The following is a 57,671-nucleotide window of genomic DNA, read 5'->3' as shown; positions in this document are numbered from 1 at the left end:
AACCATGGCCTGGGGTGATGCCGTAAGGGCGAAAGCCATCGGCAGGGTTGTCTTGGTTGTAACCGAGCAACGGCTTCCAGTGCGTATCGAAATGTTCGATGACCATGAACTGGTTGCCAGCGGCATGAGTATGGATCACCCGTTCGACGATGCGCAGCGCACGGTCCAGCCAACGTGTATCACCACTGACATCGGCCAATGCCAGGAAAGCTTCGGTGGCGTGCATGTTGCTGTTGGCGCCACGGTAGGCTTCGACGCCGCTCCAGTCTCGGGCAAAGGATTCGAGCATGACGCCCTCCTCTTCGCTCCAGAAGAACTGGTCGATGATATGGACGGCGTCGTTCATTAATGTGCGCGCACCCGGCGCGCCGGCCACTACGGCAGAGCTGGCGGCAAGGGCCACGAAGGCGTGCAGGTAGGCGGCCTTGCCGGTGTTGCCATCAGCCGCCTGGGGCGCGGCGAACCAGCCACCGTGCTCACTGTCACGCAGCGGGCCGCTGAGCGCTGCCACACCGTGCGCCACCAGCTCGGCATAACCCGGCAACCCCATGGCATGGGCCATGGCAAAGCTGTGTGTCATGCGCGCGGTGTTCATGGTTTCGGCGCGGGCAGTGGCCGGCAACTGGCCTTTATCGTCGAGGTTGCCGAAACCGTCCGGCAGGCGCGATGCCTTGGCGAACGCCAACAGGCGCTGGCCTTCTGCGGCGAGCCAAGCGTGATGGGCAGGTGCATTCAGCCAACTGCTGGCAGGCAGTGGATGGGTGGTCATGGGTGGCCCTTATTGTTTTTTTGGGATGACCGGAGTCTAAACAAGGGCGCGGGATGGGCAAGTAACGAAGGGGAGAAGAAATGTCACCGAGCGGTGACAATCCATGTAGGAGCGAGCTTGTTCGCTCCTACAGAGGACGATTTCGCGTTCATTGACCCAGTGGTGTGGCCGCAGCAGGCGCATTGAGACGTTGATTCAAGTTCTGCACCTGGCTCTGCAAGGTGGTGATATTGCGCGTGGTCTGGATGCGGAACACGTCGAATTCCTTGTTGGTCGGCGCGTCGATATTGGCCGGCTGGTTTTCCTGAGCGCTCTTGAGCACCAGCAAGTCCTGCTCGAGACGGGCGATGGCCGCGCTTGGGTTGCCTTGTTTCTTCAAGGCCGCCACATCGGTGGCCAGACCCTTGGTCTCGGCCTGTGCTGCCGTGAGGCTGGCGACAGCGTCAGTAAGGGCCTGCACCTGGCCTTGCAGCTTGGTATTGGCCGCTGTCAGTTCGGTGGTGCTGGCACTCATCTGGGCCAGGCGGCTGTCCAGTTCGGTGGCTTGACCCGCGACGCCCAACTGTTGCTTGCCCTGTTCCTGCAACTGGGCTTCGAGTTGCTTGATCTGCAGCTTCAACGCTTCGCTGCCGTTGTTCACATTGGCTTCGCTGGCCACGACCTTGCCGGAAATCGCCTGCAGGCGCCCCGCCGCTTCCTCGCTGATGCGGGCAAAGCTTTCCTGGGTGGCAACCAACTGCTGGCCCATCAGGGAGATCTGCTGGAAGCTCCACCAGGCCAGGCCTGCAAAGGCAATCAACAGCGCGCCGACCAGTGCCCACAACGGGCCAGTGCTGGCGCTCTTGACCTTGACCACGGGCGTCGTTCGCGAACGCACCGACGTCGCAGGGGTCGGCACGAAATCATCGTCATCCCCAAGGTCGGCCCGCAGGCTGGGAACGTTGTCGAAGTCGTCTTTAGCATCGTTACGCATGAATCTACCCTGAATCAATGAGATGGCTGGCTGCAAAGCCGAGCGGCAGGAGTATAAACCGCACTCCCGGCGCATGGATCGACTCGGAACCTGGAATTGGGTTCCCGAAGTGTTGCTGCTTATGAGCTTATTGGCGGCCCGGGTCCTGGGCTTTCCACCAGCTGCAGAACTCGTCGAGCGCGGCCCACAGGCTGATTTTGGGCTCGTAGTCGAGATAATGCCTGGCGCGGCTGATGTCGAGGGTGAAATCTTTGTTCATCACCTGCATGCCCAGGCGCGACAACGCCGGTTCCGGCCGCCCCGGCCACATCGCGCAGAAGGCTTCATTCAGGGCCGCCACGCTGTAGGCCACACCGTAGGAGCGGTAACGGGTCACCTGGGGCAGCTCCATTTGCCGCATCACATAGTTCACCACATCCCAGATCGGCACCGGTGCGCCGTTGCTGATGTTGTAGGCTTTTCCCAGGGCCGAGCCAGTGGCGAGCAAACTGCTGAGCAGCGCCTCGTTAAGGTTATGCACGCTGGTGAAGTCGACTTTGTTCAAGCCGTCGCCGACGATCGCCAGGCGGTTCTTGCGCTGCATTTTCAGCAGGCGCGGGAAGATGCTCATATCGCCGGCCCCGGTAACAAACCGTGGGCGCAGGGCTATCACTTCCAGGCCGAACTCTTGGGCGCCAAAGACCTTCTGCTCAGCCAGGTATTTGGTGGCGGCATAGGGATGCTTGAAACGCTTGGGCACTTGTTCTTCGGTGAGCCCCAGATGGTCGCGACCGTCAAAGTAGATCGACGGCGACGACAGGTGCACCAGGCGCCCGACGCGCTGTTTCAGGCAGGCCTCGACGACGTTTTCGGTGACCAGCACATTGTTCTGGTGGAAGTCCTGGTACTTGCCCCACAGCCCGACGGCGCCGGCGCAATGCACCACGGCTTCAACATCGCGGCACAGGTCGCGCACCAGGTCGGCATCATTCAAGTCACCTTGGATAAACTCGGCACCGCGCCGTACCAGGTGCTCCACACCCTCGGCGCGCCGCCCGTTGACCCGCACGTCCAGGCCTTGTTCAAGGGCGAAGCGCGCAAAGCGCCCGCCAATGAAGCCGCTTGCGCCGGTGACCAGAATTTTCATGTCGTACTCCGTGTTCTTTCGTTTTTCATCGCTCTTGCCTTGACGCGCGCCATCACTCCAACGGCACCAACCAATGACCACACACATCGGCCAGATGGTCGGTCAGCAAGCCCAACAGTTGCCCGCCACTGCGCCAATGATGCCAGTACAGCGGCACATCGATGGGCTTATCTGGCAATAACTCGACCAGCACGCCGGTTTCCAACTGGTCACGCACTTGCAATTCAGGCACCAGGCCCCAGCCCAGGCCGGCTTCTGTCAGGCGGATAAAGCCTTCGGATGACGGGCATAGATGGTGTTCGAAACCACCGTCCACGCCCAGGGACGCCAGGTAGCGGTGCTGCAGGAAATCATCCGGGCCGAACACCAGCGCAGGCGTGCGCGCCAATTGGTCAGCCCGCACGCCCCCAGGAAAATGCCGCGCCAGAAAGGCCGGGCTGGCCAGGGCCCGATAACGCATGGCGCCCAGCAACAGGCTGCGGGCACCGGCCACGGGACGCTCGCTGGCGCAAATGCAGGCCGCCACTTCACCGGCGCGCATGCGCTTGAGGCCCACGGTCTGGTCTTCGACCACCAGGTCCAGCAGCAAATGCTGTTCGGCGCAGAAGTCGCTGACCGCCTCGGCCCACCAAGTGGCGAGGCTGTCGGCATTCAGGGCAATGCGCAGACGCTCGGGCATGCCCTCCTCGTCCAGGGCCGGCACCTGGCTTTGCAGGTCACGCTCCAGCAAGCGCACCTGTTGCACATGGTTGAGCAAGCGCCGGCCGATATCGGTGGGCGTCGGCGGCGAGGCGCGTATCAACACCGGCTGGCCAATACGCGCTTCCAATAGCTTGATGCGTTGAGAGATGGCTGACTGCGACAGCCCCAGCACCTGGGCACCGCGCTCAAAGCCGGCTTGTTCCACCACCGCCGCCAGGGCAGAAAGCAATTTATAGTCGAACATCAGTTTCTCTAATGAGCGATCAGCAATATTGGTTTTTCTTATACAGGCTCTCCCGTGAAAATGACCAGCATTGCTTCCCCACTTAAGGAAACCTCACATGGCTGGCGAAACCGCCCTGACCACTTTATTGCGCAGCATGAGCCCGCAGTTGAATGACGGCGACTATGTGTTCTGCACCCTTCCCGACAACCGTATCCCTGCGGGCTGCGAGGTCATCGGCAGTTTTCGTGAACAGGAAGGGCTGACGGTGATTGTCGAACGACAACAGGCCGAACAGGCTGGGTTGAGCTTCGACTATCTCGCCGCCTGGATCACCCTGAATGTGCATTCCGCCCTTGAAGCCGTGGGCCTGACCGCCGCCTTCGCCAGCGCGCTGGGCCAAGCCGGTATCAGTTGCAACGTGATCGCCGGCTACTACCACGACCACCTGTTCGTCGGCCGCGCCGATGCCCAGCGGGCCATGGACGTATTGCGGCAATTGGCAGCGAACGCGGAGTAAACCCTATGTGGCAAAGCTATGTGAACGGATTGCTGGTCGCTCTCGGCCTGATCATGGCGATCGGCACCCAAAATGCCTTTGTATTGGCACAAAGCCTGCGCCGCGAACATCATTTACCGGTGGCGGCGCTGTGCATCGTGTGCGATGCGATTTTAGTAGCCGCCGGGGTATTCGGGCTGGCCACCGTGCTGGCGCAAAGCCCGATACTGCTGGCGGTGGCACGCTGGGGCGGCGCAGCGTTCTTGCTTTGGTACGGCGCATGCGCGCTACGCAGGGCCTGCTCGAAACAGAGCCTGGACCAAAGCGACAGCCTCAAGACACGCTCAATGCGCGCCGTGCTGCTGAGCGCCTTGGCAGTCACCTTGCTCAACCCCCATGTCTACCTGGACACCGTCCTGCTGATCGGTTCCCTGGGCGCGCAACAAACCGAACCGGGTGCTTATGTAGCCGGAGCAGCCAGTGCCTCGTTCCTGTGGTTCTCCACCCTGGCGCTGGGCGCGGCATGGCTGGCACCCTGGTTGGCACGTCCGGCCACCTGGCGCCTGCTGGACCTGCTGGTCGCAGTAATGATGTTCTGGGTGGCCTATCAACTGATCAGCGCCTGAGCAATATTCCAAAACGCTCTGGAACCTCTATCCCACACAGTTGTTGCGTGGTTATGCCGCACCCCCGGTGCTATGATCGGACCCCTGCGCCGCAAAGAGTACAAACTCCCCGGCGCATGTTTGGCCGCCCGTGATCGGCCTTGCGCTCACCGCAACTGACCTGATTAGGAGAATCATCATGGCTTTCGAATTGCCGCCGCTGCCCTACGCACACGATGCCCTGCAGCCGCACATCTCCAAGGAAACCTTGGAGTACCACCACGACAAGCACCACAACACCTATGTCGTGAACCTGAACAACCTGGTGCCTGGCACCGAGTTCGAAGGCAAGACCCTGGAAGAGATCGTCAAGTCTTCCTCGGGCGGTATCTTCAACAACGCCGCTCAGGTCTGGAACCACACCTTCTACTGGAACTGCCTGGCGCCAAACGCCGGCGGTCAACCAACCGGCGCGCTGGCTGAAGCCATCAACGCTGCGTTCGGTTCGTTCGACAAGTTCAAAGAAGAGTTCACCAAGACTTCGGTTGGCACCTTCGGTTCCGGTTGGGGCTGGCTGGTGAAAAAGGCTGACGGTTCCCTGGCCCTGGCCAGCACCATCGGCGCCGGCAACCCGCTGACCAACGGCGACACCCCGCTGCTGACCTGCGACGTGTGGGAACACGCCTACTACATCGACTACCGCAACGTGCGTCCAAAGTATGTGGAAGCGTTCTGGAACCTGGTCAACTGGAAGTTCGTGGCTGAGCAGTTCGAAGGCAAGGCCTTCACTGCCTAAGCGATGCTTGCAGTAGGAAAAGCCCGGCGATTGCCGGGCTTTTTTTTGGGCGACGAGTGTGGATCGGCCGAAAAAATGGAACTCATTGAGACGAACCGGCCACGTAGTCGAAGAGAGGAATACACCTCTCGTCCAACGCAGGAGAGTCAACTATGGAACCAGTTTCGATGATTGCCGTCGGCGCCGCCGCCTCGGTGGCACTGCCCATTGCAGGAAAAGCGGCCGAGATGGGAATGGATCTACCCAAGGACGTGATGGACCGTGTCACGGACGTGATGAACCGTGTCACGGACGGAGCCCAAGGCGGCCAACTGGGCGCGGATCCACAGTCATCTGCCCCACCACCGATTAATTTTTAATCAAACAACCACTTGCCCCCGCAAGGCAACATTCACGGCGGATTCCATCCGCCGTTTTCCTGCCCACCGTCGCTGCAAAGCGCCACCCCCCTTCCCACAGTAATGTCCCTTTGACTGCCCTCCCCAGATTGCCAATACTCATGGCATATTGACGGCCACCCGCATGAGACAAGGAATGCCCCTTTGAAGCTGGAACTCAAGAACAGCTTGTCGGTGAAGTTGCTACGGGTTGTGCTGCTGTCGGCCTTGATCGTGGGTGTGGCGCTGAGCGTGGCGCAGATCGTTTTTGATGCCTATAAGACACGCCAGGCCGTGGCGGGCGATGCCCAGCGCATCCTCGACATGTTTCGCGACCCCTCGACCCAGGCCGTGTACAGCCTGGATCGCGAGATGGGCATGCAGGTGATCGAAGGTCTGTTCCAGGACGATGCTGTGCGCATGGCCTCTATCGGCCATCCCAACGAGACCATGTTGGCGGAAAAAAGCCGCCCTTTACAGCGGTCCCCCAGCCGCTGGCTGACCGACCTGATTCTTGGCCAGGAACGATCCTTTACTACCGCGTTAGTCGGCAAGGGCCCCTACAGCGAATATTACGGCGACCTGAGCATCACCCTCGACACCGCCACCTATGGCCGAAGTTTCCTGGTCAGCTCGGTCATCATCTTTATCTCGGGCGTATTGCGCGCCCTGGTCATGGGGCTGGTGCTGTACCTGGTGTATCACTGGATGCTGACCAAACCGCTGTCGCGGATGCTCCAACACCTGACCTCGATCAACCCGGACCGCCCCAGCGAGCACAAGATCCCTCAGCTCAAGGGTCATGAACGCAACGAACTGGGGCAGTGGATAAACACCGCCAACCAATTGCTCGAATCCATTGAGCGCAATACCCACCTGCGCCACGAGGCCGAGTCCAGCCTGTTGCGCATGGCCCAGTACGACTTCCTGACCGGCCTGCCGAACCGCCAGAAGTTGCAGGCGCAGCTGGACAAGATCCTAACGGACGCTGGCCGCCGGCAACGCCGTGTCGCGGTGTTATGCGTGGGGCTGGATGACTTCAAGAGCGTCAACGAGCAATTCACCTACCAGGCCGGCGACAAACTCTTGCTGGCCCTGGCCGACCGCCTGCGCGCCCATAGTGGCCGCCTGGGCACGCTCGCCCGCCTGGGCGGCGACCAGTTCGCCCTGGTGCAAGCCGATATCGACCAGCCCTACGAGGCCGCCGAACTGGCACAAAGCATCCTCGATGACCTGGAGGCTGAATTCGCCCTCGACCACGACCTGATCCGCCTGCGCGCCACCATCGGCATCACGCTGTTTCCGGAAGATGGCGACAGCACCGAGAAGTTGCTGCAAAAAGCCGAGCAGACCATGACCCTGGCCAAGAGCCGCTCGCGCAACCGCTATCAGTTTTATATCGCCAGCGTCGACAGCGAAATGCGCCGGCGCCGTGAACTGGAGAAAGACCTGCGCGATGCCCTGAGCCGCGAGCAGTTCCACCTGGTGTACCAACCGCAAATCAGCTATCGCGACCATCAGGTGGTCGGCGTGGAGGCCCTGCTGCGCTGGCAACACCCGGAACATGGGCTGGTACCGCCGGACTTGTTTATCCCGCTGGCGGAACAGAACGGCACCATCATTCCCATTGGCGAATGGGTGCTGGACCAAGCGTGCCGGCAATTGCGCGAATGGCATGACCAGGGTTTCACGGCGCTGCGCATGGCCGTCAACCTGTCCACTGTGCAACTGCACCACACCGAGTTGCCGAGGGTGGTCAACAACCTGATGCAGATCTATCGCCTGCCGCCACGCAGCCTGGAGCTGGAAGTCACCGAGACCGGCCTGATGGAAGACATTAGCACCGCCGCCCAGCATCTGCTGAGCCTGCGTCGCTCCGGGGCGCTGATCGCCATTGATGACTTCGGCACCGGCTATTCCTCCCTGAGTTACCTCAAAAGCCTGCCACTGGACAAGATCAAGATCGACAAGAGCTTCGTCCAGGACCTGCAGGACGACGACGATGACGCAACCATCGTGCGCGCCATTATCCAATTGGGTAAAAGCCTGGGCATGCAGGTGATTGCCGAAGGGGTGGAGACCGCCGAACAGGAGGCCTACATCATCTCCGAGGGGTGCCATGAAGGGCAGGGTTATCACTACAGCAAACCGCTGCAGGCCCGGGAGTTGACGGCTTATCTGAAGCAGTCCGAACGTAATAACGCCGTGAGTCTTTGAATTTACACTTCGATACTCAATATTTCCCGCGTATAAGCCTTTACACAAAATGCAAATCTTTCGCATTATGTCGCAGCGTTTGCGCTCCCCGCGCGCCCTTTCAACAACCGAAGCAGGATGTTCGCCATGATTCGTATGCCCCTGGCCACCGCCAGTCTGCTGGCCATTGCCATTTCTCTCGCCGGTTGCGGCGAAGGTAAAGACAAGGCCGCCGCGCCCCAGGCACCCGCTGCCGCCAGCACTACCGCACCGGCGGCTGCCCCGGCAGGCCAGGTCGACGAAGCAGCCGCCAAGGCCGTGGTCGCGCACTACGCAGACATGGTGTTTGCGGTGTACAGCGATGCCGAATCCACCGCAAAAACCCTGCAGACCGCAATCGATACTTTCCTCGCCAACCCGAACGACGAAACCCTGAAAGCGGCCCGTACCGCCTGGATCGCCGCACGCGTACCCTACCTGCAGAGCGAAGTATTCCGCTTCGGCAACACCATCATCGACGACTGGGAAGGCCAAGTGAACGCCTGGCCCCTGGATGAAGGCCTGATCGACTACGTCGACAAGTCCTACGAGCACGCGCTGGGCAACCCAGGTGCCAACGCCAATATCATCGCCAACAACGAGATTCAGGTGGGCGAAGACAAGGTCGACGTCAAGGAGATCACCCCGGAAAAACTCGCCAGCCTCAATGAGCTGGGCGGTTCCGAAGCGAACGTCGCCACCGGCTACCACGCCATCGAATTCCTGCTGTGGGGCCAGGACCTTAACGGCACCGGCCCAGGCGCGGGCAACCGCCCGGCGTCGGACTACATGACCGGTGACGGTGCAACCGGCGGTCACAACGAGCGTCGCCGCACTTACCTGCGTGCTGTCACCCAACTGCTGGTCAGCGACCTGCAGGAAATGGTCGACAACTGGAAGCCCAACGTCGAAGACAACTACCGCGCCACCCTGGAGTCGGAACCGGGCACCGACGGTTTGCGTAAAATGCTGTTCGGCATGGGCAGCCTGTCCCTGGGCGAGCTCGCCGGGGAGCGCATGAAAGTGTCCCTGGAAGCCAACTCGCCGGAAGACGAGCAGGACTGCTTCAGCGACAACACCCATTACTCGCATTTCTACGACGCCAAGGGCATCCGTAACGTCTACCTGGGGGAATACACCCGTGTTGACGGCACCAAGCTGACCGGCGCCAGCCTGTCGTCTCTGGTGGCCAAGGTCGACCCGGCAGCCGACGCAGCCCTCAAGGCTGACCTGGCAGCCACCGAAGCGAAGATCCAGGTGATGGTTGACCACGCCAACAACGGCGAGCACTACGACCAGTTGATCGCCGCTGACAATGAAAAGGGCAACCAGATCGTGCGTGACTCGATTGCCGCCCTGGTCAAGCAGACCGGTTCGATCGAAGCCGCTGCTGGCAAGCTGGGTATCAGTGACCTGAACCCGGACAGCGCTGATCACGAGTTCTGATCAAGCGCAATTGAAGAGGCGACCTGCGGGTCGCCTTTTTCATGCGCGCAATAACTGCCGCGTCTATCCCTGTAGGCGCTGGCTTGCCTGCGATGGCGGTGGTTCAGTCGACTAATCTGTAACTGACACACCGCCATCGCAGGCAAGCCAGCTCCCACATTGGATTGCGGGGCGTCAGGTGAATATACGCCGGCTGGCAGGCCAGCTCCCACAGGGGTTCTCCATCAACCCGCAGCCCTCGGTTTACAAGACCTGCACCGCGGGTAGAATGGCGCCTCTGCCCAATCACCCGAGCGAACTTCATGGCGTTGCCGACCCTGCGCATCATCGGTTTCATCATCGGCATCTTCCTGATCACCCTTGCGGTCGCCATGGTAATCCCGATGGCGACCCTGGTGATCTTCGAACGCACCAGCGACCTGCCCTCGTTCCTGTGGGCCAGCCTGATCACCTTTATCGCCGGGTTGGCGTTGGTCATTCCTGGCCGCCCCGAGCACGTGCACCTGCGCCCCAGGGACATGTACCTGCTGACGGTCAGCAGTTGGGTGGTGGTGTGCATCTTCGCCGCCCTGCCCTTTTTGCTGACCCAGCACATCAGCTACACCGACTCGTTCTTTGAAAGCATGTCCGGCATCACCGCCACCGGCTCCACCGTGTTGAGCGGCCTGGACAGCATGTCGCCGGGCATTTTGATGTGGCGTTCGTTGCTGCACTGGCTTGGCGGTATCGGCTTTATCGGCATGGCGGTGGCGATCCTCCCGCTGCTGCGCATTGGTGGCATGCGCCTGTTCCAGACCGAATCCTCGGATCGCTCGGAAAAGGTCATGCCTCGTTCACACATGGTGGCGCGCCTGATCGTGGCGGCGTATGTGGGCATCACCATCTTCGGCAGCCTGGCCTTCTGGTGGGCCGGAATGGGCGTGTTCGATGCGATCAACCATGCGATGTCGGCGATTTCCACGGGTGGGTTTTCCACCTCGGACGAGTCCCTGGCCCATTGGAAACAACCGGCGGTGCACTGGGTCGCGGTGGTGGTAATGATCCTTGGCAGCTTGCCGTTCGCCCTGTACGTGGCCACTTTGCGCGGTAACCGTCGAGCGCTGATCAAGGACCAGCAGGTGCAAGGCTTGCTCGGCCTGTTGCTGGTGACCTGGCTGGTACTCGGCACCTGGTACTGGTGGACCACCAACCTGCATTGGCTCGATGCCTTGCGCCATGTGGCGCTCAACGTGACGTCTGTGGTGACCACCACCGGCTTTGCACTGGGGGACTACAGCTTGTGGGGCAACTTCTCACTGATGCTGTTCTTCTACCTGGGCTTTATCGGCGGCTGCTCGGGCTCCACCGCAGGCGGTATCAAGATCTTCCGTTTCCAGGTGGCCTACATCCTGCTCAAAGCCAACTTGAATCAGTTGATCCATCCCCGCGCGGTGATCAAGCAGAAGTACAACGGTCATCGCCTCGATGAGGAGATCGTGCGCTCGATTCTGACTTTTTCGTTTTTCTTCGCCATCACCATCTGCATGATCGCCCTGGCGCTGTCACTGCTGGGCGTGGACTGGATGACCGCATTGACCGGCGCCGCCAGTACCGTTTCCGGCGTGGGCCCCGGCCTGGGCGAAACCATCGGCCCGGCCGGCAACTTCGCCACCCTGCCGGATGCCGCCAAGTGGATCCTGTCCCTGGGCATGTTGCTGGGGCGCCTGGAGATCATCACCGTGTTTGTGTTGTGCATTCCGGCGTTCTGGCGTCACTGACCGACGACATTTGCTGCAAGCGCGCCCGGTATTCGCCGGGCGTGGCATCGAACCAGCGGCGAAACGCGCGGAAAAAGTTGCTCGGGTCGGCAAACCCCAGCAGGTAGGCGATTTCCAGCAAGGTCATATTGGGTTGTGCCAGGTACTGCTCGGCCAGTTCGCGCCGGGTGTCATCAAGCAAGGCCTGGAAACTGGTGCCCTCCTCCTGCAACCGCCGCTGCAAGGTGCGCTGGGACAGGTGCAGCGTCTGGGCCACCGCTTCGCGCTTGGGCTCGCCCTGAGGCAACAGGCGGCACAGCACCTGACGCGCCTTATGGGTCACGCGGCTTTCGGAAAAACGCGCCAGGTATTCACCGGCAAAGCGATCGTGCAACAGCGCCATGGCTTCGTTGGCCGTGGGCAGCGGCGCCTCCATATCCGCCTGCTCGAAAATCAGCGCGTCATAGGGTGCATTGAATTGCAAAGGCGCATGGAAGGCGCGTTGGTAGGGCGCCAGGTCCGCTGGCTGTTCGCCCTGCAGCAGCACTTTGCGGGGCTGCAGGGTGCGCCCGGTGAGCCAGCCACACAGGGCCAGGGCGCTGGCCAGCGAGGCTTCGGCGCTTTGACGGGTGGGCGGCAGGTGATCGCCATGCACCGTCAGAATCAACGCATAGCCTTCGGGTAACAGTCGAAAACTCAAATCAGCGCTTTCGGCGATGATGCGCTGGTAGCGCACCAATCGCATAAAACCTTCGGCCAGGGTGTTGCTGGACATCAACGCATAACCGGCAACGTGAAACGAGGCCGGGCGCACCACCTTGCCCATGTTCAGGCCAATCGCCGGGTTACCCGACACCTCTACCGCGCGCTGCCACAGGCGGGTCATGGCGTCTTGCGGGAAGCGCGCATCGGGATCACTGAGGGCCGCATAATCCAGGCCCAGTTGCTTGAACAAGGCACGGCAATCCAGGCCATCCATTTCCAGCGCCTTGACGATGCCCATCGCCCAGCTTGCAGAAGTTGTTCGTTCGCTCATGGCGTCTTCTTATAGAAAGCAGGCTCAAACGGCAGCCAGGAAGCCAAGGATACTAAAGTGGCATCTATTGTCACTGGCTGTTACCACTGATCACTCTAGACTCAAATAAGCTCCCCGCCGCACACCTGTTGGCGGCACAACAACCAGAGGGCCGGTGACCGTGGAAAACATCAAGAAATACAACAGTTTTGCCGAGTTCTACCCGTACTACTTGGCCGAGCATGGCAACAGTACCTGCCGACGCCTGCACTTTATCGGCACCACCCTGGTGATCGGCATTCTTGCGTACGCCATCGGCAGAGGTTCATGGGTCCTGCTGCTGGCCTTGCCGCTCGCGGGCTACAGCTTTGCCTGGATTGGTCACTTCTTCTTCGAAAAGAACCGTCCCGCCACCTTTCAACACCCGTTCTACAGCTTGCTGGGAGATTTTGTGATGTACCGCGACATGATTCTGGGCAAGGTGCCGTTCTAGAGGTGTGACCTCATGTCACTTGCGTCTGAACCATTAAAAATTGTGCATACGTCGAGATAAAAGTCTTTTTGTCATTTACGGTGCTGTATCCTGCCAAGGCTTTTTGAGAGCGCGGAATCACCTGCGATTGAAAAAACAGACCTTGCGAGGAGCGACCACGATGCACGAGATACCTAATCTCCCCTTCCCAAGCCTGCACCCAACTGAGCAGCCAACACCGCAGCAGGCCAGCGACAAGCAGCCTGAGGCCAAAGAAGCAAAACCAGTCGAGCGCGAAAGCCGGGACTGACGCCGTACCAGACCGTGTGGAAAGCGCGCCTTTGAGCGCTTTCCACACTGCCTGAATCATCCGAGACCTTCACTATGACCACCTCCCCTTCCGACACGCCGGACGCCGCTGTACTCGACGCTGCCTTGCAGATGGTCGAAGTCTGGAACCGCCTCAGTGCCGACAAGCAAGCAGCACTGCTCAAGCGCTTTGGCACCCAGGAAAACGCTTTGGCTGCCCTGGTGACCACTCAATTGCTGGCCCCCACCCAAGCTTGATCGGCTTTAGAGCTGACGTTTTACATTTTTGCCGCCCTGCCCGGCCTGCGCGCCGGTATCATTAGCAGCCTATCTTTACCTGCTGCGACAGTGGATCTCTCCCATGCCAGATACCCAGCGCCCCATGGCGGTCACGCTGCAAGTTGTTTCCATCGTGCTGTTTACCTTCATCGGCTATTTGAATATCGGCATCCCCCTGGCCGTATTGCCGGGCTATGTCCATAGCCAGCTGGGCTATGGCGCCGTCATTGCCGGGCTGGTGATCAGCGTGCAATACCTGGCAACCCTGCTGAGCCGCCCCTATGCCGGCAAGATCATCGACAACCTGGGCAGCAAGCGCGCCGTGGTGATCGGCCTGGTGGGCTGCGGCTTGAGTGGCGTGTTCATGTTGTTTGCGGCGTGGTTTTCCAGCCTGCCGGCTCTGAGCCTCGGCTGCCTGCTGGTCGGTCGGCTAGTGCTGGGCAGCGCTGAAAGCCTGGTGGGTTCGGGGGCGATTGGCTGGGGCATTGGCCGTGTCGGCGCCGCGAACACGGCCAAGGTTATTTCCTGGAACGGCATCGCCAGCTACGGCGCGCTGGCGGTCGGCGCGCCGTTGGGGGTGCTGCTGGTCAGCCAGTTGGGGCTGTGGAGCATGGGCGTCAGCATCATTCTGTTGGCCGTACTGGGTGTGGTGTTGGCCTGGAAAAAACAAGCCGCGCCGATTGTGCCCGGCATCCGTTTGCCGTTCATGAATGTACTGGGCCGCGTGCTCCCCCATGGTTGCGCGCTGGCATTGGGCTCTATCGGCTTTGGCACCATCGCCACCTTTATCACGTTGTATTACAGCACCCAGCACTGGGATAACGCGGTGTGGGCCTTGAGCCTGTTCGGTGCCAGTTTTATCGGCGCGCGCTTGCTGTTTGGCAATTTGATCAACCGCATTGGTGGTTTTCGCGTCGCAATCGCCTGCCTGTCGGTGGAAGTACTGGGCCTGCTGTTGCTGTGGCTGGCGCCGGATGCCCAACTGGCGTTGGCGGGTGCGGCGTTGAGCGGTTTCGGTTTTTCCCTGGTGTTCCCGGCGTTGGGAGTGGAGGCCGTCAACCTGGTGCCGGCCTCCAGCCGTGGCTCGGCGGTGGGCGCCTATTCGCTGTTTATCGACTTGTCCCTGGGCATCACCGGGCCGCTGGCGGGCGCCGTGGCGGCCGGGTTTGGCTTTGCCTCGATCTTCCTGTTCGCCGCCCTCGCCGCTTTCGCCGGTTTGCTGCTGAGCGTCTACCTGTACCGCCAGGCGCCCAAGGCCCGCGAAACACGCGACGCCTAGAAGTCGACCTTGCCGCGCCCGGCCTTGATGCTGCCGCGCTTGGTCTTGGACTCTAGGCGGCGTTTCTTCGAGCCCAGGGTAGGCTTGGTCGGACGGCGTTTTTTCTCGACCTTGGTGGCGCTCTGGATCAACTCCACCAGGCGCTCCAGCGCATCGGCGCGGTTCTGCTCCTGGGTGCGATATTGCTGGGCCTTGAGCACCAGCACGCCTTCGCTGGTGATCCGGCTGTCACGCAGTGCCAGCAAGCGCTCCTTGTAGAACTCCGGCAACGAAGACGCCGGAATATCAAACCGCAGGTGCACCGCACTCGACACTTTATTGACGTTCTGCCCACCGGCACCCTGGGCGCGAATGGCGGTCAGCTCAATCTCGGCATCGGGCAGCTGTACGTTGTTGGAAATCACCAGCATGTAACACGGTCCTCCGGAAGAAGCCCTAGGATACGCGAATGCACCTTGGCCATCCCCTCAAACGACAAACCCGGCACAAGGCCGGGTCTGCTTAACAACATTGACGCTTACTTCACCGCGGGGACCGCCATATCTATGGACTGCTGCGCCCGCTTGTTCTTGACCCAGTAACAAACGCCCATGAACGCCACCCACACCGGGATCGCGTACACCGAGCGGTCAATGCCCGGAATCATCAGCATGGTGCCCAGAATAAACACCACAAAGGCCACGCAGATGATGTTGCCATACGGGTACCACAACGCCTTGAACAGCGGCACCTGGCCAATGCGGTTCATGTGCTGGCGGAACTTGAAGTGGGAGAAGCTGATCATCGCCCAGTTGATCACCAACGTGGCCACCACCAGCGACATCAGCAGTTCCAGCGCGTCATGGGGCATCAGGTAGTTCATCAGCACCGCCACCAGAGTGATCGCCGCCGAGGCCAGGATCGAACGCACCGGCACGCCGCGCCTGTCGATTTTCGCCAGGGCCTTGGGCGCGTCGCCCTGCTCGGCCATGCCCAAGAGCATGCGGCTGTTGCAGTAGGTGCCGCTGTTGTACACCGACAGCGCGGCCGTCAGCACCACAAAGTTGAGGATATGCGCGGCGGTGTTACTGCCCAGCATCGAGAACACCTGCACGAACGGGCTGCCGCTGTAGGCATCGCCGGAGGCGTTGAGGGTCGCCAGCAGGTTGTCCCACGGGGTGAGCGACAGCAGCACCACCAGGGCACCGATGTAGAAAATCAGGATGCGGTAGATCACCTGATTGATCGCCTTGGGGATCACGGTGCGTGGTTGATCGGCTTCAGCGGCGGTAAAACCGAGCATTTCCAAGCCGCCGAAGGAGAACATGATGATCGCCATGGCCATCACCAAACCGCCGACGCCATGGGGGAAGAAACCACCATGCTCCCACAGGTTGCTGACCGAGGCTTGCGGGCCGCCGCTGCCGCTGACCAGCAGGTAGCTGCCCAGGGCAATCATGCCGACGATCGCCACCACCTTGATGATGGCGAACCAGAACTCGGCTTCACCGAAGACTTTGACGTTGGCCAGGTTAATCGCGTTGATCAGCACGAAAAACGCCGCAGCAGAGACCCAGGTCGGGATCTCCGGCCACCAGTAGTGCACGTACTTGCCGACGGCCGTCAACTCCGACATACCCACCAGAATGTACAGAATCCAGCAGTTCCAGCCCGAGAGGAAGCCGGCGAAACCGCCCCAGTACTTGTGGGCAAAGTGGCTGAAGGAGCCGGCGACCGGCTCCTCGACAATCATTTCGCCAAGCTGGCGCATGATCATGAAGGCGATAAAGCCGCAGATGGCATAGCCCAGGATCATCGAAGGGCCGGCGGATTTGAGCACCCCGGCCGAGCCCAGGAACAGGCCGGTGCCGATGGCGCCACCGAGGGCGATCAACTGGATATGCCGGTTTTTCAGGCCGCGTTTCAGCTCGCCTGAAGAAGAATGGGGTCCACTCATGAAAAGGGTCTCACGCAAGGTTTGAAGAGTTGAATGCAGGTTGCTGCCTTGAATTACCGACTCAAGCAGCGCCGCTCAAACCCCAGCGCAGGCACCAGGAGTACAGCGTCTTTCTAATGGTCATGCGTCACCTGTTTGTTTTTATCTGTGACGAAATCGAACCCGTCCGGCTCGTGGCCAGGCGGAGTGATCAGGGGGATCAAACCCTGAGGTCTTGGCCTTTTGCGTGGGTACGCAAGGGGGGTCACAGTAAAACGCGGCGCATTGTACACCGCTCGACAGCTTCGGCACGCACCGGGAAAGTGCACGGGCGATTCTGTCAGCTAATGCTTACATCGGCGCGCCCCCCAACAAAGCCAGGGCAGTTGCGTAAATCTATCGTTACACCCCGGAAAATCCGCGTTACAGCCAGACTTTGGCAACCCTCAACGGAATTCTGTCGGTAAGCAATGCCTGAAGAATCGCTTCAGCCAATTCACTGTTTTGCCTGAATAAAAAAATCTGCTGAAAAACAGAAGAAAAAATCCAAATGAAACCGTGTCAATAAATTTTTTGCATTTCGAAACACTCTCTTCTAGGTTCTTTGCACTTGCCCGCGAAGCCCGTGGGCAAGCCGTTCTCAAACAACGTCCTCTAGGAGATACACCATGCAAGCACTGGAAAACGACCTGGAAACCGAACTGCAACTCGACGATTGGTTTGAAGCGCCGACCCATGAGGCCGCCGTTGAAATGATGCAAGCCGATGCCGTTGTGCCTTTTGGCACCGCGATGTGGCCTTTCTAATACCCGGCAGGCATCCGGCAGGCGCTGTGCACGGCGCCTGCCCCCTTACCCAAGGCACAGAAGGACACTCGTCATGGACAAGGCCCGCGCCGTCGAACATTTTCTCTACTACCTGGCACACCACCCCGCCCTCAACGGCCTGAACCGCCCCACCGTGTTGCTGGGCCACACCGAGCGCTATGACGCCATCGCCCAGGCGATTACCCACGGCAGCGCCGCCCGCTTCAACTTTCAACTGCAACGCCTGGACCTGGCGCCCAGCGACACCCTGTCCCAGGCCATTCAAAGCTGCGACCTGTACCTGTTTCTCTATGATTCCTCCACGCTGCCCAACCCACGCGCCGAAGGCCCGGACTTTATCCGTGCCCTGCAAGGCGTGATGGCCGAGCACTGGAAAAAATCCCTGCTGTTCAAGGATTACGGCGACTATTTCTACGACACCTTCAGCGTCGAGCCCCAACGCATCGCCGACCTCAACGCCACACTGATCCGACGCATGACCCAGGCCAACGTGCTGAGCTTTACCGACAAACACGGTTCGCGCCTGGAAGCGCCGATGAGCAGCATCAAGAAGTGGACCAATATCAACGGCGTCGGCAACCACGACCTGGCGCCCGGCGAAATCGCCACCCACAGCGAAGCCATCAACGGCCAGGTGCGGTTTGTCGGCACCTTCCTCAGTACCATCCCCTTTGCACGCAAATACGGCGTGCTGCAATTGCCGCTGGAGCTATGGATCGAGAACTCCACCGTTTGCAGCGTGGCCAGCGAAGTGCCAGGGCTGGCAGATGACTTCAACAAGTACCTGAATGCCAACCCGTCCAACCGTCGTGTGGAGGAGTTGGGGATTGGCACCAATGAAGGGGTCAAGGACCTGTATGCGCGCAATGCCGGGTTTGAAGAGCGTCACTGCGGGTTGCACTTGGGCTTGGGTGGCGGGCAGAAAGGCAGTCATCACCTGGACCTGATCTTTGCCAGTGGGGTGCTGGCGCTGGATGACAAGCCGGTGTTTGATGGCGCCTTTGCCTTTTAAAAGATCATAGACGTGTAGAGATCCCGGTGGGAGCTGGCTTGCCTGCGATAGCGGTGTGTCAGTCACCTTTTTACTCACTGACCCACCGCTATCGCGGGCAAGCCCGGCTCCCACAGTTGATTGCATTTCAAATGTAGATCGCAAAAAAAAACGCCAACCCTAGGGTTGGCGTTTTTATGCGGCGCTTAACGTATCACTGCGGCTTCTTGCGACCAAAACCAGGACGCTGGCCGGAACCGGCCGGTGCGCCACGGCGCTTGCCCGAAGGCTCGTCCGCGACCAGTTTCGGGCCAGGGCGCTTGTTCGCCGCTGGCTTGGCTGGACGCTTGGTGCTGGCGTTGTCGGCCGGGCGATCCGCTTCACCACGGTTGCTACGACCACCCGCCGGAGCAGGACGCGGCGTACGTGGCGCACGCTCGCCTTCCTGACGCGATGGCGTGGTGGGGCGGCGCTCGCCTTCAATGTGCGGCTGACGCGAGATACGACCGCCGGTGGCCGGTGCATCCAGCGCAGGGCGCAGGGTGCGGGCAACACGTTCGGTACGTGGCACTGGGCGCGACGATTTGCGCTGCATACGCTCAAGCTTGTCTTTGCTCTTGGCGTTCATCTGCGGCATGGCAACCGGCGTCAGGCCCACTTCGGCGCTGAGGATATCGACCTCGTACTGGCTCATTTCGCGCCAGCGGCCCATCGGCAGGTCGGAATTCAGGAACACCGGACCGAAACGCACGCGCTTGAGGCGGCTGACCACCAGGCCCTGGGACTCCCACAGGCGGCGCACTTCACGGTTACGGCCTTCCATCACCACGCAGTGGTACCAGTGGTTGAAACCTTCGCCGCCTGGCGCCTGCTTGATGTCGGTGAACTTGGCCGGGCCGTCTTCGAGCACCACGCCCGCCTTGAGGCGTTCGATCATCTCGTCATCGACTTCACCGCGTACACGCACGGCGTATTCACGGTCCATCTCGTAGGACGGGTGCATCAGGCGGTTGGCCAACTCACCGTCGGTGGTGAACATCAGCAAGCCGGTGGTGTTGATGTCCAGGCGGCCGATGTTGATCCAGCGGCCTTCTTTAGGCTTGGGCATCTTGTCGAACACGGTCGGACGGCCTTCCGGGTCGTCACGGGTGCAGATCTCGCCGTCGGGCTTGTTGTACATGATCACGCGGCGCACCGATTCGGCGGCCTCTTCACGCTTGATGACCTTGCCATCAATGGTGATTGCATCGTGCAGGTCGACGCGCTGGCCGAGGGTAGCCTCGACGCCGTTGACCTTGATGCGCTTCTGGGTGATCCAGGCTTCGACGTCGCGGCGCGAGCCCACGCCGATACGCGCCAGCACTTTTTGCAGCTTTTCGCCTGCTGGGCCGATTTCCTGGTCTTTCTGGTCTTGGTCATTCATCGTAAGCACCTCCCGGTGGGTCGATTCAGGCGTGGCCTGAGGGGTATTGAAAGCGGGGCCTAGGCCGAATAGGTCGGCAAGGGGTCGCGAATCATACGCGCATGGCGCGTGTTGCGCATCACAGACTAGCCGATAACGCCCAAGTCATTTGCTTTTCCGCCGACCGGTGGCGCCCAGGGCCAGCAAACGCAGCTGGGCTTCGGCCAGAACGGTGCGCTTGTCGGTTTTGTCGAGTTTCTTCCAGGCACGGATTTCACGCTTGCTGCGGCCACAGCCGACGCAGATGTCGTCGGCGAACTTGCAAATGCTGACGCATGGATCTTTGGTCGAACTCATACACTTCCCCTAGCGACGCAGATCAAATGTGGGAGCGGGCTTGCTCGCGAATGCGGTGTATCAGCTTGCAGATGCATTGACTGAAGCACCGCATTCGCGAGCAAGCCCGCTCCCACATGGGGTATTGCAGTGTTTGGATATATCGCGTCAGTCTTCGAACTGGCGGCGTTCGTTTTCGATGGCTTCAGCAAGCGCCCGGGCTTCGTCTTCTTCGTCACTCAGGGGCGGCTGTTCGAGGGCGGCGACGGCGGCCAGGAGCTTTTCCCGGGCCTGGGCCACGCCAAGCACATCGTCTTGGGCTTCGACCTCAGGCTCGGATTCAACGTTCACCTGGGTTTCTGGCTCCGCCGCACCATCACGCAGCAAATCGTCGAAGTCGGTCTTGATCCCCTGCTCCATGTCGTCCAGCTCCAGCAACAACGTATGGAAACTGGTTTCGTCCTTGGGCTCCTCCGGCTCGGCGCTGGCATCGGCCAGTTCCTGCAGGCTTTGCGGCACCGGCGCGTCGTCGAAATCGAGCACTGGCTCGGCCTCCATTTCGCGCAGTTCGGCCAGCGGCGGCAGGTCGTCGAGGTTCTTCAGGTTGAAATGATCGAGGAACACCTTGGTGGTGGCGAACATCGCCGGTTTGCCGGGCACGTCACGGTAGCCAACGATGCGAATCCACTCGCGCTCCAGCAGGGTCTTGACGATATGGCTGTTGACCGCCACACCACGCACGTCTTCGATCTCGCCCCGAGTGATGGGCTGGCGATAGGCGATCAGCGCCATGGTCTCCAGCATCGCCCTCGAGTAGCGCTGCGGGCGCTCTTCCCACAAACGCCCGACCCACGGTGAAAACTTCTCACGGATCTGCAGGCGGTAACCCGACGCCACTTCGCGCAACTCAAAGGCACGGCCCTCACAGGACTTGCGCAGGATCTCCAAGGCTTTCTTGAACACCGGCGGCTCCGGGCGTTCGGCTTCTTCAAAGAGTTCGAACAGGCGCTCCAAAGATTGCGGTTTGCCCGAGGCCAGGAGAAAGGCCTCCAGCAAAGGGGCCAGTTCGCGGGGTTCAGTCAGATTCATCGATTCAGCTCGTTATTCGGCTCGCGCCCGCACGTGGATAGCCGCAAAAGGCTCATTCTGCACCAGCTCGACCAAGGATTCCTTGACCAGCTCAAGGATCGCCATAAAGGTCACCACCACGCCCAGTCGCCCTTCCTCGGCGGTGAACAACTCGACAAAGGGCACAAACCCACCGCCCTTGAGACGTTCCAGCACATCGCTCATGCGCTCGCGGGTGGACAGCGCTTCACGGCTGACCTGGTGGCTCTCGAACATATCGCCACGGCGCAGTACTTCGGCCATGGACATCAGCAATTCTTCCAGACTCACGTCCGGCAGCAACTTGCGCGCGCGCGCCTCGGGAGCGTCGAGCTTGGGCACCACCACATCACGGCCCACACGGCTCAGACCGTCGATGCCTTCGGCGGCAGCCTTGAAGCGTTCGTACTCCTGCAGGCGGCGGATCAGCTCGGCGCGCGGGTCATCCTCTTCGGCTTCTACCGTCTCCGAGCGCGGCAACAGCATGCGCGACTTGATCTCGGCGAGCATGGCGGCCATCACCAGGTACTCGGCGGCCAATTCCAGGCGCACCGACTGCATCAGTTCGACATAGCCCATGTACTGGCGGGTGATTTCTGCCACCGGAATATCGAGGATGTTGATGTTCTGCTTGCGGATCAGGTAAAGCAGCAAGTCCAGGGGGCCTTCGAAGGCTTCAAGGAACACCTCCAGGGCGTCCGGCGGGATGTACAGGTCCAGGGGCATTTCCATAACCGCCTGGCCATACACCATGGCAAACGGCAGTTCTTGCTGGGCGCCAGCCTGGGGATCAGCGGCTTCCACGGCTGACATTCAGGCCTCGACCATGAACGGAGCCGGGTCGCCACAACCCACACGCACCACTTCTGGTTCGCCATCGGCCAGGTTGATCACCGTGGAGGCCTTGTTGCCGCCGTAGCCGCCGTCGATGATCAGGTCGACGTGCTTTTCCAGCAAACGGCGCATTTCGTAAGGGTCGTACAACGGCTCGGTTTCGCCGGGCAGGATCAACGACACGCTCATCAGCGGTTCGCCCAACTCGGCCAGCAGCGCCAGGGCAATCGGGTGTTCCGGCACGCGCAGGCCGATGGTGCGTTTTTTCGGGTGCAGTAACAGGCGCGGCACTTCGCGAGTGGCGTTGAGAATGAACGTGTAAGGCCCCGGCGTGTGGGCCTTGAGCAGGCGGAAGGTACCGGTGTCGACCTTGGCGAACAGGCCGAGCTGGGACAAGTCGCTGCAGATCAGCGCAAAGTTGTGCTTGTCGTCCAGCTGGCGCAAGCGTCTTACCCGCTCGACCGCGCCCTTGTCGCCGATCTGGCAGCCAATGGCGTAGGACGAATCAGTCGGGTAGATCACCACGCCACCGGCGCGGATGATCTCTACGGCCTGCTTGATCAGGCGCGCCTGAGGGTTTTCCGGATGAATCTGGAAGAATTGACTCACGTGCTCTACCTGTTCAGACGGTGGCAATAATGGGGTCATGCTTGAATCGCCCCCACAACAGCGGCAGATCTTCCGGGACCTGACGATACTCGCCAATCTCGGACCAGCCGCCTGGGCCATGAAAATCACTGCCGGCACTGACCAGCAGACCAAATTCGCGGGCAAGGATCGCCAGGCTGCCGACCTGTTCTGCCGGTTGATGCCCGTTGACCACCTCGATGGCGTGGCCACCCGCACCAATATAGTCGCTGATCAGCTTGCGGCGCTTGCTGCGGGTGAAATCGTAATGCCAGGGATGCGCCAGGCTGACCCAGGCCCCGGAGGCCCGCAGGGTCTGGACGGTGTCTTCCAGGGTCGGCCAATGCAGCTTCACATCGCCCAACTTGCCGGCGCCCAGCCATTTGCGAAAGGCCTCGGCGCGATCCTTGACATAGCCTTCGCGCACCATCCAGTCGGCAAAATGCGGACGGGCCGGTGCGTTGCCGCTGTCGCCCAGCTCCTGCTGGATGGCGCGGGCGCCGTCGAGGGCGCCAGGCATACCTTTAAGGCTTAGCTTGCGGCTTATTTCTTCGGACCGCAGCCAGCGGCCATCGTGCAATTGGGCAATCGCCGCCACCAAGGGCGGGGCCTTTTGATCAAAACCGTAGCCCAGCACATGGATGGTGGCGCCGCCCCAGGTGCAGGACAATTCCACGCCGTTGACCAGTTGCATGCCCAGGGAATGCGCGGCCTGGCGGGCTTCATCGAGGCCTTCGAGGGTGTCGTGGTCGGTCAATGCCAAAACTCGCACGCCTTTTTCAAACGCACGCGCAACCAATACCGCGGGCGCCAGGGCGCCGTCGGAGGCCGTGCTGTGGCAGTGCAAATCAACATTCACGGGAGTGTGTAACCTCAAGTCAGCTGGCGCTATCGCAACCAAGGATGTTTGTTATTATGCCGTCACATCCAGCTTCTGGCTCTTACTGTGAAACAATTCATCGACTTCATCCCGCTGTTGCTGTTTTTCATCGTTACCAAACTCGACCCCAGGGTCATCGAAATCGCCGGCCACGAGCTATCGTTCGGAGGCATCTACAGTGCCACTGCCGTACTGATCATCAGCTCCATCGTAGTGTACGGCGCCATTTTCATCTCCCAGCGCAAGTTGGAAAAAAGCCAATGGCTGACCCTTATCGCCTGCCTGGTATTCGGTGGCCTGACCCTGGCCTTCCACAGCGAAACCTTCCTTAAATGGAAAGCCCCGGTGGTGAACTGGCTGTTCGCTCTGGTGTTCATCGGCAGCCACTTCATTGGTGACCGCCTGCTGATCAAGCGAATCATGGGCCATGCGCTGACCTTGCCGGAGCCGGTGTGGGTGCGCCTGAACGTGGCCTGGATCGTGTTTTTCCTGTTCTGCGGTGCCGCCAACCTGTTCGTGGCCTTCACGTTCCAGGACTACTGGGTCGACTTCAAAGTGTTCGGCAGCCTGGGCATGACCGTATTGTTCCTGATCGGCCAGGGCATCTACCTGTCGCGCCACTTGCATGACACCGCGTCTACCACGCCGAAAACCGAGGACTGACATGCTCTACGCCATCATTGCCACCGATATTGCCAACTCCCTGGAAAAACGCTTGAGCGTACGCCCGGCCCACGTCGAGCGCCTTAAACAGCTGCAAGCCGAAGGCCGCATCGTACTGGCCGGCCCGCACCCGGCGGTCGACAGCAATGACCCGGGCGACGCCGGCTTCACCGGCAGCCTGATCGTAGCCGAGTTTGCTTCCCTGGCCGACGCCGAGGCCTGGGCCAAGGCAGACCCTTACGTTGCAGCAGGCGTCTATGCCGATGTGGTGATCAAGCCGTTCAAGCAAGTCCTGCCTTGAACCCGGCTGCGTCGAACCTAATCGTTTCGGCGCACTCCTAATGGCTCACGGCGTCACCGGTGGGGTCGTCGCCGTCGACAATGGCTAAATCGAGTGAGTCATGAGCGAGCTGTTACTGATAGATGATGACCAGGAGCTCTGTGAGCTGCTGACCAGTTGGTTGAGCCAGGAAGGCTTCCAGGTGCGCGCCTGCCACAACGGCCTGAGCGCCCGCAAAGCCTTGGCCGAAGCCGCCCCGGCGGCGGTGGTGCTCGATGTGATGCTGCCCGACGGCAGCGGCCTGGAGTTGCTCAAGCAACTGCGCAACGACCACCCGGAGTTGCCGGTGCTGATGCTCTCGGCGCGGGGCGAGCCTCTGGACCGCATCCTCGGCCTGGAACTGGGCGCCGACGACTACCTGGCCAAGCCTTGCGATCCGCGCGAACTGACGGCGCGCCTGCGCGCCGTGTTACGCCGCAGCCACCCGGCCGCGGTATCGACCCAGCTGGAACTGGGCGACTTGTGCTTCAGCCCGGTGCGCGGGGTGGTCAGCATTGATGAGCAGGAATTCACCCTGACCGTCTCCGAAAGCCGCCTGCTTGAAGCCTTGCTGCGTCAACCCGGCGAGCCCCTGGACAAACAGGAACTGGCGCAGATCGCCCTGGGCCGCAAGTTGACCCTCTACGATCGCAGCCTGGACATGCACGTCAGCAACCTGCGCAAGAAGATCGGCCCACACCCGGATGGCCGGCCACGCATCGTGGCGCTGCGTAGTCGTGGCTACTACTACAGCCTCTAAACATCCCGCTTAACCCTGTGGGAGCTGGCTTGCCTGCGATAGCGGTGTGTCAGGCCACCGTTATGCTAACTGGCCCACCGCTATCGCAGGCAAGCCAGCTCCCACCATTGATTTCATCACCTTCAAGGGTTTTGTCAGCTCCTGTCAAACCTGTCTTTACCGAAGCTTTACCCTCCCCTGACCGCCGCTGACCTTGCGCTGCGTAACCTACTCACATCCGGACTCACCGGAATAGAGACAGGAGAATCACCATGCGCAAGACCCTTATCGCTTTGATGCTCGCCGCTGCACTGCCTACCGTCGCCATGGCCATGCCTGAAGGCCCGGGCCCGATGGGCGGCCACGAAGGCCACATGATGGGTGGCCCAGGCCACGGTGAACACGGTCCGCGTGGTAAAGGTGGCCCGTTCAGCCAGTTGGACTTGAGCAAGGAACAGCGTGAGCAGATCCGCAAGCTGATGGGTGAGCAATGGCACGCTCGCAAAGACCTGACCCAAAAGTACCTGGACAAACTGCCGGCCGCTGACCAGAAGGCGATGCAGGACGAAATCGCCGCCGGCAAGCAGAAAACCCAGGCCGATATCCGCGCCGTGCTCAAGCCCGACCAACAGAAGAAGTACGACGAGATCGTCAAGAAGCAAGCCGAGCGCCGCGCCGAATGGAAAGAGTTCCAGGCCTGGAAAGCCCAGCAAGCGCAAAAAGCGCAATAATGGCCTAGCTTCACCCCAGCCCAGTGGTTCGCGCCGCTGGGCTTTTCCTGTTTGAGGGTTTCCTGTGCGTTCATTGTTCTGGCGTATCCTGGCGAGTTTCTGGCTGGCCATCGCCCTGGTAGGCGGGTTGTCGATTTTGCTTGGGCATATGCTCAACCAGGACGCCTGGATTCTGAGCCGCCACCCTGGCCTCAACAACCTGGCCCAAGAGTGGACGCAACTCTATGAAGCCCAGGGCGAAGACGCCGCCCAGGACTTGCTGCAACAGCGCAAACGCCAGTACCACATTGATGTGCAAGTGCTGAACGAGAGTGGCGAGCCGGTGGTGCGGGGCACCTTCCCGCGCCGCGCCGCCGCCTTCGAAGCCCGGCAGAACGACAGCCAGGACGGCCACCTGCCGTGGCGACGCCTGACCGCCGAGTACACCAGCGACAAAACCGGCGACACCTACCTGCTGATCTACCGCATTCCCCACCCGGAGCTGGAGGCCTGGCACCGCAGCAGCCTGCTGTGGCCGCTCAGTGCCCTGGCGATTACCCTGGTGGTGCTGACCCTGTTCAGCCTTCTGGTGACGTTGTCCATTACTCGCCCGCTCAGTCGTTTGCGCGGCGCGGTGCATGATCTGGGGCAAACCACCTATCAACAAAACAGCCTGGCGCAACTGGCCAACCGGCGCGACGAATTCGGTGTCTTGGCTAACGACTTCAACCGCATGGGCGCGCGCCTGCAAAGCCTGATCGGCAGCCAGCGCCAGTTGCTGCGCGACGTCTCCCACGAACTGCGCTCGCCGTTGGCGCGCTTGCGTATCGCCCTGGCCCTGGCCGAACGCGCCAGCCCCGAAGAGCGGGAAAAACTCTGGCCGCGCCTGACCCGCGAATGCGATCGCCTGGAAGCCTTGATCAGCGAGATCCTGGTGTTGGCACGGGTCGACGCCGACAACGCCAGCGCCGAAGACATCGACCTCACCCCGTTGCTTAAAACCCTGCAAAAGGACGCCCAACTCAGTGCCCCCGAGCAAGTGGTGCAACTGACGACTGCCAATGATTTGCAGCTTAAAGGCTGGCCGACCATGATCGAACGCGCCGTGGACAACCTGCTGCGCAATGCCCAGCGCTTCAACCCGGTGGGCGAACCGATTGAATTGCAGGCCCAGCATCAAGGCGGGCGCATTCTGATCAGCGTACGCGACCACGGCCCCGGCGTTGAAGCCGAGCACCTGAGCCAATTGGGCGAGCCGTTCTATCGGGCGCCGGGCCAGACCGCCCAAGGTCATGGCCTGGGCCTGGCCATCGCCCGTCGCGCCGCCGAGCGCCATGGCGGCAACCTGATCCTGGCCAACCATCCCGATGGCGGCTTTATCGCCAGCATCGAACTGCCCTTGATCCCTGGGGTTGCCACACCAGTGGGATGATCTTCTATAGTGGCCCTTCTCTTACGGAGGGCCTTTGATGACTGACCTGCTGACTCCCATCCAAGCCGCACTCGCGTTACCGCACGCCCCACTGCCCCAGACCCAGGCCGGTGCCTTGCCCTCGACCTTTGCCGTGACTGACCTGGCGGCCGCCAGCATCGGCGCCGCGGGCCAGGCTATCGCCCAGTTGATTGAGCAACAAACCGGGCGTCTGCCCAGCGTCAGCGTGGATCGGCGCCTGGCCTCGTTGTGGTTCTCTTCGTCGATTCGCCCCGTGGGGTGGCAAGTGCCGCCTTTGTGGGACCCGGTAGCGGGTGATTACGCCAGCGTCGATGGCTGGATCCGCCTGCACACCAACGCGCCCCATCATCGTGCGGCGGCCGAGCGGGTATTGGGGCCTGCCGCTGATTGCGCCGCCATGGCGAGTAGAGTCGCGACCTGGAAAGCCGCCGAACTGGAACAGGCGGTTGTCGATGCGGGCGGTTGTGCCGCGCAAATGCGTAGCTGGCAAGCCTGGCAGCAGCATCCCCAAGGCTTGGCGGTAAACGCCGAAGCGTTGATCCAGCGCCAGGTCTTCGAACCCGGCATCGACAAACCCTGGCTAGGCTCAGCCGCTCGCCCACTGGCCGGCATCAAGGTGCTGGATTTGACCCGGGTGCTGGCCGGCCCGGTGGCCAGTCGTTTCCTCGCAGGCTTAGGCGCCGACGTACTGCGCATCGACTCGCCCACTTGGAACGAACCTGGCGTCGTCCCGGAAATGACCCTGGGTAAACGCTGCGCCCGCCTTGATCTAAAGCGCCACGACGACCGGCAGGTGTTTGAAGCGTTGCTCAAGGACGCCGACATTCTGTTCCACGGTTACCGCGCCGATGCCCTGGAGCAACTGGGTTATACCCTTGGCGAACGTCAGCACATCGCCCCCGGCCTGATCGACGTCAGCCTCAACGCCTACGGCTGGAGCGGCCCATGGCGTAATCGGCGTGGCTTTGACAGCCTGGTGCAGATGAGCAGCGGGATTGCCGAGGCCGGCATGGCCTGGAAACAGACGGATAAACCGCTGCCGCTACCGGTGCAGGCGCTGGATCACGCCACCGGCTATTTGATGGCCGCCAGCGCGATCCGGGCTTTGGCCGAGCGCCTGGACTCCGGACGCGGCGGTTCGGCGCGCTTGTCGTTGGCGCGCACGGCGAAGTTGCTGGTGGCGGCCGGGCAAGTGTCACAGCAAGCGGCATTGCGTGAGGAAGACATCAATGACCAGGGCCTGGTCGTGGAGCAGACAGCCTGGGGCCAGGCCCACCGGCTACTGGCGCCGCTGAGCATCAGTGGCACGCCGTTGCAGTGGGATTTGCCGGCGGTGGAACTGGGCTCGCATCGGCCACAGTGGTGACTTCTCGTCCGCTTTCGCGAGCAAGCCCGCTCCCACACTTGACCGAGTACATTCTTTGAAATGCGATAAACATGTGGGAGCGGGCTTGCTCGCGAAGAGGGCCTGACAGGCGCCGCTAATCTTTGCGGTTCAACGACGTCCACAAATGCTGCGCCGCATACGCCCTCAACGGCCGCCACGCCTCGGCCCGCGCCAATAACTGCCGCGCCGACACCGGCCCACCTTCCAAGGCTGCCAAAGCATTGATCAGCCCGATATCCCCCGACGCAAATGCATCCACCTCGCGCAACTGGCGCATGGCGATGTACTGCGCGGTCCACTCTCCAATCCCCGGCAACGCAACCAGCCGTGCAACGCCGTCCTGGAGGCTGGCCTTGGGTTCGAAAAGCTGAGGATCATCCAACAGCGCCTGGGCCACACCGGACAACGTACGACCCCGCGCCTTGGGCATGCCCAGGGTGGCCAGGTCTGCCGCCGCCAGCACTTCTGGTGTCGGAAACAGGTGGGTAATACCGGCGTGCGGGGATGCCAGCGCCAGGCCATACTGAGCCACCAGCTTGCTCGCCAGGCGAATCGCCGCCACCACGGTTATCTGCTGGCCCAGCACTGCACGAATCGCCAGTTCCAACCCGTCCCAGGTGCCTGGCAACCGCAGGCCAGGGCGGGCCGCAGCCAGTTGCGCCATCAGGGGATCTTGCGACAATTGCGCGTTGATCACCTCAGGCACCGCATCCAGATCAAACATCCTGCGCAAGCGCCACTCGATCTCAGGCATCGCTGCAGGCTCGGGAAAGTCGACCGTCACCTCCAGCCAATCCCCCACGCCCGGTTCGACGCTGACCCAGCCATGTCGGCCCGCCACACTGATACTGCGCCGATATACGCCGGCGACCACGGTTTCCAACCCGGTAATCGCCCGCGCCGATAGGAACCCCAGCATCGCCGCCCAGTCGTAGGGCGGTTGATACGCCAATCTCACAGTGACAATACCCCGCTATACAGCCCATACGCGGCTAACCCGGCACCCGCGATCACGCCGCTGAAAATGCCTTTTTCCACGGCGGTAAACAAGGGTAGGCCCTGCTCGCGCTTGGCCAGGGCAAACAGGATCACACCCGGGGCGTACAGCAACGCCGACAGCAGCAAATACTTCAAGCCCCCCGCATACAGCAGCCAAATCGCGTAGCCGAGGGCAACCAGCCCCACCAGCAGATCTTTCATGCGCCGGCGCTGCCAGCCTGCATAGGTTTCGCCGCGCGCGCTCAACAGCACCGCATAGGCCGCCGACCACAAATAAGGCACCAGGATCATCGAGGACGCCAGGTAGATCAGGGTGGTGTAGGTGCTGGCGGAAAACAGCGTGATCACCAGGAATGCCTGGATCATCACGTTGGTCAGCCATAAGGCATTGACCGGCACCTGATTGGCGTTTTCCTTCTTCAGGAACGCCGGCATGGTCTTGTCCTGGGCGGTGGCATAGAGGATTTCCGCGCACAGCAGCGCCCAGGAGAGCAACGCGCCGAGCAGCGAAACCGCCAGGCCGATACTGATCAATACCGCACCCCAAGGCCCGACGACATGCTCCAACACACCGGCCAGGGACGGGTTCTGCAATTGCGCCAGCTCCGGCTGGCTCATGATGCCCAGGGACAACACATTCACCAGCACCAGCAAGGCCAGCACGCCCACGAAACCAATCACCGTGGCGCGCCCCACGTCCGAGCGTTTCTGCGCCCGCGCCGAATACACACTGGCGCCTTCGATCCCGATAAATACAAACACCGTGACCAGCATCATGTGGCGCACCTGCTCGACCACGCTGCCCATCTGCGGGTTACCCATTCCCCAGATATCGCGGGTGAAAATATCCGCCTTGAATGCAACGGCGGCGATCACGATAAACATCAGCAGCGGCACGATCTTCGCCACCGTCGTCACCTGATTGATGAACGCTGCCTCTTTGATCCCGCGCATCACCAGAAAATGTACGGCCCACAGCAACAGCGACGCGCAGCCGATGGCAAGCGGCGTATTGCCCTGGCCGAACGCCGGAAAAAAGTAGCCGAGGGTGCTGAATAGCAAGACGAAATAACCGACATTGCCCATCCACGCACTGATCCAGTAACCCCAGGCGGATGAAAAGCCCATGTAGTCGCCAAAACCCGCCTTGGCGTAGGCATAAACCCCGGAGTCCAGTTCTGGCTTACGGTTCGCCAACGTCTGGAACACAAAGGCCAGGGTCAGCATGCCGATGGCGGTGATCGCCCAGCCGATCAATATGGCGCCCACTTCGGCACGGGCGGCCATGTTCTGCGGCAATGAAAAGATGCCGCCGCCAATCATCGAGCCCACCACCAGGGCGATCAGGGCACTGAGCCGGAGTTTCTGGGCGGGTTGGGTCATGCAGCTTCCTCGAAATAAACGGTTGGGCGACAACTGCGCACACAAGTAATTCAGATTAATGACGTTGTCATAACATAAGGATATGTAAAGGTAGGAAGTTTAGGCTTATTTAGAATTTAAATACGTCAATTATGAAGCGATAGTCAAACAACGTACAAAAAATTTGCACATTCGCAAATACGAACTAGCGTCAACACCCATGCCCTCGACCAAATGATTAACCACAAAGCAAAGAGCGCTCTATCAAGCGCCTTTGCGGGACTTGTTCGTCCGCAAAAACCTCACCCTAAGTCGTTAATTCACAATGGAATGTGCCAATGAAGTGATCTGAGTCAGCTGTTTGATTAGCGCACGGAATTATTCTGTGGTCTCTCTTCTCCTGCATTGGAGTCATGCAATGTCTGAAACTCCCGGAAAACTTCGACTAGGCGCCCTGGTCGCACTTGTCGTCGGCTCGATGATTGGCGGCGGTATCTTTTCATTGCCACAAAACATGGCCGCCAGCGCCGATGTCGGTGCGGTGTTGATCGGCTGGGTGATTACCGCCATCGGTATGTTGACCCTCGCCTTCGTGTTCCAGACCCTCGCCAACCGCAAGCCTGACCTCGACGGCGGGGTCTACGCCTACGCCAAGGCCGGTTTCGGCGACTACATGGGCTTTTCATCCGCCTGGGGCTACTGGATCAGCGCCTGGCTGGGCAACGTCGGCTACTTCGTGTTGCTGTTCAGCACCTTGGGCTATTTCTTCCCGGTCTTTGGCGAGGGCAATACCCCGACGGCAGTGATCGCTGCGTCAGTGCTGTTATGGGCCGTGCATTTCCTGGTGCTGCGCGGGATCAAGGAAGCGGCGTTCATCAACCTGGTGACCACCGTCGCCAAGGTGGTGCCGCTGCTGCTGTTCGTGCTCATCGCCCTGTTCGCGTTCAAGCTGGACATCTTCACCGCTGACATCTGGGGCGTGAAAAACCCGGACCTGGGCAGTGTGATGAACCAGGTGCGCAACATGATGCTGGTCACCGTGTGGGTGTTTATCGGCATCGAAGGCGCGAGCATCTTCTCGTCCCGTGCCGAGAAACGCAGTGACGTGGGCAAGGCCACCGTGATCGGCTTTATCACTGTGCTGCTGTTCCTGATGCTGGTGAACGTGCTGTCCCTGGGGATCATGACCCAGCCGGAACTGGCCAAACTGCAAAACCCGTCGATGGCCGCCGTGCTGGAGCATGTGGTGGGCCACTGGGGCGCGGTGCTGATCAGCGTGGGCTTGATCATCTCCCTGCTCGGCGCGCTGCTGTCCTGGGTGCTGCTGTGTGCGGAGATCATGTTCGCCGCCGCCAAGGACCACACCATGCCGGAGTTCCTGCGCAAGGAAAACGCCAACCATGTGCCGGTCAACGCCCTGTGGCTGACCAACGCAATGGTGCAGATATTCCTGGTGATCACGCTGTTTTCCGCCAGCACCTACCTGTCACTGATCTACCTCGCCACCTCGATGATCCTGGTGCCTTACCTGTGGTCGGCGGCCTACGCCCTGCTGCTGGCGGTGCGCGGCGAGACCTACGAGAACGCCCTCAAAGAGCGCAGAAAGGACCTGTTCATCGGCGCTATCGCCCTGATCTATGCGATCTGGCTGCTCTACGCCGGCGGCACCAAATACCTGCTGCTCTCCGCCCTGCTCTATGCCCCTGGCGCGATCCTGTTCGCCAAAGCCAAGCGTGAACTGGGCAAACCGATTTTCACCCCCGTCGAGAAGCTGATTTTCGCCGCAGTGGTCATTGGCGCCCTGGTGGCGGCCTATGGGCTCTACGACGGCTTCCTGACCCTGTAATTGTTGTTCACTGGAGGATCTGTAATGACCACGGAAAAAGTGAAGTACGGCGTACATTCCGAAGCCGGCAAACTGCGCAAAGTCATGGTGTGCTCCCCAGGTTTGGCCCACCAGCGGCTGACCCCCAACAACTGCGACGAGCTGCTGTTCGATGACGTGCTGTGGGTGGCCCAGGCCAAGCGCGACCACTTCGACTTCGTGACCAAGATGCGCGAGCGGGACATTGATGTGCTGGAAATGCACAACCTGCTCACCGACATCGTCGCCAACCCCGAAGCGCTGGACTGGATTCTGGAACGCAAGATCACCGCCAACACCGTAGGCCTGGGCCTGGTCGATGAAGTCGGTTCGTGGCTGCGCAGCCTGGAGCCGCGCAAAATCAGCGAGTACCTGATTGGCGGCGTATCGGCCGACGACCTGCCGAGCAGCTTCGGTGGCAAGACCATCGAGATGTTCCGCGATTTTCTCGGCCATGCCAGTTTCATCTTGCCGCCACTGCCCAACACCCAGTTCACCCGCGACACCACTTGCTGGATCTACGGCGGCGTGACGCTCAACCCGATGTACTGGCCGGCGCGCCGCCAGGAAACCCTGCTGACCAGCGCCATCTATAAATTCCACCCTGAGTTCACCAACGCGGACTTCCAGATCTGGTACGGCGACCCCGATCAGGAACATGGCGCCGCGACGCTGGAAGGCGGCGACGTGATGCCGATTGGCAACGGCGTGGTGTTGATCGGCATGGGTGAGCGTTCGTCCCACCAGGCCATTGGCCAACTGGCGCGCAACCTGTTCCAGAACAAAGCCGTGGAGCGCGTCATCGTGGCCGGCCTGCCCAAATCCCGCGCCGCGATGCACCTGGACACCGTGTTCAGCTTCTGCGACCGCGACCTGGTCACCGTCTTCCCCGAAGTGGTCAACCAGATCGTGCCTTTCACCCTGCGTCCTGACGAGAGCAAGCCCCACGGCATCGACATTCAGCGCGAGAAAACCAACTTCCTCGAAACCGTGGCCGCAGCGCTCAACCTCAAGGCCCTGCGCGTGGTCGAGACCGGCGGCAACAGCTTCGCCGCCGAACGCGAGCAATGGGATGACGGCAACAACGTGGTGGCCGTGGAACCGGGCGTGGTGATTGGCTACGACCGCAATACCTACACCAACACCCTGCTGCGCAAGGCCGGTGTGGAAGTGATCACCATCAGCGCCGGTGAACTCGGCCGAGGCCGTGGCGGCGGCCACTGCATGACCTGCCCGATCATCCGCGACCCTATCGACTATTAAGGAGATTTCATCATGGCTTTCAATATGCGCAACCGCAGCCTGCTGTCGCTGATGCACCACACCACTCGCGAGCTGCATTATCTGCTGGACCTGTCCCGCGACCTCAAACGCGCCAAATACACCGGCACCGAGCGTCCGCACCTGCAGGGCAAGAACATCGCACTGATCTTCGAAAAAACCTCCACCCGCACTCGCTGTGCCTTCGAAGTCGCGGCCCATGACCAGGGCGCCCACGTCACCTATATCGACCCGGTGTCGTCGCAGATCGGCCACAAAGAAAGCATGAAAGACACCGCCCGCGTACTGGGCCGGATGTTCGATGCCATTGAATACCGTGGCTTTGAGCAGGAAATCGTCGAAGAGCTGGCCAAGTTCGCCGGTGTGCCGGTGTTCAACGGCCTCACCGCCGAATTCCACCCGACCCAGATGATCGCCGACACCCTGACCATGCGCGAACACAGCGACAAGCCGCTGCATGACATCAGCTACGCCTACCTCGGGGACGCCCGCTACAACATGGGCAACTCGCTGCTGATGATCGGCGCCAAGCTGGGCATGGACGTGCGCATCGGCGCGCCCAAAGCGCTGTGGCCCCATGAAGATTTCATCAAGCAATGCCAGGCCTTTGCCGAGGAAAGCGGCGCACGCATCACCATCACCGAAGACCCGAAAGAAGCCGTGAAAGGTGTGGATTTCATCCACACCGATATCTGGGTGTCCATGGGCGAACCGGTGGAAGCGTGGGACGAGCGCATCGAGCAACTGCTGCCGTACCAGGTCAACGCCAAGATGATGAAAGCCTCGGGCAACCCTCGGGTGAAATTCATGCATTGCCTGCCGGCGTTCCACAACAGTGAAACCAAGGTCGGCAAGGACATCGCGGCGCGCTATCCGCACCTGGCCAATGGCGTGGAAGTGACCGAAGAGGTGTTCGAGTCGCCGGCCAATATCGCCTTCGAGCAGGCGGAAAACCGCATGCATACCATCAAGGCGATTCTGGTGTCGGCGTTGGCGGATATCTAACCCCACTCTGATCGTTCCCACGCTCCGCGTGGGAATGCAGCCAGTGGCGCTCTGCGCCACAAGAGCGGACGCAGAGCGTCCGGTGAGGCATTCCCACGCAGAGCGTGGGAACGATCATTCTAGAAGGACATTCTGTATGCGCATCGTCGTAGCCCTGGGCGGCAACGCCCTCCTGCGTCGTGGTGAACCCATGACCGCAGACAATCAACGGGCCAACATCCATATCGCCACCGAACAGATCGCCAAGATCCACCCCGGCAACGAGTTGGTGATCGCCCACGGCAATGGCCCGCAAGTGGGCCTGCTGTCATTGCAGGCAGCGGCCTACACCAGCGTCTCGCCTTACCCGCTGGACGTGCTGGGCGCTGAGACAGAGGGCATGATCGGCTACATCATTGAACAGGAACTGGGCAACCTGCTGGACTTTGAAGTGCCGTTCGCCACCCTGCTCACCCAGGTCGAAGTGGACGCCAAGGACCCGGCCTTCCAGAACCCTACCAAGCCCATCGGCCCGGTGTATGCCAAAGCCGAAGCCGAGAAACTCGCCGCCGAGAAAGGTTGGGCCATCGCGCCCGATGGCGACAAATACCGCCGCGTGGTCGCCAGCCCGCGCCCCAAACGCATCTTTGAAATTCGCCCGATCAAATGGCTGCTGGAGAAAAAAGCCATCGTGATCTGCGCCGGTGGCGGCGGCATCCCGACGATGTATGGCGAAGACGGCAAGCTGCGCGGCATTGAAGCCGTGATCGACAAAGACCTGTGTTCCTCCTTGCTGGCCACGCAACTGGAGGCCGATTTGCTGGTGATCGCCACCGACGTCAACGCCGCCTTTATCGACTTCGGCAAGCCCACCCAGAAGGCCATCGGCCAGGCCCACCCCGACGACATGGAAAAACTCGGCTTCGCCGCCGGCTCCATGGGGCCCAAGGTCCAGGCCGCCTGCGAGTTCGCCCGCCAGACTGGCAAAACTGCGGTGATCGGTTCACTCTCGGACATCGAAGCCATCGTCCAGGGCAGCGCCGGCACGCGCATCAGCACGGCCAAACCTGGCATCACCTACCTGTGAAGTTGAGGAGAAACGCCTATGGCTATCTTTGAACCCGGTCACCTGCATATCGAGCGACACGCGCTGAACGAGCATGACTACAGCTATAACCTGTGCATCGACTATGAAGTCAGCCAGGACCCAAAGGAAGGCAAGGGAATGCTCTTCAAACTGCACGGTTCGGTGCAGGGCAAGGACCTCCAGGAAGAGTTCTTCCTGCCCAAGGATCAGGCGTACGACTTTGCCCGGCACGCGATGAACATCGCGCAGAAATACGGCATGCCGAAGATGGCCGTGTTGAATGGGTCGATGCACAAGCAGTACGACCTGATGTTTGAAGATGTGCGGCATCAACTGGATGTGAAATCCGGCGACCCGGTCAAACCCGAACACCTGGAATAAAAACACCGCAAATCCCCTGTGGGAGCGGGCTTGCTCGCGAATGCGGTGGAACAGTCAATAATCAGCTGACTGACCCACCGCATTCGCGAGCAAGCCCGCTCCCACATTTTGATCTCCACTCGCTCCAAGGCATACTTGCCGCCTCTGCTCATCAGAATTGCCAATCGCCCCATGCGTATCCACGTCAGCTTCATCGACCGCGTCGGCATCACCCAGGAAGTCCTGGCCTTGCTCGGTGGGCGCAATCTCAATCTGGATGCGGTGGAAATGGTGCCGCCCAATGTCTATATCGATGCGCCGACCCTCAGCGCCGAGGTGCTTGAAGAGCTGCGCGATGCGTTGTTCAGCGTGCACGGCGTGCAGGCGGTAAAGGTCGTCGACATCCTTCCGGGCCAGCGTCGCCACTTGCAACTCGACGCCCTGCTGGCGGCCATGACCGACCCGGTGCTGGCCCTGGACAGTGCAGGCAAGATCCTGCTGGCCAATCCGGCGCTGATCGCCTTGTACGGGCGTGAACCGGCCGGTGAGAGCATCGCCGAGCTGTTCGATGATCCGGCCTTGCTGGAAACCTTGCTGGACCAGGGCTTTCGATTGCCGTTGCGCGAGATCAGCGTCAACGGCCAGACCTTGCTGCTGGGCGCCACGCCGATCACCGACGCTGGCGCCCTGCTTACCCTCTACCAGCCCAACCGCATCGGCGAACAACTGTCGGCGCTGCACCATGACCATGCCGAAGGGTTTGATGCGCTGCTGGGCGAGTCCCCGGCGATCCGCACGCTCAAGGCTCGGGCGCAACGGGTGGCGGCGCTGGATGCACCGCTGCTGATCCAGGGCGAAACCGGCACCGGCAAAGAGCTGGTGGCCCGCGCCTGCCACGCCATCAGCACGCGCCACAGTGCGCCGTTTCTGGCACTGAACTGCGCGGCGTTGCCGGAAAACCTCGCCGAAAGCGAATTGTTTGGCTATGCGCCTGGCGCCTTTACCGGCGCGCAACGCGGTGGCAAACCGGGGCTGATGGAGCTGGCCAACCAGGGCACGGTATTCCTCGATGAGATCGGTGAAATGTCGCCGTACCTGCAAGCCAAACTGCTGCGCTTTCTCAACGACGGCAGCTTTCGCCGCGTGGGTGGCGACCGCGAAGTGAAGGTCAATGTGCGCATCCTCAGCGCCACCCACCGCGACCTGGAAAAGATGGTCAGCGAAGGCACCTTTCGCGAAGATCTGTTTTACCGCCTCAACGTGCTCAACGTCGCCGTGCCGCCTTTGCGTGAACGCGGCCAGGACATCCTGCTGCTGGCGCGCTACTTCATGCAGCAAGCCTGCGCGCAGATCCAGCGCCCGGTCTGCCGCCTGGCCCCGGGTACCTATCCAGCCCTGCTGGGTAACCACTGGCCGGGCAACGTGCGGCAGTTGCAAAACGTGATCTTCCGCGCTGCCGCCATCTGCGAAAGCAGCCTGGTGGACATCGGCGACCTGGACATCGCCGGCACCTCCGTGGCGCGCCAGAGCGATGGTGAAGTCGACAGCCTGGAACAGGCCGTGGAAGATTTCGAGCGCAGCCTGCTGGAAAGCCTCTACAGCCGCTACCCCTCGACCCGCCAACTGGCCAGCCGGCTGCAAACCTCCCACACGGCTATCGCCCATCGCCTGCGCAAATACGGCATTCCCAACAAACCCTGACGGAATAAACGCGGTTCAACTGTAGGAGCTGGCTTGCCTGCGATAGCGTTGGGTCATCCAACGCCTTAGTGACGGGTAGACCGCTATCGCAGGCAAGCCAGCTCCCATAGAGACCGCATTACAGATTTGGTCTGAGAACGACATTCCGTGTACTGAAAGCGCTACAGCGTAACGATATCGCTACAACCCTGTTTTTTGCGCGCCATGCAAGGCTTTGATCCACATAGGCTTTTTTTCACGCACTCGACTGTAGCGAAAACGCTACAGCACATTCGATTAAGCCTCTGGCGGAATTTATTAACTCTTTGATCTATAACGACTTAATAACGTTGGCCGCGATATTGCTAAGCAACTCCTCATTATTCCAATCCCGTCCACCAGACGATTCTGGCCCTGAGGAGTTTCCATGAGCGAGTTGCGTTTCACTGAAGATCACGAATGGCTGCGCGCCGAAGCCGATGGCAGCGTCACCGTGGGTATCACCGCTTTTGCGCAGAACGCGCTGGGTGATGTGGTTTTCGTGCAACTGCCAGAGTTGCAGGCTTATACCAAGGGCGCCGAAGCCTCCACCGTGGAGTCGGTCAAGGCCGCCAGTGGTGTGTACATGCCGTTGGACGGTGAAGTCCTCGAAGTCAACGACAAGCTCGATGGCAGCCCGGAACTGGTCAACGAAGACCCGATGGGCGAAGGCTGGTTCTTCCGCTTTAAACCCGCCGATGCCGATGCAGTGGCTAAGCTGTTGGATCAGGATGCGTACGACCGTCTGATCAAAGCCAACGCTGAAGCTTGAGGAGCGCGCCATGACCGTTAATCTGACCACCGCCAACGAATTCATCGCCCGCCACATCGGCCCGCGCCAGGAAGATGAGCAGCAAATGCTCGCCAGCCTGGGGTTTGATTCCCTCGAAGCCCTGAGCGCCAGCGTGATCCCGGAAAGCATCAAGGGCACCAGCGTGCTCGGCCTGGAAGACGGCTTGAGCGAAGCCGAGGCCCTGGCCAAGATCAAGGCCATCGCCAGCCAGAACCAACTGTTCAAGACCTACATCGGCCAGGGCTATTACAACTGCCACACGCCGTCGCCGATCCTGCGCAACCTGCTGGAAAACCCGGCCTGGTACACCGCCTACACGCCGTATCAACCCGAGATTTCCCAAGGCCGCCTGGAAGCCCTGCTGAATTTCCAGACCCTGATCAGCGACCTCACCGGCCTGCCGATTGCCAACGCCTCCCTGCTTGACGAAGCCACCGCCGCTGCTGAAGCCATGACCTTCTGCAAGCGCCTGAGCAAGAACAAAGGCAGCCACGCGTTCTTCGCGTCGGTGCACAGCCACCCGCAAACCCTCGACGTATTGCGCACCCGTGCTGAACCTTTGGGCATCGATGTGGTGGTCGGCGATGAGCGTGAACTGACCGACGTCAGCGCGTTCTTCGGCGCCCTGCTGCAATACCCGGCCAGTAACGGCGATGTATTCGATTACCGCGAGCTGACCGAGCGCTTCCACGCCGCCAACGCCCTGGTCGCCGTAGCCGCCGACCTGATGGCCCTGACCCTGCTGACGCCGCCGGGTGAATTCGGCGCCGACGTCGCCATTGGCAGCGCACAGCGCTTTGGCGTGCCACTGGGCTTCGGTGGCCCGCACGCGGCGTACTTCTCCACCAAGGATGCGTTCAAGCGCGACATGCCAGGCCGTCTGGTCGGTGTTTCCGTCGACCGCTTCGGCAAGCCGGCCCTGCGCCTGGCCATGCAGACCCGCGAGCAACATATCCGCCGCGAGAAAGCCACCAGCAACATCTGCACTGCCCAAGTGCTGCTGGCCAACATCGCCAGCATGTACGCCGTGTACCACGGCCCCAAAGGCCTGATCCAGATCGCCCAGCGCATTCACCAGCTGACCGCGATCCTGGCCAAGGGCTTGACGGCCCTGGGCCAGAACGTCGAGCAGGCACACTTCTTCGACACCCTGACCCTCAACACCGGCGCCCACACCGCCGCCCTGCACGACAAGGCCCGCGCCCAGCGCATCAACCTGCGCGTGGTGGATGGCGAGCGCGTTGGCCTGTCGGTCGACGAAACCACCACCCAGGCCGATATCGAGGCCTTGTGGGCCATCTTCGCGGACGGCAAAACCCTGCCAGCCTTTGCCGCCACCGACGGCACCCTGCCGAGCGCGTTGCTGCGCCAGTCGCCGATCCTCAGCCACCCGGTGTTCAACCGTTATCACTCGGAAACCGAGCTGATGCGCTACCTGCGCAAGCTGGCCGACAAGGACCTGGCCCTGGACCGCACCATGATCCCGCTGGGTTCGTGCACCATGAAGCTCAACGCCGCCAGCGAAATGATCCCGGTGACCTGGGCCGAATTCGGTGCCCTGCACCCATTCGCCCCCGCCGCGCAAAGCGCCGGCTACCAGCAACTGACCAGCGAACTGGAAGCCATGCTCTGCGCGGCCACCGGTTACGACGCGGTCTCCCTGCAACCCAACGCCGGTTCCCAGGGTGAGTACGCCGGCCTCTTGGCCATCCGTGCCTATCACCAGAGCCGTGGCGAAGCACGTCGCGACATCTGCCTGATCCCGTCGTCAGCCCACGGCACCAACCCTGCCACCGCCAACATGGCCGGCATGCGCGTGGTGGTCACCGCTTGCGACGCGCGCGGCAACGTCGACATCGAAGACCTGCGCGCCAAGGCCATCGAGCACCGCGAGCACCTCGCTGCGCTGATGATCACTTATCCGTCCACCCACGGCGTGTTCGAGGAAGGTATCCGCGAAATTTGCGGGATCATTCACGACAACGGCGGCCAGGTGTACATCGACGGCGCCAACATGAACGCGATGGTTGGCCTGTGCGCACCGGGCAAGTTCGGCGGCGACGTGTCCCACCTGAACCTGCACAAGACCTTCTGCATTCCCCACGGCGGTGGCGGCCCGGGCGTTGGCCCGATTGGCGTCAAGTCGCACCTCACGCCATTTCTGCCCGGCCACGCGGCCATGGAACGCAAGGAGGGCGCGGTGTGCGCCGCGCCGTTCGGCAGCGCGAGCATTTTGCCGATCACCTGGATGTACATCAGCATGATGGGCGGCGCCGGCCTCAAGCGCGCGTCGCAGTTGGCGATCCTGAATGCCAACTACATTTCCCGCCGCCTGGAAGAGCACTACCCCGTGCTGTACACCGGCAGCAATGGCCTGGTAGCCCACGAATGCATCCTGGACCTGCGCCCGTTGAAAGACAGCAGCGGCATCAGCGTGGACGACGTGGCCAAGCGCCTGATCGATTTTGGTTTCCATGCACCGACCATGTCGTTCCCGGTGGCCGGCACCTTGATGATCGAGCCGACCGAAAGTGAATCCAAGGAAGAGCTGGACCGCTTCTGCGACGCCATGATCGCCATCCGCGAAGAGATTCGCGCAGTGGAAAACGGCACTCTGGACAAGGACGACAACCCGCTCAAGAACGCGCCGCACACCGCCGCTGAACTGGTGGGCGAATGGAGCCACCCATACAGCCGTGAACAAGCGGTGTACCCGGTGGCTTCATTGATCGAAGGCAAGTACTGGCCGCCGGTGGGTCGGGTCGACAACGTGTTTGGTGATCGCAACCTGGTGTGTGCGTGCCCGTCGATCGAGAGCTACGCATAACCTGAGGATGCACCCGGTCAAAAATGTGGGAGCGGGCTTGCTCGCGAATGCGGTCTTTCAGATGTTGATTATTTGACTGACCCACCGCTTTCGCGAGCAAGCCCGCTCCCACATTTGACCGAGTCGGCTTTCAGAAAATAATAAGAAACCGGAGAACAACCATGTCCCTTAGCGTGTTCGACCTGTTCAAGATTGGCATCGGCCCCTCCAGTTCCCACACCGTCGGCCCGATGCGTGCCGCCGCTCGATTCGTCGAGGGGCTCAAGCGTGACAACCTGCTCAACGCCACCTGCGGCATCAAGGTGGAACTCTATGGATCGCTGGGCGCCACCGGCAAAGGCCACGGCAGCGACAAGGCTGTGTTGCTGGGCCTGGAAGGCGAACATCCGGACACCGTGAATACCGAAACCGTGGCTGCACGCCTGGCGCAGATGCGCAGTGACGGGCGCCTCAACCTGCTCGGCGAACACAGCATTGCGTTCAACGAGAAAGAACACCTGGCGATGATTCGCAAGCCCCTTGCCTATCACCCCAACGGCATGATCTTTCGTGCCTTTGACGCCGCCGGCATTCAGACCCGTAGCCGCGAGTACTACTCGGTCGGTGGCGGTTTCGTGGTGGATGAAGACGCGGCGGGCGCCGACCGTATCGTCGAAGACGCCACACCCCTGACCTTCCCGTTCAAACACGCCAAGGACTTGCTCGGCCATTGCGCCACCTATGGCCTGTCTATCAGCCAGGTGATGCTGACCAATGAAAGTGCCTGGCGCCCGGAAGCCGAAACCCGCAGCGGGTTGTTGAAGATCTGGCAGGTCATGCAGGACTGCGTCGATGCCGGCTGTCGCAACGAAGGTATCTTGCCCGGAGGCTTGAAGGTCAAGCGCCGGGCGGCGGCCTTGCATCGGCAGTTGTGCAAGAACCCGGAGTCGGCGCTGCGCGACCCGCTGTCGGTGCTCGATTGGGTCAACCTGTATGCGCTGGCAGTCAACGAAGAAAACGCCAATGGCGGGCGCGTGGTCACTGCGCCCACCAATGGCGCGGCTGGGATCATTCCCGCCGTGCTGCACTACTACATGCGCTTCATCCCCGGCGCGAACGAAGACGGTGTGGTGCGCTTTTTGCTCACCGCGGCCGCCATCGGCATTTTGTACAAGGAAAATGCTTCGATCTCAGGCGCCGAAGTCGGTTGCCAGGGCGAAGTCGGCGTGGCCTGTTCCATGGCCGCAGGCGCACTCTGTGAAGTGCTGGGCGGCAGCGTGTCCCAAGTGGAAAACGCCGCCGAGATCGGCATGGAACACAACCTCGGCCTGACCTGCGACCCCATTGGCGGGCTGGTGCAGGTGCCGTGCATCGAGCGCAATGCCATGGGCTCGGTGAAGGCGATCAATGCGGTGCGCATGGCCCTGCGTGGCGACGGCCAGCACTTTGTGTCCCTCGACAAGGTCATCCGCACCATGCGCCAGACCGGCGCCGACATGAAAAGCAAATACAAGGAAACCGCCCGTGGCGGTTTGGCGGTCAACATTATCGAGTGCTGACGCCCACAAGCGCGTCGGCACGTTTTTCAGGAGCTGAATATGTCCACCGAAACCCTGTTGAAAACTCCTCTGCACGCCTTGCACCTCGAACTCGGCGCGCGCATGGTGCCCTTCGCTGGCTACGACATGCCGGTGCAGTATCCATTGGGCGTGATGAAGGAACACCTGCATACCCGTGAACAGGCCGGGTTGTTCGATGTTTCCCACATGGGCCAGATCCGCCTCACCGGCGCGAATGCCGCCAAGGCCCTGGAGACCCTGGTGCCCGTCGATATCATCGACCTGCCAGTGGGTATGCAGCGCTATGCGATGTTCACCAACGAGCAAGGCGGCATCCTCGACGACCTGATGGTCGCCAACCTGGGCAACGACGAATTGTTCCTGGTGGTCAACGCCGCCTGCAAGGACCAGGACCTGGCGCACCTGCGTACACATATCGGCGACCAATGCACCATCGAACCGCTGTTCGAAGAACGCGCCCTGCTCGCCCTGCAAGGCCCGGCGGCAGTGAAAGTATTGGCGCGCCTGGCCCCTGAAGTCACCCAGATGACCTTCATGCAATTTGCCACCCTGCGTTTGCTGGGCGTGGAGTGCTACGTCAGCCGCTCCGGCTACACCGGTGAAGACGGCTTTGAAATCTCCGTGCCGGCGGCCAATGCCGAGAGCCTGGCCCGCAGCCTGCTGGCCGAAACCGAAGTGCAGGCCATCGGCCTGGGCGCCCGTGATTCGCTACGCCTGGAAGCCGGCCTGTGCCTGTACGGCCACGACATGAATACCGACACCACGCCAATCGAAGCCAGCCTGTTGTGGGCGATTTCCAAGGCTCGGCGTGCCGATGGCGCACGGGCCGGCGGCTTCCCTGGCGCCGACCGCATCTTCACCCAACAGCAAACCGGTGTGGCGCGCAAACGCGTAGGCCTGCTGCCGCAGGAGCGTACCCCGGTGCGTGAAGGCGCTGAAATTGTCGATGCACAGGGTACGGTTATCGGCAGCGTGTGCAGCGGAGGCTTTGGCCCAACCTTGGGCGGTCCGCTGGCGATGGGTTACCTGGACAGCGCATTTGTCGCATTGGATACCGAAGTTAGCGCAATGGTACGTGGGAAAAAGGTGCCACTGCGTGTAAGTAAAATGCCATTCGTTCCGCAACGTTACTACCGTGGCTGATTGACTGTTTCTATAAGTAACGCGGTTGCGTTAATGCGCACTGAACTGTAACGCAACCGCCATAAAACAGTGCATTCACGATAGGCTTTTTATAGCTGACGCCCTATAACAAGTGAATAACTCTATCGAATAAGCCGGTATCAGAACATTCAACAAAGTGTCATGAGACCCAATAAAACAAGGGCCTGCACAAGGGCTTGTTTTTTTCATATTAGTTGGCGTAGAGTTTGCCCACTGTGTTTGCATGGGTCGCTTGGAACCTGGACCTGGGCAGTAGCTCAAGTAGTTTGCTACAACCCGTTCGACGTCTCTTACTTTCCTGCAACCCAGCCCAGTACTCTTTCGTGTGAAAGGGGCTGTCATTAATTTTTAGCGTCAAAGGAAAGAAGAAAATGTCGGATAAAGGTGGACGTCAGAGCGGTACCGTCAAGTGGTTCAACGACGAGAAAGGGTTTGGTTTTATCACTCCTGAAAGCGGCCCGGATCTGTTCGTGCATTTCCGCGCTATCCAGGGCAACGGTTTCAAGAGCCTGAAGGAAGGCCAGAAGGTCACCTTCGTTTCAGTACAAGGCCAAAAAGGCCTGCAGGCTGACGAAGTACAAGCAGAAGGCTGATCCTTGCTGCGACAAAAAGCCCCTGATATGACATCAGGGGCTTTTTTATGGGCGCCATTGCGTAAACTGCGTGCTTTCTCCAGAGAGCCCTGCCATGTCCAAACCCCTGTTGAGCCCCCAGGGCGAATTCCCCGCCGTTGGCCTGGGCCGTCGCCTGGCAGCGATGTTCTACGATTTCCTGCTGTGCACCGCCCTGCTGATCGTCACCGCGTTTATCTACAAGCTGGTGTGGATCGCCTTCGTGGGCGAAGCGAAGATGCGCACGCTCACCGAGTCCGGCGCGCTGGACGGTGACCCGTTGCTGTCGACTCTGCTGCTGTTCGTGCTGTTCGGGTTTTTCGCCAAGTTCTGGACCCATTCGGGGCAAACCCTGGGCATGCAGGTGTGGGGGGTGCGCGTGCAGAACGCTGACGGGTCGCGGATCAGCCTGTGGCAGGCACTGTTGCGTTTTGTGGTGTCGATTGCGTCATGGCTGTGCGTGGGGTTGGGGTTTATCTGGTCGTTGTTCGATAAACACAAACGCAGCTGGCATGACATCTATTCGGATACGCAGTTGGTGCGAATCCCGAAGCAAAAGAAGTAACTCAAGCGCATCACAGATCAACTGTGGGAGCTGGCTCCCACATTTTGATTTGTCTCAGCCTGAGGATCAGGCGTTGCCGGCCAGTTTCAACCGTGCTGCCTGGGTAAAGTCGAGCATGCGCTTGAGCGGCCGTACCGCCTGCGGAATCACCGCCGGTTCCACGAAGATCTCATTACTGCCCTCGCGCAGGCATTGCAACGTGCGCTCCAGCGTATTCATCGCCATCCACGGGCAGTGCGCGCAACTGCGGCAGGCTGCACCGTTACCGGCGGTAGGCGCTTCGACGAAGACTTTGTCCGGGCACAGCTGCTGCATCTTGTAGAAGATGCCGCGGTCGGTGGCGACGATAAAGGTTTTGTTCGGCAAGCGTTGCGCTGCGGCGATCAGCTGGCTGGTGGAACCCACCGCGTCCGCCAGTTCGATCACCGAAGTCGGTGACTCCGGGTGCACCAGGATCGCTGCATCCGGGTAGAGCGCCTTCATGTCTTCGAGCTGCTTGGACTTGAACTCTTCGTGGACGATGCAGGCACCGTCCCACAGCAGCATGTCGGCACCGGTCTGGCGCTGGATGTAGGTGCCCAGGTGTTTGTCCGGGCCCCAGATAATGGTCTCGCCGTTGTCCATCAGGCTTTCGACGATTTCCAGCGCGCAGCTGGAGGTCACCACCCAATCCGCCCGGGCTTTGACCGCCGCCGAGGTGTTGGCGTACACCACCACGGTGCGCTCGGGGTGTTGATCGCAGAACGCGGAAAACTCATCCACCGGGCAACCCAGGTCCAGGGAGCAGGTGGCTTCCAGGGTCGGCATCAGGATGCGTTTTTCAGGCGTGAGGATCTTGGCGGTCTCCCCCATGAAACGCACGCCAGCCACCAGTACGGTCTTGGCAGGGTGGGCGGCACCGAAGCGCGCCATCTCCAGGGAGTCGGAAACACAGCCACCGGTTTCTTCGGCCAGGGCCTGAATCACCGGGTCGCAATAAAAGTGGGCAACCAACACCGCGTCCTGAGCCTTGAGCTCGGCGGCAATGGCGGTTCGCAGGCTCGCCTCTTCAGCAGCGCTGAGCACCTTGGGCTGCTTGGCGTCGAGGTGGGCTTGAACCAGTAGGCGTTCGGAAATGTGCGTCATGTTCGCAAGACCTGCAGGCGCAGTAGCGCGAAAGTCGAGTGTACCACCGGCTCCGGAGCCCTTCGGGCGCCGCCGGACGAAGTGTTTTTGTTCATCAAGCACGGGTAAAGCTTAAAGCTGCGCAAGGCTACAGAATATCCAATGGATTCAAAAGCCTAATCTGGTGACCCGGCCAAGTGCCCGATCCCTGGCCGCGACACGCCGATTAGGCGATGCCTGCACAACAATCAAAACCGCCCCTTTCCCTCCCACACGCCTGAAAAATCAGGAATATCAGGCCCCCACACCCTGACGCGCCCTAATTTTGTGCATTTAAGCACTGAATTACGCGATTTTTCTTACGTCTTGTGTAATAAATCCTACAGCGATGTAACAAACCGTCGACCACTCACTCAAGTAGGGCAACTACCGCTGAGTTCAACGCTGGCTCAAACGGTATGGATCGTGTGTATTTCTACGTTAAGGATGTCGAGTGCCAAATCAGCTCTCAACCGGACACTTGTGTTGTATCCGTAATCTGGGTATCGCCCTGCTCTGCCTGTGGGCGCTGCCCGTGGCTGGCGCCGAGGTGCCGCAGCCAGGCCAGGAAGCCCTGCGCTTGCAGCAACAACAGCAACGCGACCTGCAGCAATTACACCTGGAGCAGCGCCAACGCCAGATGCAACGCGGCAGCTTCGGTACACCAGCGGCCATACCCGCCTTGCCCACGGACATCGCCAGGGATGAACACTGCTGGCCCTTGAGCGGTACGCGCCTGGCCGGGGTCACGCTGTTCAGCCGTGCCGAGTTGGACAAACACATCGAGCCCTACGTGGCGCCTTGCATGGGCGTCACCCAGATCAACCGCCTGCTGGCCGAGATCACCCGGCTGTATGTCGAGGCCGGTTATATCGCCAGCCGCCCCTACCTGATCAGTGCACCCACCGCCGGGCAGCCGCTGGATATTCACGTCGAAGAAGGCTACCTGGAGACCATCGAGCTGGCCGACCAGAGCCTGCCGGTGTCATTGGGCGGGGCATTCCCCGGCATGCTCGGCAAACCACTGAACCTGCGAGACCTGGAACAGGGCCTGGACCAGCTCAACCGCCTACGCTCGGTCGACCTCACCGCCGACATCGCCCCAGGCAGCACAGCGGGCGCCTCGCGCATCATCCTGCGCACGCGCAGCAGCGCCTCGCGCTGGGCCCTGGGCCTGGGGGTGGATAACCTCGGCAGCGCCGGCACCGGGCGGGATCGCAATGCAATCAACTTGAGCCTGGACAGCCCGCTGCAAATCAACGACTCGCTCAACCTGAGCTTCAGCGACACGCTCAACCATGGGCCGCGCTACAGCCGCAGCCACAGCCTGTTCTACTCGATCCCCTACGGTTACTGGACCTACAGCCTGTTCGCCAGCCATGCCGAATACCGCTCGCCGTTCAAGCTCAGCCGTGCCACGTTCTACAACAGTGGCCGCACCGATCAAGTCAGCCTGCGCAGCGACCGTGTGCTGTGGCGCGACCAGGGCCACCAACTGAGCGCCAACCTGCAACTGGCCTACAAAGACGTCGACAGCTACCTGCAAAAGGTACACCTGGACATCCAGAGCCCGACGCTGACCGTGGCCGAAGCGGGCCTGAACCTGTTCTGGCTCAACAGTGCGGTGTGGAACCTGGACGTCAACTACGCCCAGGGCCTGACCTGGTTCGGCGCCGATCGCGATGCCAGCCAGGTGCAGAAAAACCGGCCCAAGGCGCAGTTTCAAAAGTACCGCGCCAACCTCACCCAATGGCGCAACGGCCAATGGGCAGTGCAGCCGTGGCAGTGGCAAAGCCAGTTATCGGTGCAGTACAGCCCGGATGCATTGCCCGCCATCGAACAACTGCTGATCACCGACGACTCGGCCGTGCGCGGCTACCGCGAAAACAGTACTTCCGGTGCCATTGGCGCGGTATGGCGCAACACTTTGCGCCTGCCGCTCAACACTGACTTGCCGGTGAAGCTCACCCCGCGCCTGGGCCTGGACAACGGCTGGGTCAAGCACGAACACGGTGCCCGGAGCCAACGCCTGAGCGGCGCCAGCGCGGGGCTCAACCTGAGCTGGAAGAACGTGCAGCTCGACGTCGACTACCAACGCAACCTCAACACCCCTACAGGTTTTCGCCAGGAGCCGGAGGTCTGGCTGACGCGCCTTAGCGTGCAGATATGAGCTCACACCCGTTTTTTGCCTGAGTCACCGCCGTACCTGGCCACTCCAGCAGCGTTGCAACGAACAACGCGCGTCGTGGATCAGCCAACACAGAGCGAGATTATTTATGCCGACTACTCCACACAGCTTCCACCTTTCACCCCAGGGCAAACTGCGCTGGGCCATCGCCAGCCTGTTCCTGCTGCCGCAACTCGCGCTCGCCGCAGGCTTGACCGTCGTCGAAGGCCCTGGCGGCACGCCGCAACTGCAAAACCAGGGCGGTGTACCCATCGTCAACATCGTCGCGCCGAACGCCGGTGGCCTGTCCCATAACCAGTTTTTGGACTACAACGTCGACCGCCAGGGCCTGGTGTTGAACAACGCCTTGCAGGCTGGCCAGTCCCAACTCGCCGGGCAGTTGGCAGCCAACCCGCAGTTCCAGGGCCAGGCGGCGAGCGTGATCCTCAATGAAGTGATCAGCCGCAACGCCTCGACCCTCAACGGCGCCCAGGAGATTTTTGGCCAGGCAGCCGATTACGTGCTGGCCAACCCTAACGGCATTTCGGTGAATGGCGGCAGTTTCATCAACACGCCCAATGCCAACCTGGTGGTCGGCCGCCCTGAACTCAACGACGGCAAGCTGCAAGCCTTGAGCACCCGCGATGCCAACGGCCAACTGACAGTGCAAGGCCAGGGCCTGCACAACCGCGAGGGCTCTATCAACCTAATCGCGCCGCGCATCGACAGCGAAGGTCGCCTCAGCGCCCGCGATCAATTGAACCTCACGGTGGGCCGTAATCAGGTCGATTTCGCCAGCGGGCAAGTACGCCAAGTCGACCCGGCCAGCAAGACCCAGGACCAACGCATCGACGCACGCCTGTTCGGCGCCATGCAGGCCGGGCGCATCAACATCATCAGCACCGCCGAGGGCGCCGGTGTGCGTGTGGGCGGTGTGCAGGTGCAAGGCACTGACGGGGTGAAGATCAGTTCGGCCGGCGACCTCGACATCAGCGGCCATGTGCATGCCGACAGCCTCGACGCCACCCGCGCTGGCGTGCACAGCCGCCAGGGCGATGTCGATTTGCACAGTGCCAAGGACTTGAACCTGGCCGCCACCGACGTCAGCGGGCGCAACGTCAAACTCGACGCCAGCCGCAACCTGACCCTCAGCAGCCTGGAAAGCCGCAAGCTCCAGGAAAAGCGTGAGCAGTGGAACAACAGCAACTTCTTGTTCACCTACGAAACCTACGACCGCACCACCACCGACAAAGACTCGCGCCAGCACGGCAACAAGGTCGTGGCGCAACAGGACGCGGCGCTGTCTTCCGGCGCCAACACCGAGATCAAAGCCAGCCATGTGGAAGCGGGCAACACTCTGCGCGTCGACAGCGGTGCCGACCTGCACGTTAACGCCGCCACCGAAACCCATGAAAGCCGCGACCAGGGCAACCATCGCAAACACCTGTGGAAAGCCAACTGGGATAAATCCAGCAGCGAACAACGCAGTATCACCAGCAGCCTCAAGGCCGGAAAGACACTGGAGCTGACCAGCCAACAGAAGCTGCAAGTGCAAGGCGCCGAGCTGAAAACCCCCGGCGATATTCAACTGGCCGCCCGGCACGTAGAAATCACCAGCGCCAGCCGTACCCAGAGCAGCCGCGACAACGCCTACTCCGGCGACCTCACCGGTGGCAGCTTCTTCGGCAAGCAAGGCGACGGTGACCAGGGCAAGACGTCGAACACCGGCAGCAAGGTCAACGCCGACGGCAAGCTGATCGTCAAGGCCGACGACGTGCGCATCAGCGGTAGCCAGGCCCGTGGCGGCAAGCAGGCCAATGTCATCAGCGACAAAGGTTCGCTGGTGATCGACGGCGTGCAGGACAGCTCCCACGACAACCGCTACAACAATGACAGCAAATTCTTCGGCCTCTCCAAGGATGAAAGCCGCAAGAACCTCAAGGACAGCACCGTGGTTGCCAGCGACCTGCGCTCGGACAGCAACCTCAAGCTGCAAAGTGCCAAGGACATCACCGTCAGTGGCTCCCAGGTAGCCGCCGCGGGTGAACTGCAAGCGGATGCCAAGGGCGATATCAAGGTCGTTGCCGCCGAGAACACCACCCACGACACCACTCGCACCCATAGCCGTGGCTTCGATGGCTACGCCAAGGAAACCGAGGGCGTCAGCCGCCAGTACCGTGCGGGGTTGAGCTATGAAGACCAGCAGCAAACCCGCAAGACCGACACCACCCAGCAGCAGGGTTCCAGCCTCAAGGGCGGCAGTGTCGTAGTAAAGGCCGGTGGCGATGTGAGCATCCAGGGTTCGGACCTCAAGGCAACCGCAGGCGATGCCACCCTGAGCGGCAACAACGTCGAGCTGTTGGCCGCCCACGACAAGCGCACCGAAGCCGTCGACACCACCACCACCGGCGGCAGTTTCTACTACACCGGCGGCATTGATCGGGCAGGCAGTGGCGCTCAGTTCAGCCACCAAAGCAGCCAAGACACCACTGAAAAAACCACCGCGCAAACCAGCACCGTGGCCGCGACCGGCAAGCTGACCATCAACGCTGGCAACACCTTCACCAGCGAGGGTGCACAGGCCAAGGCCGGCGCCGAACTGCAGGTCAACGCGGGTCAGATCGACAACCAGGCTGCCCATTCCACCGAGACCAGCACCCACAAGGAAAACGGCTGGACCGCCGATGTTGGCGCCAATGTGGAATACAAAGGCATTACCCGCCCGATCGAAAAAGCCGTCGAGGGCGTGGCCCAGGCCAAGTTCCATCAGCCCGGTTTGCTGGACGCGTTCGAGCAACCCAATGTCGGCCTGGATGTGGAAGTCGGGCACACGAACAAAACCGGCACAACGCAAGACAGCACCGCCGTGGTCAGCCAGTTCAGTGGCGCCGCGGTGCAGGTCAATGCAGCCGGCACGTTGCAGGACGAGGGCACCCAGTACCGCGCCACCGAGGGCGGGCTGAACATCAAGGCCGGCGAGCACCTGGCCACGGCAGCGGCCAACACCCACAGCAGCAGCGAGCAAAGCGTGGACGCCAAGGCTGGCGTGCGGGTCTATACCACCACCGGTGAAGACGTGAACGTGCGCGGCAGCGGCCTGGGCGGCAACAGCGATGTGCGCGAATCCACCAGCACGGCGGTGCTCGGCAGCTATGTGGCCAGCCAAGGCGTGAGCATCGAGGCCAAGGGCGATGCCCGTTATGAAGGCAGCCAGTTCGACGGCGGCCAGGCCGGGGTTAACCTCAAGACCGGCGGTGAGCTGGCGCTCAACCAGGCCACCAACACCCAGAGCAAAAACAGCAGCACGCTGCGCGGCAACGGCTCACTGACGGTGGGCACCGCGCCCGGTGCGAATGGCAGCAACATCAACCTCGGTGCCGGCGTGCAGTTGGATAACAAGCGCCTGGACACTCAGGACAGCCAGGCACAGGTCGCGACCATTCAAGGCAGCGGCCCCGTTCAGTTCAGCAGCGGCGCAGACATGACCCTGCAAGGCACGCAGATCGGCAGCACGGGCGCAAAGGCTGGCGATATCAGCCTCAATGCCGGCGGCAAGCTAAACCTGCAAGCTGCCACCGATAGCCACGTCAGCAACGGCAGCAACCTGGGCGGCGGCCTGACCCTCGGTGCCGGCAAGACCAGCAGCGCCGAAAGCAGCAGCAAGACCGGCAGCCTCAGCGCCAATTTCAACATTGGCAAAGTGGCGGAAAACGACCAGAGCGCCGTCGTCGGGCAGTTGCACAGCAGCGGTAAGGTCAGCCTCGCCAGCGGCGCTGATGCAACCGATGCCATCCACTTACAGGGCACTCAGGTCAGCGCAGCCAGCGTTAGCCTGGATGCGCAAAACGGAGGCATTCTGCAAGAGTCTGCGCAATCGACCCAGGCCCACGGCAACTGGGGCGTCACCCTGGGCGCAGGGGGCAGCGTCGGCAAAACCACCTTGGCCAACGCCGGTGAACATGAGACACCCAAGACCCAGCGCGGCATCAATGCGCGGGCCAAGGTCGATGTGGATCACTTGCAAGGCACTACCCAGCACAACAGCCTGATCACGGCGGGTGACGTCACCCTCAACAGTGCCGGCGATACCCATCTGGCCGGAGCGCGTATCGACGCCGACAAGGTGCAGGGCACGGTGGGCGGCGACCTCGTTGTAGAAAGCCGCAAGGACCAGATCAACAGCACCCAGGTAAATGTCGACGCCAGGCTGGATGTCGAAAAAAACCAGCCGGGGGTGGTGGGTAAGCTGGCCAAAACCACCGGCCCACTGAAGGACAAGGTACAAGCCAAGGCTGAAGGTGCGTTCGACAAGCATCGCGACAAGCTGGAGAACGTCGTCGACAAAGGCACGGGGCACTTGGCGTCGGCCAAGGACAGCGTGGTCAACAGCGCGGTCAATGCCAAGGAACGCCTGGGCGAAAAACTCACCCGCAGCGCCAGCTACGACGTAAACCCAGAGCCCCGCGGCGCCTTCGGCACCCGCGTGGACAAGGCCAAGGCTTACCTGGCAGACAAGACCGACGTCCTGGGCACACGCCTGTCTGGCTTCAAGGATAAGGTCTGGCCAAAAACCAGCGACAGCTACACCGTCAGTGGCAAAGACACCACCGGCAGCAAGGTGGCCAACACCGCCGAAAGCGTGTTGTTCGGCGACAAGAGCGGCAACACCAGCTACACCCCGACCCTGTATCTGGATGTCAGCCATGTGGTCAAGGACAGCGTCACCCAGGCGTCAGGCATTCGCGCAGGCCACGGCGTCAACCTGCTGGTGAAGGGTGATACCCAGCTCACGGGCGCGCGGATCAGTGCGCCCAATGGCAAGGTCGAGTTGGGTGGCTCCAAGGTCACCGCAACCACACTGGCCGGCAGCGACTACCGTGCCGATGTCGGGCTGAACGTTTCGAAGTCACCGGTCAACCTGGCCCTGGGCGCCAAAGACGAACTGACGCAGAAACACGACGACGCCACGCGCAAGGACCAAGCCTTAAATCTGGGCCCGCTGCGAGCGGGTGGGCACAGTGAGAGCCAGGCCTTGCAGGCGGGGATTGATCAGGCCATCAACTAAAGGGTAAAGCCGCCCCACTGTAGGAGCGAGCTTGCTCGCGAAGAACGTTAACGATGACGCTGGCATGCTTGGAGTACGCGGCGCCCTCAGGTTTTTCGCGAGCAAGCTCGCTCCACAGGCACATTCTCAGCGTGCCAGCCGGCGCGCTCAGTTGTACGCTTTTTCTCGGGTCGCTGTAGGTTGGTCCTTATGATCGCGTTCTTACAAACAAAGCACACCCAGAAAGTGGAACCTTTCGCAGACCTCAACCACCCAACAAAAAACTAACCTCATGCGGATATTTTCAAACAAGAGAAAATAAGCTCGACAGACGGACGCACCAGAAAATTCAGCGCTTCCCTTTGGCGTCTATAACCATAAACAGAGGTTAAACAGTGAACCCGTTAAAAGGGTATGGCATGTTAGTGCAGTGCACACACGCCCGCCGAACGACTGCGTTTAAAGCTATATCGTTGATCTCATATAAATAAAGTGACCCAGCAATGAATATATTCTCGCCCGTGCCACAGCCACTCAGCAACTATCCCCATACAACAAATGCTGAACACCGTCGCTCCACTCGGGCAATTGACGATGCACCGCCAGTCGAAAATACACTTGCGGACGCGCCGAGCGCCTCGGAAGATAAAAAGTTGGGGCTGGGACAAAAACCGATCCCTGCGCCCGCCCCCGACCATGAGTTTGATTTCGCCAATGGAGTCATTTATGGCTCTGTCAGCGTTTCCCCTCCCACAGCAAGTTATACGCACCAGGAACAGCTACAGAGGATTGACGCTTACGCCGACCGTGTTGTCACGCAAATCAAGAACATAGAAAGCGGTGAAGAAAAAGAAAGTAATATCAGGTTCCAGAAAACTCGCCCGTTCCTGGAGCCTGCCGGTTATTTCAGCGGCGGGTTATTGGCTGCCGGGTTCGACCCGCATGAAAAAATCACTGTAACCTTCAACAGTTACGTTGGAAAATGGAAGCCGGAAGTCAAGACCAACACCGATACACGCACCTATTTTGCATGGGAAATTGCAGCCGGTGCTCTTAAGCACGATAAACCACCGGGAGGTGGCCTGCTCAACTTCCAAACCATGGAAATCAAGCCGCAAGACCGGAGCAAGATCAACGATCTGGAAGCGCTGGGTGCGAAGCTACAAAATCATTGGCAAGATGATATCGCCTCCACCATGGGCGACGAGACGGGCGCATTGGCGAAGCGCTCGGGAAAAGCCGATGCTTATGTTGTGCTGGGAACTTTGCAAGGCCTGCGTAACGACAAAGATGCGTATAAAATGCTATCGCCTGAAGGCCGATCAGCCGTTGAACGCACGCTAGACAATAAGGGAAATGTCGTCATACCCAACATATACGGTTATCCACTGGCCGGGTATGCGTTTATTCCTTATGTCAACTATCACGGCAATTATGACACCCGCCCCAATCAAGGCCTGATGCTCGACTTGAAGAAAGGCACAGTCAGCGAAATACGCGGAGACGATGATTTTGCTCGTTGGGCCAAAGACAACCGTGATGCCTTAAAAGCCAGCTTTAACGCCGAAGACAGACAAGGCGGAAAGGATGCTCATTGGCCATCAGCGAGCAGTGTGCTCGAAAATTTGATTGAGGGTAATCATGCGCACTATCCGGGACGCAAAAATCTACTCAGCGACAAACAGATTCCGGTTAGAGAGTTATTTAATTACACTCAATCGCGAAAGAAAACCTACCATTTAAAATTTGGAGATCTGAACTCTGGTATTGCCAGCAATTATCAAAAGATCAACGCCAACAATGCCGTGTGGGCCGATCAAACAGAGGTATTTGGTTCCTCGAAGCAAACGTGGAAGGAAGCCAAAGAATTATGGGGGCGCACCTTCGGCTATGTGCCCATCCTTGGAAACGCGGGCAATATTGTCTTCGGTACCCATGATTCCATTTATGGTATGACCGCCGACGATCGTGTTGGCGGCACAGCGGCTGCAGTGATATCGGGCTTGCAGCTGGCACATGAACTCACACCATTTGGAGCTGAGGCTGGGTTGGGCGAAGCACCCTCCGCATCGACTATCGCTGGCAGCGAACATTACGGCTGGAAATACAATGAGCAAAGCAACCGTTTTGATTTCGTGAGGAAAGTAAACGCCGCGAATGACAGCGACGTGTCCTCCGTCGCCAATACCGCACCAAGCGAACCGGATACACCACACGTCAGTGAAGGTGTCCCTCCGACAATCGAAATACCAAACAGTAAGCGCTCACTTCTGACATCCGTAGAGAACTTACCGACCGGCGAAGCGCTTTTTTCCACTGTGGATAAAAACGTAGTACTAAGTGGAGAGCTTAACGAGCTAAATTCCCTTGACGAAAAACTTTATACATTTACCGACTTCAACAAAAACGGCCGTCAAGAACGACTCAACATCCTGGTGCACGGAAGCGTCGACCCGGCTACTGGCATCTCGAAAGTTTCATACAACGGAAAACTCAATACGCCACAAGAGTTACTTCAGACACTTCATGACTCGGGCATTTACCCGGAAACGTTTGACAACGTAAGGCTACTGTCATGTGACTCTGCAAGTGGTGGAGATGCGTCCTTCGCGGCGGAGTTTCAGAAGCTCATAGGGCGCCCTGTCAAGGGCTATAGCGGCACCCTCACCGCCAACCTAGTACCGGAAGATATAAATGCTGCGATTGTAAAAGTAGAAAATATCTATCTGGACACCCTGAAAAAAAATCAGAACACTCCACTGACTGACGCTGATAAGGCATTGGCCAGATCCGAAGCGGAAAAATACGTCTCCCGAGAAATGGCAAAAAACAGAAACTTCAAACCGGCAAAGAAAAACCCCCATTGGAATCCGTTTAAATGGTGGGCTTTTACTTATAAACCCGAGACCTTTCCAAAACCATAAACGGTGGGCACTGTCGGGGAAGGCCCACCCCACTGTAGGAGCGAGCTTGCTCGCGAAAGACGTTAACGATGACGCTGGCATGTTGAGAGTACGCGGCGCCCTCAGGTTTTTCGCGAGCAAGCTCGCTCCTACCTAGGCACATTCTCAGCGTGCCACCCTGCGCGTCATGTCAGTTGAAGAGTGCCTG

At 60.6% G+C, this 57,671-nt stretch carries 51 protein-coding genes and 1 pseudogene (2 of these 52 only partly in view); 34 read left to right on the top strand and 18 right to left on the bottom strand.

The genetic code is table 11. The features are described from left to right. The 4 genes from BT199_RS17685 to BT199_RS17670 all read right to left on the bottom strand — a co-directional run. Positions 1–769: the 5' portion of a D-mannose isomerase gene (locus BT199_RS17685; RefSeq protein WP_072435170.1), read on the bottom strand. It extends 491 nt beyond the left edge of the window; 769 of the gene's 1,260 nt are visible here — the first part of the coding sequence; its start codon is at positions 767–769; its stop codon lies beyond the left edge, outside the window. Between the two features lie 148 nt (positions 770–917). Next, positions 918–1,742: an ATPase gene (locus tag BT199_RS17680; protein ID WP_038451300.1), complete on the bottom strand. Its 825-nt coding sequence runs from the start codon at positions 1,740–1,742 to the stop codon at positions 918–920. Positions 1,743–1,869: 127 nt separating this feature from the next. Next, entirely contained in the window at positions 1,870–2,868 is a 999-nt protein-coding gene (locus BT199_RS17675; RefSeq protein WP_014719669.1) for an NAD-dependent epimerase/dehydratase family protein, read from the bottom strand. Positions 2,869–2,920: 52 nt separating this feature from the next. Next, positions 2,921–3,814 carry a LysR family transcriptional regulator ArgP gene (locus tag BT199_RS17670; protein WP_003193773.1) on the bottom strand — a complete coding sequence of 298 codons (894 nt, stop codon included), beginning with the start codon at positions 3,812–3,814 and terminating at the stop codon, positions 2,921–2,923. 97 nt (positions 3,815–3,911) lie between these two features. On the opposite strand from BT199_RS17670, the gene BT199_RS17665 reads away from it, so the two are divergent. From BT199_RS17665 to BT199_RS17635, 7 genes are all read left to right on the top strand, one after another. Continuing rightward, positions 3,912–4,313: an ACT domain-containing protein gene (locus BT199_RS17665; protein WP_014719670.1), complete on the top strand. Its 402-nt coding sequence runs from the start codon at positions 3,912–3,914 to the stop codon at positions 4,311–4,313. A 5-nt stretch (positions 4,314–4,318) separates the two neighbouring features. After that, on the top strand, positions 4,319–4,918 hold the full coding sequence (locus BT199_RS17660) for a LysE/ArgO family amino acid transporter (protein WP_014719671.1): 600 nt from the start codon (positions 4,319–4,321) through the stop codon (positions 4,916–4,918). A 178-nt stretch (positions 4,919–5,096) separates the two neighbouring features. Further along, positions 5,097–5,693: a superoxide dismutase gene (locus tag BT199_RS17655; RefSeq protein WP_014719672.1), complete on the top strand. Its 597-nt coding sequence runs from the start codon at positions 5,097–5,099 to the stop codon at positions 5,691–5,693. Positions 5,694–5,845: 152 nt separating this feature from the next. Beyond that, positions 5,846–6,052 carry a hypothetical protein gene (locus BT199_RS17650; RefSeq protein ID WP_072435168.1) on the top strand — a complete coding sequence of 69 codons (207 nt, stop codon included), beginning with the start codon at positions 5,846–5,848 and terminating at the stop codon, positions 6,050–6,052. A 183-nt stretch (positions 6,053–6,235) separates the two neighbouring features. Further along, positions 6,236–8,287: a putative bifunctional diguanylate cyclase/phosphodiesterase gene (locus BT199_RS17645; RefSeq protein ID WP_014719673.1), complete on the top strand. Its 2,052-nt coding sequence runs from the start codon at positions 6,236–6,238 to the stop codon at positions 8,285–8,287. A gap of 126 nt (positions 8,288–8,413) precedes the next feature. Next, positions 8,414–9,751 carry an imelysin family protein gene (locus tag BT199_RS17640; RefSeq protein WP_014719674.1) on the top strand — a complete coding sequence of 446 codons (1,338 nt, stop codon included), beginning with the start codon at positions 8,414–8,416 and terminating at the stop codon, positions 9,749–9,751. Positions 9,752–10,053: 302 nt separating this feature from the next. Continuing rightward, on the top strand, positions 10,054–11,508 hold the full coding sequence (locus BT199_RS17635; RefSeq protein ID WP_003193780.1) for a TrkH family potassium uptake protein: 1,455 nt from the start codon (positions 10,054–10,056) through the stop codon (positions 11,506–11,508). Here BT199_RS17635 and BT199_RS17630 read toward each other — a convergent pair. After that, positions 11,465–12,523, bottom strand: coding sequence for an AraC family transcriptional regulator (locus tag BT199_RS17630; protein ID WP_014719675.1), 1,059 nt, complete (start codon positions 12,521–12,523; stop codon positions 11,465–11,467). The two genes, BT199_RS17635 and BT199_RS17630, sit on opposite strands and share 44 nt — an antisense overlap. A gap of 160 nt (positions 12,524–12,683) precedes the next feature. On the opposite strand from BT199_RS17630, the gene BT199_RS17625 reads away from it, so the two are divergent. After that, a complete protein-coding gene (locus BT199_RS17625) occupies positions 12,684–12,995 on the top strand; it encodes an Mpo1-like protein (RefSeq protein WP_014719676.1) in 312 nt (103 codons plus the stop codon). A 10-nt stretch (positions 12,996–13,005) separates the two neighbouring features. On the opposite strand, the gene BT199_RS27265 is transcribed toward BT199_RS17625, so the two are convergent. Beyond that, the gene (locus BT199_RS27265; protein ID WP_019819373.1) at positions 13,006–13,344 is read right to left on the bottom strand and encodes a hypothetical protein; all 339 of its coding nucleotides are present in this window, start codon (positions 13,342–13,344) and stop codon (positions 13,006–13,008) included. Positions 13,345–13,358: 14 nt separating this feature from the next. On the opposite strand from BT199_RS27265, the gene BT199_RS17620 reads away from it, so the two are divergent. Both BT199_RS17620 and BT199_RS17615 read left to right on the top strand, forming a co-directional pair. Beyond that, complete coding sequence (locus BT199_RS17620) at positions 13,359–13,541, top strand: hypothetical protein (RefSeq protein ID WP_014719677.1); 183 nt, start codon at positions 13,359–13,361, stop codon at positions 13,539–13,541. A gap of 103 nt (positions 13,542–13,644) precedes the next feature. Continuing rightward, entirely contained in the window at positions 13,645–14,841 is a 1,197-nt protein-coding gene (locus BT199_RS17615) for an MFS transporter (protein WP_014719678.1), read from the top strand. Here BT199_RS17615 and arfB read toward each other — a convergent pair. Beyond that, positions 14,838–15,251 (bottom strand): alternative ribosome rescue aminoacyl-tRNA hydrolase ArfB, encoded by a 414-nt coding sequence (gene arfB, locus BT199_RS17610; protein ID WP_003193787.1) that lies wholly within the window; start codon positions 15,249–15,251, stop codon positions 14,838–14,840. The genes BT199_RS17615 and arfB overlap by 4 nt on opposite strands. A 107-nt stretch (positions 15,252–15,358) precedes the next feature. Beyond that, on the bottom strand, positions 15,359–16,777 hold the full coding sequence (locus BT199_RS17605; RefSeq protein WP_072435166.1) for an amino acid permease: 1,419 nt from the start codon (positions 16,775–16,777) through the stop codon (positions 15,359–15,361). 647 nt (positions 16,778–17,424) lie between these two features. On the opposite strand from BT199_RS17605, the gene BT199_RS27260 reads away from it, so the two are divergent. Together BT199_RS27260 and BT199_RS17600 are read left to right on the top strand one after the other, a co-directional pair. Continuing rightward, entirely contained in the window at positions 17,425–17,562 is a 138-nt protein-coding gene (locus tag BT199_RS27260; protein ID WP_003175756.1) for a hypothetical protein, read from the top strand. Positions 17,563–17,635: 73 nt separating this feature from the next. Beyond that, positions 17,636–18,595, top strand: a complete 960-nt coding sequence (locus BT199_RS17600; RefSeq protein WP_072435164.1) for a M29 family metallopeptidase — start codon at positions 17,636–17,638, stop codon at positions 18,593–18,595. Between the two features lie 193 nt (positions 18,596–18,788). On the opposite strand, the gene rluB is transcribed toward BT199_RS17600, so the two are convergent. From rluB to BT199_RS17570, 6 genes are all read right to left on the bottom strand, one after another. Beyond that, positions 18,789–19,997 (bottom strand): 23S rRNA pseudouridine(2605) synthase RluB, encoded by a 1,209-nt coding sequence (rluB, locus tag BT199_RS17595; RefSeq protein WP_014719681.1) that lies wholly within the window; start codon positions 19,995–19,997, stop codon positions 18,789–18,791. 144 nt (positions 19,998–20,141) lie between these two features. Beyond that, entirely contained in the window at positions 20,142–20,333 is a 192-nt protein-coding gene (locus BT199_RS17590) for a DUF1289 domain-containing protein (RefSeq protein WP_072435162.1), read from the bottom strand. A gap of 147 nt (positions 20,334–20,480) precedes the next feature. Beyond that, positions 20,481–21,401: an SMC-Scp complex subunit ScpB gene (scpB, locus tag BT199_RS17585; RefSeq protein WP_072435161.1), complete on the bottom strand. Its 921-nt coding sequence runs from the start codon at positions 21,399–21,401 to the stop codon at positions 20,481–20,483. 12 nt (positions 21,402–21,413) lie between these two features. Then, a complete protein-coding gene (locus BT199_RS17580) occupies positions 21,414–22,112 on the bottom strand; it encodes a segregation and condensation protein A (RefSeq protein WP_164365898.1) in 699 nt (232 codons plus the stop codon). 120 nt (positions 22,113–22,232) lie between these two features. After that, on the bottom strand, positions 22,233–22,862 hold the full coding sequence (locus tag BT199_RS17575) for an L-threonylcarbamoyladenylate synthase (protein WP_003193796.1): 630 nt from the start codon (positions 22,860–22,862) through the stop codon (positions 22,233–22,235). Between the two features lie 13 nt (positions 22,863–22,875). After that, positions 22,876–23,739 (bottom strand): PHP domain-containing protein, encoded by an 864-nt coding sequence (locus BT199_RS17570; protein ID WP_003193798.1) that lies wholly within the window; start codon positions 23,737–23,739, stop codon positions 22,876–22,878. 87 nt (positions 23,740–23,826) lie between these two features. On the opposite strand from BT199_RS17570, the gene BT199_RS17565 reads away from it, so the two are divergent. The 6 genes from BT199_RS17565 (at position 23,827) to BT199_RS17540 (ending at position 29,010) form a co-directional block, all read left to right on the top strand. After that, complete coding sequence (locus tag BT199_RS17565; RefSeq protein WP_014719685.1) at positions 23,827–24,423, top strand: septation protein A; 597 nt, start codon at positions 23,827–23,829, stop codon at positions 24,421–24,423. 1 nt (position 24,424) lies between these two features. Next, complete coding sequence (locus tag BT199_RS17560; RefSeq protein WP_014719686.1) at positions 24,425–24,724, top strand: YciI family protein; 300 nt, start codon at positions 24,425–24,427, stop codon at positions 24,722–24,724. Between the two features lie 100 nt (positions 24,725–24,824). Then, on the top strand, positions 24,825–25,502 hold the full coding sequence (locus BT199_RS17555; RefSeq protein ID WP_014719687.1) for a response regulator transcription factor: 678 nt from the start codon (positions 24,825–24,827) through the stop codon (positions 25,500–25,502). Between the two features lie 251 nt (positions 25,503–25,753). Next, positions 25,754–26,212 carry an LTXXQ domain protein gene (locus tag BT199_RS17550; protein WP_014719688.1) on the top strand — a complete coding sequence of 153 codons (459 nt, stop codon included), beginning with the start codon at positions 25,754–25,756 and terminating at the stop codon, positions 26,210–26,212. Between the two features lie 64 nt (positions 26,213–26,276). Further along, complete coding sequence (locus BT199_RS17545) at positions 26,277–27,623, top strand: sensor histidine kinase (protein ID WP_014719689.1); 1,347 nt, start codon at positions 26,277–26,279, stop codon at positions 27,621–27,623. Positions 27,624–27,660: 37 nt separating this feature from the next. Then, positions 27,661–29,010: a CoA transferase gene (locus tag BT199_RS17540; protein WP_032902760.1), complete on the top strand. Its 1,350-nt coding sequence runs from the start codon at positions 27,661–27,663 to the stop codon at positions 29,008–29,010. A gap of 115 nt (positions 29,011–29,125) precedes the next feature. Here the strand turns inward: BT199_RS17540 and BT199_RS17535 are convergent, their stop codons facing one another. After that, on the bottom strand, positions 29,126–29,989 hold the full coding sequence (locus BT199_RS17535) for a DNA-3-methyladenine glycosylase family protein (RefSeq protein WP_072435156.1): 864 nt from the start codon (positions 29,987–29,989) through the stop codon (positions 29,126–29,128). Next, on the bottom strand, positions 29,986–31,413 hold the full coding sequence (gene arcD / locus BT199_RS17530) for an arginine-ornithine antiporter (RefSeq protein ID WP_014719692.1): 1,428 nt from the start codon (positions 31,411–31,413) through the stop codon (positions 29,986–29,988). The genes BT199_RS17535 and arcD (BT199_RS17530) overlap by 4 nt, the downstream gene beginning before the upstream one ends. Positions 31,414–31,810: 397 nt before the next feature. Here arcD (BT199_RS17530) and arcD (BT199_RS17525) point away from each other — a divergent pair, with 397 nt between their 5' ends. The 12 genes from arcD (BT199_RS17525) (at position 31,811) to BT199_RS17470 (ending at position 46,206) form a co-directional block, all read left to right on the top strand. Then, on the top strand, positions 31,811–33,238 hold the full coding sequence (gene arcD, locus BT199_RS17525) for an arginine-ornithine antiporter (protein WP_014719693.1): 1,428 nt from the start codon (positions 31,811–31,813) through the stop codon (positions 33,236–33,238). Positions 33,239–33,262: 24 nt separating this feature from the next. Next, a complete protein-coding gene (gene arcA / locus BT199_RS17520; protein ID WP_014719694.1) occupies positions 33,263–34,519 on the top strand; it encodes an arginine deiminase in 1,257 nt (418 codons plus the stop codon). 12 nt (positions 34,520–34,531) lie between these two features. Beyond that, positions 34,532–35,542, top strand: coding sequence for an ornithine carbamoyltransferase (locus BT199_RS17515; protein WP_014719695.1), 1,011 nt, complete (start codon positions 34,532–34,534; stop codon positions 35,540–35,542). Between the two features lie 136 nt (positions 35,543–35,678). Beyond that, complete coding sequence (arcC, locus tag BT199_RS17510) at positions 35,679–36,608, top strand: carbamate kinase (protein WP_072435154.1); 930 nt, start codon at positions 35,679–35,681, stop codon at positions 36,606–36,608. Positions 36,609–36,626: 18 nt separating this feature from the next. Continuing rightward, complete coding sequence (locus tag BT199_RS17505) at positions 36,627–36,989, top strand: DUF5064 family protein (RefSeq protein ID WP_060766532.1); 363 nt, start codon at positions 36,627–36,629, stop codon at positions 36,987–36,989. 171 nt (positions 36,990–37,160) lie between these two features. Further along, the gene (locus BT199_RS17500; RefSeq protein ID WP_072435152.1) at positions 37,161–38,669 is read left to right on the top strand and encodes a sigma-54-dependent transcriptional regulator; all 1,509 of its coding nucleotides are present in this window, start codon (positions 37,161–37,163) and stop codon (positions 38,667–38,669) included. Between the two features lie 406 nt (positions 38,670–39,075). Continuing rightward, positions 39,076–39,459: a glycine cleavage system protein GcvH gene (gene gcvH, locus BT199_RS17495; RefSeq protein WP_014719698.1), complete on the top strand. Its 384-nt coding sequence runs from the start codon at positions 39,076–39,078 to the stop codon at positions 39,457–39,459. A gap of 10 nt (positions 39,460–39,469) precedes the next feature. After that, on the top strand, positions 39,470–42,307 hold the full coding sequence (gene gcvP / locus BT199_RS17490; RefSeq protein WP_072435150.1) for an aminomethyl-transferring glycine dehydrogenase: 2,838 nt from the start codon (positions 39,470–39,472) through the stop codon (positions 42,305–42,307). A gap of 161 nt (positions 42,308–42,468) precedes the next feature. Continuing rightward, on the top strand, positions 42,469–43,845 hold the full coding sequence (locus BT199_RS17485; protein WP_020303147.1) for an L-serine ammonia-lyase: 1,377 nt from the start codon (positions 42,469–42,471) through the stop codon (positions 43,843–43,845). Between the two features lie 39 nt (positions 43,846–43,884). Continuing rightward, positions 43,885–45,009 (top strand): glycine cleavage system aminomethyltransferase GcvT, encoded by a 1,125-nt coding sequence (gcvT, locus tag BT199_RS17480; protein WP_038451322.1) that lies wholly within the window; start codon positions 43,885–43,887, stop codon positions 45,007–45,009. Between the two features lie 392 nt (positions 45,010–45,401). Continuing rightward, complete coding sequence (locus BT199_RS17475) at positions 45,402–45,623, top strand: cold-shock protein (protein ID WP_014719702.1); 222 nt, start codon at positions 45,402–45,404, stop codon at positions 45,621–45,623. 94 nt (positions 45,624–45,717) lie between these two features. Further along, on the top strand, positions 45,718–46,206 hold the full coding sequence (locus BT199_RS17470) for an RDD family protein (protein WP_032902749.1): 489 nt from the start codon (positions 45,718–45,720) through the stop codon (positions 46,204–46,206). A gap of 66 nt (positions 46,207–46,272) precedes the next feature. On the opposite strand, the gene nadA is transcribed toward BT199_RS17470, so the two are convergent. After that, a complete protein-coding gene (nadA, locus tag BT199_RS17465) occupies positions 46,273–47,331 on the bottom strand; it encodes a quinolinate synthase NadA (protein WP_003193840.1) in 1,059 nt (352 codons plus the stop codon). A gap of 517 nt (positions 47,332–47,848) precedes the next feature. Between nadA and BT199_RS17460 the strand changes: the two genes are divergently transcribed. The 4 genes and pseudogenes from BT199_RS17460 to BT199_RS27520 form a co-directional block, all read left to right on the top strand. Then, complete coding sequence (locus tag BT199_RS17460; protein ID WP_256575985.1) at positions 47,849–49,519, top strand: ShlB/FhaC/HecB family hemolysin secretion/activation protein; 1,671 nt, start codon at positions 47,849–47,851, stop codon at positions 49,517–49,519. A gap of 106 nt (positions 49,520–49,625) precedes the next feature. Continuing rightward, positions 49,626–54,581 (top strand): hemagglutinin repeat-containing protein, encoded by a 4,956-nt coding sequence (locus BT199_RS17455; RefSeq protein ID WP_072435147.1) that lies wholly within the window; start codon positions 49,626–49,628, stop codon positions 54,579–54,581. A 482-nt stretch (positions 54,582–55,063) separates the two neighbouring features. Beyond that, positions 55,064–57,484, top strand: coding sequence for a hypothetical protein (locus BT199_RS17445; RefSeq protein WP_072435143.1), 2,421 nt, complete (start codon positions 55,064–55,066; stop codon positions 57,482–57,484). A 46-nt stretch (positions 57,485–57,530) separates the two neighbouring features. Continuing rightward, positions 57,531–57,617 (top strand): annotated as a pseudogene (locus BT199_RS27520) (outer membrane lipoprotein carrier protein LolA); the annotation flags it as partial. A 36-nt stretch (positions 57,618–57,653) separates the two neighbouring features. Here the strand turns inward: BT199_RS27520 and BT199_RS17440 are convergent. Beyond that, positions 57,654–57,671: the final stretch of an SRPBCC family protein gene (locus BT199_RS17440; protein ID WP_014719706.1), read on the bottom strand. Its footprint extends 444 nt past the window's final position; only the last 18 of its 462 coding nucleotides appear in the window; its start codon lies off the right edge, out of view; the stop codon is at positions 57,654–57,656.

Origin of the sequence: Pseudomonas sp. NFR02 (genome assembly GCF_900119375.1) — a bacterium.
Classification (GTDB): Bacteria; Pseudomonadota; Gammaproteobacteria; order Pseudomonadales; family Pseudomonadaceae; genus Aquipseudomonas; species Aquipseudomonas paracarnis.
The sequence above is the reverse complement of the archived record's forward strand: the minus strand, read 5'-3'. Positions and strand labels throughout refer to the sequence as shown.

Coding starts and splice junctions, on each gene's coding strand:
- BT199_RS17680 (WP_038451300.1), bottom strand. CDS start 1,742: ATGCGTAACGATGCTAAAGACGACTTCGACAACGTTCCCAGCCTGCGG.
- BT199_RS17675 (WP_014719669.1), bottom strand. CDS start 2,868: ATGAAAATTCTGGTCACCGGCGCAAGCGGCTTCATTGGCGGGCGCTTT.
- BT199_RS17670 (WP_003193773.1), bottom strand. CDS start 3,814: ATGTTCGACTATAAATTGCTTTCTGCCCTGGCGGCGGTGGTGGAACAA.
- BT199_RS17665 (WP_014719670.1), top strand. CDS start 3,912: ATGGCTGGCGAAACCGCCCTGACCACTTTATTGCGCAGCATGAGCCCG.
- BT199_RS17660 (WP_014719671.1), top strand. CDS start 4,319: ATGTGGCAAAGCTATGTGAACGGATTGCTGGTCGCTCTCGGCCTGATC.
- BT199_RS17655 (WP_014719672.1), top strand. CDS start 5,097: ATGGCTTTCGAATTGCCGCCGCTGCCCTACGCACACGATGCCCTGCAG.
- BT199_RS17650 (WP_072435168.1), top strand. CDS start 5,846: ATGGAACCAGTTTCGATGATTGCCGTCGGCGCCGCCGCCTCGGTGGCA.
- BT199_RS17640 (WP_014719674.1), top strand. CDS start 8,414: ATGATTCGTATGCCCCTGGCCACCGCCAGTCTGCTGGCCATTGCCATT.
- BT199_RS17635 (WP_003193780.1), top strand. CDS start 10,054: ATGGCGTTGCCGACCCTGCGCATCATCGGTTTCATCATCGGCATCTTC.
- BT199_RS17630 (WP_014719675.1), bottom strand. CDS start 12,523: ATGAGCGAACGAACAACTTCTGCAAGCTGGGCGATGGGCATCGTCAAG.
- BT199_RS27265 (WP_019819373.1), bottom strand. CDS start 13,344: ATGATTCAGGCAGTGTGGAAAGCGCTCAAAGGCGCGCTTTCCACACGG.
- BT199_RS17620 (WP_014719677.1), top strand. CDS start 13,359: ATGACCACCTCCCCTTCCGACACGCCGGACGCCGCTGTACTCGACGCT.
- BT199_RS17615 (WP_014719678.1), top strand. CDS start 13,645: ATGCCAGATACCCAGCGCCCCATGGCGGTCACGCTGCAAGTTGTTTCC.
- arfB (WP_003193787.1), bottom strand. CDS start 15,251: ATGCTGGTGATTTCCAACAACGTACAGCTGCCCGATGCCGAGATTGAG.
- BT199_RS17605 (WP_072435166.1), bottom strand. CDS start 16,777: ATGAGTGGACCCCATTCTTCTTCAGGCGAGCTGAAACGCGGCCTGAAA.
- BT199_RS27260 (WP_003175756.1), top strand. CDS start 17,425: ATGCAAGCACTGGAAAACGACCTGGAAACCGAACTGCAACTCGACGAT.
- BT199_RS17600 (WP_072435164.1), top strand. CDS start 17,636: ATGGACAAGGCCCGCGCCGTCGAACATTTTCTCTACTACCTGGCACAC.
- rluB (WP_014719681.1), bottom strand. CDS start 19,997: ATGAATGACCAAGACCAGAAAGACCAGGAAATCGGCCCAGCAGGCGAA.
- BT199_RS17590 (WP_072435162.1), bottom strand. CDS start 20,333: ATGAGTTCGACCAAAGATCCATGCGTCAGCATTTGCAAGTTCGCCGAC.
- scpB (WP_072435161.1), bottom strand. CDS start 21,401: ATGAATCTGACTGAACCCCGCGAACTGGCCCCTTTGCTGGAGGCCTTT.
- BT199_RS17560 (WP_014719686.1), top strand. CDS start 24,425: ATGCTCTACGCCATCATTGCCACCGATATTGCCAACTCCCTGGAAAAA.
- BT199_RS17555 (WP_014719687.1), top strand. CDS start 24,825: ATGAGCGAGCTGTTACTGATAGATGATGACCAGGAGCTCTGTGAGCTG.
- BT199_RS17550 (WP_014719688.1), top strand. CDS start 25,754: ATGCGCAAGACCCTTATCGCTTTGATGCTCGCCGCTGCACTGCCTACC.
- BT199_RS17540 (WP_032902760.1), top strand. CDS start 27,661: ATGACTGACCTGCTGACTCCCATCCAAGCCGCACTCGCGTTACCGCAC.
- arcD (WP_014719692.1), bottom strand. CDS start 31,413: ATGACCCAACCCGCCCAGAAACTCCGGCTCAGTGCCCTGATCGCCCTG.
- arcD (WP_014719693.1), top strand. CDS start 31,811: ATGTCTGAAACTCCCGGAAAACTTCGACTAGGCGCCCTGGTCGCACTT.
- arcA (WP_014719694.1), top strand. CDS start 33,263: ATGACCACGGAAAAAGTGAAGTACGGCGTACATTCCGAAGCCGGCAAA.
- BT199_RS17515 (WP_014719695.1), top strand. CDS start 34,532: ATGGCTTTCAATATGCGCAACCGCAGCCTGCTGTCGCTGATGCACCAC.
- arcC (WP_072435154.1), top strand. CDS start 35,679: ATGCGCATCGTCGTAGCCCTGGGCGGCAACGCCCTCCTGCGTCGTGGT.
- BT199_RS17505 (WP_060766532.1), top strand. CDS start 36,627: ATGGCTATCTTTGAACCCGGTCACCTGCATATCGAGCGACACGCGCTG.
- BT199_RS17500 (WP_072435152.1), top strand. CDS start 37,161: ATGCGTATCCACGTCAGCTTCATCGACCGCGTCGGCATCACCCAGGAA.
- gcvH (WP_014719698.1), top strand. CDS start 39,076: ATGAGCGAGTTGCGTTTCACTGAAGATCACGAATGGCTGCGCGCCGAA.
- gcvP (WP_072435150.1), top strand. CDS start 39,470: ATGACCGTTAATCTGACCACCGCCAACGAATTCATCGCCCGCCACATC.
- BT199_RS17485 (WP_020303147.1), top strand. CDS start 42,469: ATGTCCCTTAGCGTGTTCGACCTGTTCAAGATTGGCATCGGCCCCTCC.
- gcvT (WP_038451322.1), top strand. CDS start 43,885: ATGTCCACCGAAACCCTGTTGAAAACTCCTCTGCACGCCTTGCACCTC.
- BT199_RS17475 (WP_014719702.1), top strand. CDS start 45,402: ATGTCGGATAAAGGTGGACGTCAGAGCGGTACCGTCAAGTGGTTCAAC.
- BT199_RS17470 (WP_032902749.1), top strand. CDS start 45,718: ATGTCCAAACCCCTGTTGAGCCCCCAGGGCGAATTCCCCGCCGTTGGC.
- nadA (WP_003193840.1), bottom strand. CDS start 47,331: ATGACGCACATTTCCGAACGCCTACTGGTTCAAGCCCACCTCGACGCC.
- BT199_RS17455 (WP_072435147.1), top strand. CDS start 49,626: ATGCCGACTACTCCACACAGCTTCCACCTTTCACCCCAGGGCAAACTG.
- BT199_RS17445 (WP_072435143.1), top strand. CDS start 55,064: ATGAATATATTCTCGCCCGTGCCACAGCCACTCAGCAACTATCCCCAT.